Consider the following 57,671-nt stretch of genomic DNA (forward strand, 5'->3'; position numbering starts at 1 on the left):
GGGCGGGGCGGGGCGGGTGCCTGACCCCGCCTCAGACCCCGGGCTCCGCCGTCACCACTCCCGCGGCGATCGCGGCGCTCAGCGTGGTGTGGTCGGTGGTGGTCTGGTCGGCGTAGTGCGACGCGAAGTCGGTGACGGCCCGTTCGAAGGTGTCCGCGCCGCCGAGGTAGGCGGCGATGGCGATACGGTCCCCGGAGCGGGCGTGGGCCCGGGCCAGCGCGGTGCCGCACAGCCGTGCGTGGGCGAGGAGGTCCTCGGGGTCCATCCCGGCGATGTCCGCGCCGCCCTTCATGTCGCGCAGCTGGCGCCAGTAGAAGGCGCGCCCCTGCGGCCCGTTCAGCCAGCCGAGGAAGATGTCGCCGGTCGCCTGGAGCAGGCGCTGCCCGGCGACCACGCGGTGCCCGTGGTGCACGAACGGCCCGCTCGGCAGATGGTCCTCCAGGACCGAGGTGCGGGCCTCCTTGATCTGGAGGAGCAGCGGGTCGTCGGTGTCCCGCCCGGCGAGCAGCACGATGAAGCAGCGCAGGCCGACGCTGCCGACGCCGACGACCTTGCGGGCGGCGTCCACGAAGCGGTAGCGGTCGAGGAGCAGCCGGCGTTCCTCGGTCAGGGTGGAGCGGTAGTCGCTGAATATCTTGCGCAGGGACGCCATGTCCGGGACGCCGGCGGGTTCGAGGAGCGGCGGGTCGTGGACGATCCTGCGCCGCCCGTCGACGACCTCGGTCAGCTTGCCGAGCGCCTGGAGGCGGGTGCGGCGGCGGACCCGGGTGAGGCTGGATCCGGCGTGTCCGCGGTCGTGGGCGGAGCGCAGCAGGGGCGCGAGGCTCGCGGCGTCGATGCGCTCGTTCCAGACGGCCAGCTCGCCCAGGCCCGCGAGCCGCCGCATGGTCGTGCGGTAGGCGGCGCCGGTCTCCAGCACGGCCCGGCGCACCTTGGCCTCGCCGTGCCCGTTCTCCCGTCCCGCGACGGCGACGGAGGCGGCGAGCCGCTTCACGTCCCACTCGAAGGGCCCGGCGAACGTCTCGTCGAAGTCGTTTAGGTCGAACAGCAGGCCGCGCTCGGGGCAGGCGTAGAGGCCGAAGTTGAGCAGATGGGCGTCGCCGGCGAGCTGGACGGTGAGCCCGGTGTGCGGCCGCGAGGCGAGGTCGGCGGCCATCACCGCGGCCGCGCCGCGCAGGAAGGCGAACGGCGAGGCGACCATCCGTCCGTAGCGGATCGGCAGCAGCTCCGGCAGCCGGTCCCGGCCCTGCCGTTCGAGTACGGCGACGGGGTCGGCCCGGTCGACGGAGGGCAGCCAGTGGGCGTGCGCGGAGCGGGGCACCCGGCTGCGGGCGGCCTTGCCGAGCCGGGCCCGGTCCACGGGCGTGGTCACGGCAGGGCCCGGTGGCCCGCGCGGTCCCGCCGGGCCGTGGCGGTGACACGGTTCTGCCGCACCGTGGTGGCGGCACGGTCCTGCCACGCCCCGGTGGCGGCACGGTCCTGCCACGCCCTGGTGGCGGCACGGTTCTGCCGTGTCGTGGCGCCCGTCCCGTCTCCTGTCGCGTGCACGGGGTCCATCGCGCCCTCCCTCGAACCTCCACCTCCTGGCCTTCTGTTGGCAGTGAAATCGGGTACGGGGGCGTACGCATGTCCAGTACGGCGAACGGGTGACCGTGCGCCGGGCCGGGCGGGGGCGATTGTCAGTGGGGTCCGCGAGGATGCCGGTGTGGACGCTTTCCCGGGAGGAGGCCGGCATGGGTGACGGGCGGCAGCGGCGCGTCGAGGCCGCGGAGCGGCGCCACCGGCTGGTGCTGCGGCACCGGCTCACGCGGGGGTCGCGCGGCGCGACGCCGGAGGAGGTCGCGGACTCCCTGGTGGCGCTGCACGGCACGGACCCGGCGACGGTGTACCTCGCGGTGGGGGCGCGGCTGGCGGACCCGGCCGGGACGGTGGCGGAGACCGAGCGGGCGCTGTACGAGGACGGCACGCTGGTGCGGATGCACGGGATGCGGCACACGGTGTTCGTCTTCCCGGCGGAACTGACGGCGGTGGTGCACGCGTCGACGGGGCGCGCGGTGGCCGCCCGGGAGCGCGCCTCGCTCGTGAAGGACATGGCCAAGGCGGGGGCGCCGGACGCGGTGTGGCTCAAGGAGGTCGAGGAGTCGACCCTGGCCGCGCTGGCCCGGCGGGGGCAGGCCACGGCCGCGGAGCTCACCCGGGACGAGCCGCGGCTGCGCGAGCAGTGGGTGTACGCGCCGGGCAAGAGCTATGAGGGCGTGCACACCCTGTCGTCCCGGCTGCTGCGGGTGCTCGGCGTGGAGGGGAAGGTGGTCCGCGGCCGCCCCCTGGGGTCGTGGACGTCGACCCGGTTCCGCTGGGCGCCCGCCCCGGACCGTCCCGAACTGGACGTCGCCGAGGCCCAGTCGGAGCTGCTGACGCGCTGGCTGCGGGTGTGCGGACCGGCGACGGAGGCCGATCTGACCTGGTGGACGGGGTGGCGGGTGACGGAGGTGCGCCGGGCGCTGACGGCGATCGGGGCGCGCACGGTCACCCTCGACGAGGGCGAGGGGTATGTGACGGCCGACGACACCGAGGCCGCTCCCGCGCCCGGGGCGCCCGCCGCGGCCCTGCTGCCGGGTCTCGACCCGACGGCGATGGGCTGGCAGCAGCGCGACTGGTATCTGGCACCGGAGCTGCGGCCCGCGCTCTTCGACCGCAGCGGCAATGTGGGGCCGACGGTGTGGTGGGACGGGCGCGTGGTGGGGGGCTGGGCGCGGCGCGCGGACGGCGAGATCGTCTGGCGCGTGCTGGACGAGGGGGCGGGCGCCGGACGCGAGGCCGCCGAGGCGATCGCCCGCGAGGCGGAACGGCTCGCCGCCTGGCTGGGCCCGGCCCAGTTCGTCCCCCGCTTCCGCACCCCACTGGAACGAGAGCTGACGGACGGGGGGACGAACGGGGGCTGAGCCGGGGGCTCCGTCAGCGGCCGCCGTCAGGCGTCGGCGCGGCCGCGGGCCGGACTGCGCCGGGCTCCGCCTGCGGCTGAGGTGTACCTGGTCCGGCGCCTGGTGGGGCCTTCGCGGACGGTAATTCGGCGCGTCGGGCCGGTGGAACGGCCGGTGGGGTGCCGGGGTCGCCCGAAGGCGGCGCCCGGCACCGTGGGTCACCGGGAGTACCGCATGAGCGCCCGCACCATGTGGCAGGTGGTGTCGGACGGCGCATGCACCCCGATCCGCTCGGCCGTGCTCCGTATCGTCTCGTTGCGGGCCTGGTTCGGCACGTAGACGCCGGAGTCGAGCAGGGCGATCGCGAGGCGCAGGGCCTTCAGGCGGCGGTTGTGCGAGACGTACCAGTCCCGGGGCCGGCCGGCCGGCAGTGGACGCTTCTCCACCGGCGCGTACGGCAGGTCGAGCAGGACGGGACGCTTGGCGGTCGACTGGGTGGGCAGCGGCTTCGGCTTCAGTGCGGCAGCGGGCACGGGCATCCTCCTGTCGCGGTCGGGGCGCCGTCCGGACGCTCCGGCGACCCCCTCGAACACTGCTTCCAGTGTACTTCCCGCCACTGACAATCCCCAGCCCGATCCGACCCTCAAATCACCTGGTCAGCAAGGAAATTGGGCGTCCGCCACAGACGCCCCAGGAGCAGCCCGACACCGGCCGGAAAAATCGAACAGAGCACGGGGGCGTAGCGTGTGGCGCATGGAGATCTGGATCAACCCCGCCTGCTCGAAGTGCCGCAGCGCGCTCACCCTGCTCGACGCCGAGGGCGCCGACTACACGGTCCGCCGCTACCTGGAGGACGTACCGACCGCGCGGGAGATCGAGGACGTGCTCGCGCGGCTGGGGCTGGAGCCGTGGGACATCACGCGGACGCAGGAGGCGGTCGCGCGGGAGCTGGGGCTGACGGACTGGCCGCGGGACGCCGGCGCGCGCGAGCGGTGGATCGCGGCGCTCGCCGGGCACCCCGAGCTCATCCAGCGGCCCCTCATCACCGCCGAGGACGGCACGGCGGTCGTGGGCCGCAGCGAGGACGCCGTACGCGATGCGCTGTCTCGGGGCTGACGGACGGTCGTACGGCTGACGCACGGCGGCGCGACTGAGGCACGGTCGCGGGGCTGACGGACGGTCGCGGGGCTGCCGCGCCGTCGCGCGGCGAGGGTCATCTCCCTTGTGACATACGTTACTTCAGCGAATCACAGAAACCTCTGAGTAACCACGTTCGGCATTTCGTACCTAGCGACGTACGCTCCCCTACCTCTCAGGAGGCGCGCATGTCGCGCAGGAGAACTCTCAGCGCCAAGAAGAAGATCGGCCTGCTCGTCACCGCGGCAGCGGTGGCGGGAGGCGGCGCCTTCGCGCTGGCGACCACCTCGAACGCCGCTCAGCCGCAGTCCCCGAAGACCCTGTCCGCCTCGGACTCGACGGTCTGCCAGGGCTTCGCCACCGCGCTCGGCAACAACGAGAAGTTCATCGCGGACCAGCGGGCGCACCCGGACGCGCAGTCCGCGGCCCGGATCGCCAACCGCCAGGCGGTCATCGACCAGATCAAACTGACCCAGAAGGCGGCCGGTTGCGTGGTTGGGGAGTCGGCTCAGGGCTCCCAGTCCACCGCACCGGGGCAGGGTGCGACCCAGACCGCCCAGCCCTCCCAGTCCGCCGCGGCGGGCAACTCGGGCACGGGCGGCACGGGGAACACCGGTGGCACGGCGAGCACCGGCGGCACGGGCGGCACCGCGGCCTCCGGCCAGCAGGTCTGCAACGGCTCCACGGTCACGCTCTCCGGTGAGGGCGGGGCGCCCGCGGCGTCCAGCAACCAGTTCCCGGCCGGCACGAAGCTGAAGGTCACCAACCTGGACAACAACAAGTCCACGACGGTGACGGTCACTTCGGTCTCGGGCAGCTGTGTCCTGCTGAACAACGCGGCCTTCGAGCTGGTCCGCGAGCCCGGCAAGTTCCTCATCCGCCACGCGGTGATCGAGAAGGTGGGGTGAGGACCGGCCGACCACGCCCACGGTGAGCCGGCGGCCCGGTCCCGTCCGGGGCCGCCGAGGTACGTGTCACGGTCCTGCCGCTTCCGGCCGGAAGCGGCAGGACCGGCGCGTGCGGGCAGGTACGCCGCCTTGTGCCCGGCGCCCCACGGGCCGGCACAGGAGGAACAGGCGGCGCACCTGTTCAACCTCATCGCATACGAGCCGTCGCACACCCGTACGCCCGGGTCGCGGGCGGCGCCGGCGGGCGGGCCGGTCCGCCCCCGCCGGGCCCGTCCACGGGGACCTCACCGGGTGAGTCGCGCCACACGACGACCCGGTAACACGGGCTTCACAATCGGGCAATGATCGGGAAATGGCCTGTTGACAGGCTGCCGGGCAGCACCGACCGCGGCGCCCCAGTGCCGCAGCGCCGCAGCACCCGCAAGTGCGCCCAGACCCACCCGAAGGATGTGGCCCGTGAGCTTCAAGGCTGAGTACATCTGGATCGACGGCACCGAGCCGACGGCCAAGCTGCGTTCCAAGACGAAGATCCTGGCCGACGACGCCAAGGGCGCGGAACTGCCGATCTGGGGCTTCGACGGGTCCTCCACGAACCAGGCCGAGGGCCACTCCTCGGACCGTGTGCTCAAGCCGGTCTTCTCCTGCCCGGACCCGATCCGCGGCGGCGACGACATCCTCGTGCTGTGCGAGGTGCTGAACATCGACTTCACCCCGCACGAGTCCAACACGCGGGCCGCGCTGACCGAGGTCGCCGAGAAGTTCGCCGCGCAGGAGCCGATCTTCGGCATCGAGCAGGAGTACACCTTCTTCGACGGGTCCCGTCCGCTGGGCTTCCCCGAGGGCGGCTTCCCGGCCCCGCAGGGCGGCTACTACTGCGGTGTCGGCGCCGACGAGATCTTCGGCCGCGACATCGTCGAGGCGCACCTCGACAACTGCCTCAAGGCGGGCCTCGCCATCTCCGGCATCAACGCCGAGGTCATGCCCGGCCAGTGGGAGTTCCAGGTCGGCCCGGTCTCCCCGCTGGAGGTCTCCGACCACCTGTGGGTGGCCCGTTGGCTGCTCTACCGCACCGCCGAGGACTTCGGCATCTCCGCGACCCTCGACCCCAAGCCGGTCAAGGGCGACTGGAACGGCGCCGGCGCGCACACCAACTTCTCCACGAAGGCGATGCGCGAGGGCTACGACGCGATCATCACCGCGTGCGAGTCGCTCGGCGAGGGCTCCAAGCCGCTCGACCACGTCAAGAACTACGGCGCGGGCATCGACGACCGCCTCACCGGCCTGCACGAGACCGCCCCGTGGAACGAGTACTCCTACGGCGTCTCCAACCGCGGCGCCTCGGTGCGCATCCCGTGGCAGGTCGAGAAGGACGGCAAGGGCTACATCGAGGACCGGCGCCCCAACGCCAACGTCGACCCGTACATGGTCACGCGGCTGATCGTCGACACGTGCTGCTCCGCGCTGGAGAAGGCCGGCCAGGTCTGACCGGCAGCTCCGCACGGCCCGTCGAGGGGCGCCCCACCGGCCACGGTGGGGCGCCCCTCGCGCCGTTCGCCGTCCCATGACGTCCGATGACGTCCCAAGCAGTGAGAGAAGGGTCCACCCGAAGGGCCGGGTCTGCTTCAATGGACTCATGGCCAGCCACCGGAAGTGCGTCGCGACGGGTCGCCATGACCTCGAGCCGTTCTGGCCTTCCCGTCAGCACCACGACTTCGACCGGGTGTGTTGCCGCGCGACGAACGCGCGGGCCCTCTAAAGCCGTACACCCCGGCCTTCGGCCAGCGCGACACGACGTACGTCTCTCGGCGAGCCCGACCACGAATCGGCCGTCGTCCTTCCCGGCGAACCTCTCGCGTGAAAGAGCTGACCTCTCATGGCGACCACTCGTTCCCTCTCCACCGCACCTCTCTCCCCCGCCGCTCTCCCCGCCTCGGTCTCGGGCCACCCGGCTCCGGCCGGTCCCCCGGCCCGGCAGCGGCTGCGTGCCGTCGACCGCGACGAGGTGGTGCAGGTCGCGGACTTCCTTCCGCCGGGAGCCACTTGGCTGCCCGCGCCACAGCACACCCTGCCCACGCTGCCCGGCCACCCGCCGATGGTCGGCTACCTGGTGCTCGTGCCGGCCGACCAGCAGCCGCCGTTCCTGCCCGTCGCGGTGTCCGGTCCGCCGGCGCCCGAGCGGGGCGAGGACGCCTTCACCGTCGGCGATCCGCTGGTCCGCATCGACCCGGTGCAGCGCACCGCGCGGATCGACGGCCGTGAACTGGACCTGACCTACCTGGAGTTCGAGCTGCTCACCCATCTGGTGACCAACCCGAACCGGGTGCACACCCGCGATCAGCTGGTCACCACGGTGTGGGGCTACGGGCATGTCGGCGACGGCCGCACGGTCGACGTGCACATCGCCCGGCTACGGCGGAAGCTGGGGCCGCAGTTCCGCGCCGCGATCCAGACGGTCCGGCGGGTCGGCTACAAGTACACCCCACCCACCGCCCGCTGACCTCCGGTCGGGTCCCCCGACGGGGGCGCGGGGGCGCGGGGGCGCCACATCGCGTATTCGGCCGCGGCCCGGCGGGGGGCTGGTCGCGCAGTTCCCCGCGCCCCTCACGGGGCCCGAGGCCCGTGGCGAACACGCCCGGGCCAACACCCCCAGGGGCGCGGGGAACTGCGCAAACAGCCCGTCGGGCCTCGGGCGCAGGCCGTGGTGGTGTAGCTGGTGCCACCCCCGGGGACGGGGCCCCGGCCCCGTGACCGGGGCGGGGGGCTCGGACAGACTGGGCGTATGAGCATCGCAGAGACGGACGGTACGGTCCGGGCACGGGCCGTCGACGCGGTCACCGCCGCGAAACGGGGGCTCACCCTCGCCCTGCTGGGCTACGGCGCGTCCATCGGCCTCTCGGTCCTGGCCTGGCTGTCGATCACCCTGATCCCCCTGGGCATCGGCGCGTTGACCACCCCGCCGGTGATGCGCTGGGTGCGCGCGTACGCGGACCACCGGCGCCGGCTGGCGAAGGAGTGGGCGGGCATCGCGATACCCACCGCCTACGCACCCCCGCCGGCGGCCCTGCGCACCGGCGGCGAGGGCATGGTCGACCGGACCATGGCGCTGGTCCGGGACCCGGCGACCTGGCGGGACCTGCGCTGGCTGTCGGTGGACGTGGTCGCCGGGTCGGCGGTCGCCGTGCTGGCGCCCGGACTGCTCGCCGAGGGCGTCTTCGGCGTGCTGCTGCTCACCGGACTGTGGCAGCCGATCGTGGCCGCCTCCGACGGCTGGTGGTACGGCTTCGTCCCGGTCACCGGCTGGGCCACGGCGGCCGCGGCCGCGCTGCTCGGCTGCGGGTGGCTCGCCCTCGCCCTGCGCTACAACCCGGCGCTGATCCGTACCCACTTCAGGATCGTGAACGCCCAGCTCGCGCCGTCCGCCGAGCAGTTGCTGGCCCGCCGGGTCGAGAAGCTCACCGAGACCCGCCGGGACGCCGTCGACACCTCGGCCGCCGAACTGCGGCGCATCGAACGGGATCTGCACGACGGCGCGCAGGCCCGGCTCGTCGCGATGGGCATGGACCTGAGCACCATCGAGATGCTGCTCGACACCGACCCGGCGAAGGCGCGGGCGCTGCTCGCGCAGGCCCGCCGCAACTCCGTCGACGCCCTCGGCGAGCTGCGCGACCTGGTCCGCGGGATCCATCCGCCGGTGCTGGCCGAGCGCGGACTCGGCGACGCGGTGCGGGCGTTGGCGCTGCGGCTGCCGATCGCCACCGAGGTGACCGTCGAACTGCCCGGCCGGGCGGACGCGCCGGTCGAGTCCGCCGCCTACTTCGCGGTGAGCGAGGTGCTGACCAATGCGGTCAAGCACGCGGACGCGGAGCTGATCCGGGTGGACCTGCACCACGCGGACGGCAGCCTGCGGATCGCGGTGACCGACGACGGCCGCGGCGGGGCCCGCGTCGGCGCCGGATCGGGGCTGGCCGGGGTGGAACGGCGGCTGGGTACATTCGACGGTGTCCTCGCCGTCAGCTCTCCCGCGGGCGGCCCCACCATGGTGACCATGGAGATCCCGTGCGTGTTGTCCTAGCGGAAGACCTCTTCCTGCTGCGTGACGGTCTGGTGCGGCTGCTCGAGGCGTACGGCTTCGAGATCGCCGCGGCGGTGGAGTCCGGCCCCGAGCTGACCGCGGCGCTGGCCGAACTGGAGCCGGACGTCGCGGTGGTGGACGTACGGCTGCCGCCCACGCACACCGACGAGGGGCTCCAGTGCGCGCTGCGGGCCCGCCGGGAGCGGCCGGGGCTGCCGGTGCTGGTGCTCTCGCAGCACGTGGAGCAGCTGTACGCGCGCGAGCTGCTCGCGGACGGCAGCGGCGGGGTCGGCTATCTGCTCAAGGACCGGGTCTTCGACGCGGACCAGTTCGTGGACGCCGTACGGCGGGTCGCGGCCGGCGGTACGGCGATGGACCCGCAGGTGATCCAGCAGCTGCTGGCCCGGCGCGAGGCGGCCGAACCGCTCGCCGGGCTCACCCCGCGCGAGCGGGAGGTGCTGGAACTCATGGCGCAGGGGCGGTCGAACGCGGCGATCGCCGGGCAGCTCGTGGTGACGGAGCGGGCGATCGCGAAACACACCTCCAACATTTTCAGCAAACTGGGCCTGGAGGTGTCGGACGACGACAATCGGCGCGTGCTGGCGGTTCTGGCACATCTGGACCAGGGCGGACGGCGGGCACGCTGAGGGTTCGCCGTCGAGCTGCCGTGAACCGGCCGTAGATCACGACAACTCGACCTGCGGAAAAGCAAGTTGAAACCCTCTGCCGGGATCCGGTGCACATATTTTTGTGAATCAGCTGAACGCCTCCGGTGTCCCTCGCGTATCTGAGGACGCCGCTTCACTCCTGTCGGGCGCCTCGAGCTGCCCCGCAAGGAAGTCAGAGGAGTTCCATGGGACGCAACACACGCAAACGCCGTACGCCACTGGCCAACAAGGCCATTGCCGCATCGGCGGCCCTAGCGCTCGGCGGGGGCGGGCTGATCTGGGCAAACTTCTACGCCTCGGCTCACGAGTCGAACCAGGCGGGGCAGAACTACACGAAGGCCGCCACCGCGTCGGCCGCGACGATCTCGTGCCCGGACGTCGGCCAGAAGCTGACGAACGTGCCGCAGAGGGCCCGGCAGGGGGTGGCGACCGAGCTGGCCAACCTCGACAAGCAGATCACCGAGGCCTACGCCCGCCTCGCCTCCACGCGCCAGGCCCAGACGAACGACGCGAACTTCGTCCAGAACGCGATCATCGGACCCCTGAAGGAGAAGCGGGCCGCGACGATCGACCGTATCCGGATCGACATCCAGCGGGTCGGCGGCACGTTCGACAGCAGCCTGAGCCAGCTGGCGGCCTGCACCACGATGACGGCCAGCCAGACGAACGCGGGCGGCAACGGCGGGCAGAACAACGGCGGCCAGAACAACGGGCAGAACGGCAACACGGCGAGCCCGAGCGCCGCGGCCAGCGCCAGCGCGAGCGCCGGTTCCGGCCAGGCGACGAACATCGGCGGCCAGGCGGGCAACGGCCCGGTCGCGGCCGACTTCGTGGACATCACGAAGGTGGCGCCGAACGTCCTCGCCAAGCCGCAGAAGCAGTCGACCGCCTCGACGGGCAGCTTCACCACCCGCTGCGGTGTGAACGCGAACAAGAACCACAACACCGACAACGTGATCGTGGCGCCCGGCGTGACCAACGGCGCACACCACCTGCACGACTACGTCGGCAACCAGAAGGTCAACGCGTTCTCCAGCAACGACACGTTCCTGCAGGGCGGCACCAGCTGCCAGAACAAGAGCGACCTGTCGTCGTACTACTGGCCGGTGGTCCGGGTCCAGGACGGCACCCAGGACTTCGACCAGAACAGCGACGGCGGTGGCAAGGAAGGCAACGTCGGCAAGATCCTTACCCCGGTCTCCGCCCAGATCAAGTACGTGGGCAGCCCGGCGTCCAAGGTCGTCGCGATGCCGCAGTTCCTGCGCATCATCACCGGTGACGCCAAGACCACCACCAACGGTCTGGCGAACGCCAACGCGCACTGGAGCTGCACCGGCTTCGAGAACAAGGTGCAGCTGACGTCGCAGTACCCGATCTGCCCGCAGGGCAGCAACGTGGTCCGCACGTTCGCCTTCCAGAGCTGCTGGGACAGCCAGAACACCGACAGCGCCAACCACCGCACGCACGTGGCCTTCGCCGATCCCGCGAGCGGGGTCTGCGGCAACGGCTTCAAGGCGATCCCGCAGCTGACGATGCGCCTGGTGTACAAGGTCACCCCGCCCACCATCCAGAACGGTGTGGTCAAGAACGCCTACGCCGTGGACGGTTTCCCGGACCAGCTGCACAAGCCGGCCACCGACCACGACGACTTCATCAGCGTCACCACGAACAACCTGGCGGCGAAGATCGCCAACTGTGTCAACAGCGGTCGCAAGTGCAGTTGAGCGCATGACTCACTGACTCCGGCGACAGGCCGATGAGCCGGCGAAGGCCGGTGGCGGGTCCCCCCTCCCGCCACCGGCCTTCGTCGTGTCCGCCCCGCCGGCCGCCCGCGCCGCCCGCGGGCGCGGTCAGCCGGTGTGCTTCGAGTGGTCGACGCCGATCTCCACGTCGCCGCCGAGCGTGCCGCGCAACGTCTTGACCAGGCCGTCGGAGCCCACGGCCACCCACTTGCGGCCGACCAGGTAGTAACCGCCGTAGTCCTTCGCGTCGTTGATCCACTCGCGCTGGCCGCGGTCGGTGGCGAAGGTGGCGAGGATGAACTTGCCCGCGCCGGTCTTGCAGATCGCCTGGCGGATCTCGTCGGCGTCGGTCTGGATGTCCGGCTTGCACTTCACCTGGGCGGCGAGGCTCTCCAGACTGCCCGTGGCCGTCACCGGCACGGACTGCGCCTTGTCGCCGCCGGAGCCGCAGCCCGCCAGGGCGAGGGCGGCCACGGCGCCCGTGACGGCGAGCATCGGTCGCGTCAACCTCATCAACTTCCTCCGGTCCGGGTGGGCACGAACATGCCACAGGGAGCCCCCGGCGGGGAGCCCCGCCCTTCGATACGGACCGAGCGCGCATTGCGCTCAAAACGCGGATGTCCCGGCCTGCACATCTGTGCGAGAGTGAGCCGGTGGACAAGGACTGGGAAGACCGCGTGGCCGCCGCCTGGGACACCTTCGACGACTACCCCGAGGAGCGGGCCGCGGAGTTCCGCGCCGTGATCGACGCGCTCGCCTCCGAGCAGCCCGCGGGCAGCCCGCTGGGCCTGTTCGAGCGGGCCTGCGCATGGGACTCGACAGGGCACTCCGACCGGGCGGTGCCGCTGTACGAGGAGGCGCTCGCGCTCGGGCTCGGCGAGGTCAGCGGCTACAAGGGGCGCCGGGCCAAGATCCAGCTGTCCAGCTCGCTGCGCAACATCGGCCGCGCGGAAGACGGCGTGAAGCTGCTCACCCCCGAACTGGACGCCCCCTCGGACGAGTTGGACGACGCGGTGCGGGGCTGCCTGGCGCTGTGCCTGTCCAGCCTCGGCCGCGACCGCGAGGGCCTGTCGCTGGTGCTCGGCGCCCTCGCCCCCCATCTGCCGCGCTACCAGCGGTCGATGGCCAACTACGCGCGGGCGCTGGTCGATCCGGACACATGAGCGGAACCGGCGGCGGGTGACCAACCGGCGGCCGGATCGTTCTGCAGGACGTGCAGTCACAGGATGTCGCCCCGCGCCACGCAGCCACCTCCGACCCGGCCGTCGACGTACGGCAGGCCGAGGCGGCGCTCGTCGAGCACTACCCGAGGCTGGTCCGGCTCGCCTATCTGATGCTGCCGCCGGGCCCCGGCCGCGGCCGGCGGGTCCTGACCGCGCACGCCCTCGTCCAGCGCGCCCTGCCGCGCGGACGCAAGCCCGGCGCCGTGATCCCGGCCCAGTCCACGGCCCGCGACGGCGGCCCGGGGTACGCCTGGGTCCGCGAGCAGGTGGTGCGCTCCGCCCTGGAGGCGGGCGGCCCGCCGCGCCGCCCGTTCCCCCGCCGCTCCCAGCTGCCGCCGCTGCTGCCGCACGTCTGGGGTCTGAGGCTGTTCCCGCGCTCCGGCGGCGCCGACGAACTCGCCCTGGACCAGCGGCTGTCCGCGCTGTCCGGCCCGGCCCGCGCCGCCTATGTGCTGCGCGGCCTGGAGCGGCTGCCCGACGGCGACGTGCGCAAGGTGCTCGCGGCGGCGGGCGTCGACGACCCGGGCGCCGCGCTGGCCGGGGCGGACGAGGTGCCCGGCGACCCGGCGCTGCTGCTCTCCCCCGAGTTCGACCCCTGCTCGCTCCAGGCCCGGCCCACCGACCTGATGCGGCGCCGCCAGCACACCAAGGCCGTCCTGGCCGCGGCCGCGGCCCTCGCGGTGTGCGGGGCGCTGGTGGCGCTGCCCGGCGACGGCTGGGGCCCGGACGGGGCCGCCGCGCCGTCGTACGCGCAGAACCCGGCCGCCGAGGCCGCGCTCGACCCGGGCAACCTGCTCCGGGTCTCCCCCACCGCCTGGGAGTCCTCGGCCCGCACCGACTTCTCCGTGTGGCCCGCGCGCGGCGGTCTCACCGGCGACAGCGCCCTGCTGCGCCGCGCACTCGCCGTGTGGGCGCGCCCCGGCGAGCGGGTCCGGGTCTCGGCCACCCCCGGCACGCCCTCGGGCGGTCCGTCCGGACCGCCTCAACTGCTGTACGCGGGCACGGTCGACAACGCCCGCGTGGTGATCCTCTACGACGGCCTGCGCATCGCCCGCTACGCCGAGCCCAAGGACGGCACCGCGGGCGCGGCGCTGGACTTCGCCCGGGTCGACGGCGCGTCGGCCGCCGAGGCGGGCGCGGTGGTGCTGGGCCGCGCCGACGGCAACGTCCGCTATCTGACCGCCCCCTGGGTGACGAAGGCCGCCGAGCGCGACCTGCTGAAGCCGGACGCGGGCGCCATGGACCTGGACCTGGCGCACGGGATCACCGCGCCGATGGCCGCCCCGACGGGCACGACCGGGTCCTGCACCTCGTACAACGTGCTCCAGCTCACCGACGCGCACGGCACGCGACTCCTCGGCGACCTCGGCGAACTCGTGCCCGCCCGGCTCACCGTGGGCCGCCCCGGCGCCGTCAAGGACGCCTCCGGCGCGGCGGGGCTGCGCGCCTGGGCGCCGTACGCCTGCTCGCTCGACGGGCTGCGGGCGCAGGGCGTGCGCACGGTGAACACCTGGGCGTACGCCACCCAGTCGCTGCCCGACGAGGGCGGCGAGGGCGACTGGGTGTGCACCCGCGCGGAGACCTGGCGCGGCGGTGGCACCCGGGCCCTGGCCCAGTTCCGCACCCCGGGCGGCGCCTCGGGCGCGACCGTCGCGAAGTCGGAGAACGGCCCGGACTGCGGCCCGCGCGAGCCCCATGTGCTCGCCGGGGTGCTGTGGAAGTCCCGTACCGGCAGCTGGTATCTGCTCGCGGCGGGCAGCCGGGGCACCGCGTCGATCACCACGACGGGCGGGATGCACGCGAGCGCGCAGGGCAATGTGCTGGCCGTGAAGGCCCAGCAGGGCGTGCAGGCGAGCCTGAAGGGCACGCTGGAGGACGGATCGGCGGTCGAGGGCCTGCACTGAGCGGTGAACGCCCAGCCGTGGTCCGGCCCCTGGGCGGCCGGATCCGATCGGTAAGGTGTTCGCATGACTACCGGGGTTCGCCGCAGAATGGGAGTGGAGGAGCGACGGCAGCAGTTGATCGGCGTCGCCCTCGAACTGTTCAGCCGCCGCTCGCCCGACGAGGTCTCCATCGACGAGATAGCGTCGGCCGCGGGCATCTCGCGACCGCTGGTCTACCACTACTTCCCGGGCAAACTCAGCCTGTACGAGGCCGCGTTGAAGCGGGCCTCGGACGATCTGGCGGCCCGTTTCGTGGAGCCGCCCACGGGACCGCTCGGCGCCCGGCTGCTGCGGGTGATGCGCCGGTTCTTCGACTTCGTCGACGAGCACGGGCCCGGTTTCTCGGCGTTGATGCGTGGCGGCCCGGCCGTCGGCTCGACGACCACCAACGCCCTGATCGACTCCGTACGGCAGGCCGCGTACGAGCAGATCCTGTCGCACCTGGAGGTCGCTGATCCCCCGGTGCGGCTGGAACTGGTCGTCCGGTCCTGGATCTCGCTCGCCGAGTCGACCGCGCTGATCTGGCTGGACGGGCGGCGCATCCCGCGCGAGGAGCTGGAGGCGCAGCTGGTGCACGACTTCGCGGCGCTGGCCGCCGTCAGCGCCGCGCACGACGAGGAGATGAGCGAGATCCTGCGCGCCATGCTCCGCTACGAGGACCCCGAGGGGCCGTTCGGCCAGCTGGTGACGCGGCTGCTCGCGCTGGCGACCTAGGTCCTGTCGTCCTGGCCCCCGGCCGGCCCCCGGTCGCCTACAGCTCGCCCTCGAACTTCCGGTAGGAGGCGTCGAGATCGCGCACCTCGGCGGAGGCGTGGACCACCGCGCCGTCGCCCTTCAGGTGCTTCTTCAGCAGCTCCAGCGCCGTCTCGGTGAGCCGCGCCTTGGTGTCGTCGGTACGGCCGGCCAGCAGCCCGATGGTGACGTGCACGACGGCGTGCCGCCGCTCCTTCGGGTCCTCGTAGCCGTAGGCGGTGAGGTCGGCGGGGCGGAACTGGGTCTTGCACGCCTCGGGACGGGCGGCGGCGATCTCCACCGTGGCCGCGTGCAGGTCCCGCGCGAAGCCCTCCCGGTCGAAGCCGGCGGTGACGCTGTGCGAGTGGTCGACGGTGATCTGCGGCATGGGGCACTCCTGTTCCGGGGTCTGGCCCACCCTAACCGCCCGGCCGGTCGTCGCCGGGCGGGTGCTCACCTCAGCCGCAGGGCCAGCATCGCGATGTCGTCCCCCCGGTCCTGGCCGAAGGTGTCGAGGAGCGTGTCGCACAGGGCGTCCAGGCCGGGCAGCGAGCCGGTCGCGGCGGCCCGCAGCTGTTCCATGGAGGCCGCGAGATCGGTGCCGCGGGTCTCGATCAGCCCGTCGGTGACCATGAGGAGCCGGTCGCCGTGCGCGAGGCGCACCTCGGTGGGCGCCGGATGGGGCAGTCCGACGCCGAGCAGCGGCCCCGCCGCCGGGACGTAGTCGGTGTCGCCGTCCGCGCGCAGCAGCAGCGGCGGGAGGTGGCCCGCGTTGGCGATCCGGGCGCGCCCGTCGGCCGGGTCGATCAGGGCGAGGCAGACGGTCGCGGTGACCTCGGGGTGGTAGTGGCGCAGCATCCGGTCCAGGCGTTCGGCGAGGACGGCCGGGTCGCTGTCCTCGATGCAGTAGGCGCGCAGCGCGTGCCGGATCTCGACCATGACGGTGGCCGCCTCCAGCGAGTGCCCGACGACGTCGCCGACGGCGCTCAGCACGCCGTCGGCGGTGCGCAGGACGGCGTAGAAGTCGCCGCCGATCTCGGTGTCCCGGGAGGCGGGCACGTAGCGGACCGCGACGTCGACGCCGGGCACCTCGGGGAGTCGGTGCGGCCGGGGCAGGAAGCTGTGCTGGAGGGTGAGCGCGACATGCCGTTCGACCTGGTACATCAGCAGCGGTTCGGCGGCCAGCGCGGTGGACTGGGCCAGCCGGGCGAGCAGGGTCTCGCCCTCGGGGCCGAGCCGGCGCATCCCGCGGGCGGGCGCCGCGAGGCAGACCGGGGCCCGCCCGTCCTGGGTGAGCGCCAGCGCGAGCCGCGCGTCGTGCCGGACGCCGGGGCGGAAGTAGCCGGCGGGCCACAGCGGGGCGGGCACGGTGGTGAGCTGCACCCCGGACTGGCCGCGGGCCAGCCGCCGCAGCAGGGTGGCCACGGCGCGGTGGGCGTCCTCGTCGGGCAGCGCGACGGGGACGCGGTCGCGGGACAGGCCCCGGCACAGCCGGTCCTCCTGGTCGAGGACGAACACGGCGACGGGGGTGCCGGTGAGGGCGGCCGCGCCGTCGGCGGCCGCGTCGGCGAGTTCCTGGAGGGAGCGGGCCGACTGGATGGAGACGGTGGTCTCGGCGAGCCGGGTGAGCCGCCGCACCAGGGCGCGGTCGTCGGCGCGCAGCCGTGCGTTGCGGACCGCGGCGCGCACCACGGCCTCGATCTCCAGCGGTTCGGCCGGCATCTTCAGATAGGCCTCGGAGCCGATGTCGAGGCCCTGGCAGTGGTCGGCCGGGGGTACGTCGGCCGCGGAGAAGTGCACGACGGGCAGCCGTGCGCTGAAGGGGCGTTCCTTGAACCGGCGGCACAGTTCGAAGCCGCTCATGTCGGGCAGCCCCACGTCGACGAGGGCCACGTCGGGCAGGGTGCCCTTGAGGCGCCGTATGTCGAGCTCGGCGAGTGCCTCGCCGCCGCTGGCGACGGGCACGACGCGGTGGCCGGCCCGCTTGAGCACGGTGCCCATGGCGTAGCGCCCGGCCTCCGCGTCGTCCACGACCAGCACGGTCATTCCGGTGAGTTCGTCCGTCAGGCTGCCGTCGGCGTTCATTCCCGGACCTCGCACAACAGCGGTGGGGCAGACCGGGATTCCGGCCTGCCCCACCACGGTAATGCCCTTGTCAGTGGGTGCGGGAGAACACCGCCACGGTCCGACCCGGAACGGTGAACGTCCCGGACGCGGCCTTGTAGGACGAGGACTTCACGACGGAGTCCGATCCGAGCGCCTGAACCGGGTGCAGGTGGTAGCCCGTTCCGGCGAGCGAGGAGATCGTCTGCGTCTGCGCCTTGGGGGTGGCGTTGAAGACGACGACCAGGTCACCGAGTTGCATGGTGATGACTCCGGCGGTCTCGTCCTTGCCCGACAGCGGGAAGGACAGCTTCGACTGCACCTGGGCGGTGGTGTCCAGGGAGAACGCCTTCTCCGAGGTGCGGATCTTCAGCAGGTCCTGGTACGCGGCGGACGTGCCGTCGATCTGCTTGCAGCCGACCTTCACCGAGGTGAGCAGCGGTTGGGCGTAGCTCCACTTGGACTGGTTGTCGGCGGCCGTGGGCAGGCCGCGGCCGAAGCCGTTGCCGTCGGTGCAGTCCCAGTGGATGGCGTTGAACCAGTCGCCGCTGTCGAAGGAGTTGCGGTCGAGGGACTTCGAGCGCAGCAGGTCGGTGCCGGCCTGGGAGAGGGAGGGGCCCTGCGAGAGGGCCGCGGTGGCCATCGCGAGAACCTGCATCCGGGCCCGGTCGGCGGCCGAGGTGTCCTTCGGCAGCTTGTAGGTGAGGGCGTCGAACAGCGACTCGTTGTCGTGGGCGTCGACGTAGGCGAGGGCGTCGCCGGGTGCGTCGGCGTAGCCGGCGGCCTGCCCGTTGTAGTCGATCTCGGCTCCGGTGACGTCCTTTCCGTCGCTGTCGGTGAAGTGGTACTTGGCGAGGTTGCCGGTCAGGCCGACCTTGATCAGGTCCTGGTCGTGCAGCAGCTGCGCCTTCTGCTGTGCGGTGGTGCCGTTGGCGGTCGAGGAGTTGGGGTCCGTGTAGAGGCCGGAGGCGAAGCCCTGGACGCCGGGGTCGGAGTCGAAGGGGCTGCCGCCGCGGACCGCGTCGCGGGCCCGGTCGGAGAAGGTGGCGATGCCGGTGCCGGCCATGTTCTTCTGGGTGGCCTGCACGAAGCGGGCGTCGTCGGCGACCTCGCCGAAGTTCCAGCCCTCGCCGTAGAGGATGATCTTCTTTCCGTCGACCCCGTCCTTGGCGAGGGTCAGCTGGTCGAGGGCCTTGCGCACCGCGAGGATGTTGGCCTTGGGGTGGTGGCCCATGAGGTCGAAGCGGAAGCCGTCGACCTTGTACTCCTTCGCCCAGGTGACGATGGAGTCGACGACGAGCTTGCCCATCATGGCGTTCTCGGGGGCGGTGTTGGCGCAGCAGGTGCTGTTGGCGACGCTGCCGTCGGCGAGGAGCCGCTGGTAGTAGCCGGGCACGATCTGGTCGAGGACGCTGGTGTCCGCCTCGCCGCTGGCCGAGGTGTGGTTGTAGACAACGTCCATGACCACGCGCAGGCCGTCCTCGTTGAGGGACTTGACCATGGAGCGGAACTGCGTGGTGCGGGCGGTGCCGTTCGGGTCGGTGGCGTAGGAGCCCTCGGGGACGGTGTAGTGCAGGGGGTCGTAGCCCCAGTTGTAGGCGTCGGTCGCGGCGGTCTTCGACACGCAGGCCTGCTGCTGTTCGGAGTCGGCCGCGTAGGACGCGAGGTCGCAGTCGGGGGTCGACTGCTCGGACTTCTTCTCCGGCACGGTCGCGAAGTCGAACGTCGGCAGCAGGTGCACGTACGACGTACCGGACTTGGCGAGTTGCTGGAGGTGCTTGGAGCCGTCGCTGGTCTTGTCGGTGAAGGCCAGGTAGGTGCCGCGGTCCTTGGCCGGGACGGTGGTGTCGGCCACCGAGTAGTCCCGGACGTGCAGTTCCTGGATCTGGGCGTCCTTCATGGGGACGGCCTTGGGCTTGGTGTAGGTCGACCAGCCCGTCGGCGCCAGGGACTTGTCGTTCAGGTCGACGACGAGGCTCTGCTTGGAGTCGGCGGTCAGGGCGACCGAGTAGGGGTCGGTGACCGTGTTGGTGACGATCTTGCGGACGCTGGGCGCCCACACCTTCACCACGTACCGGTACGGCTTGTTCTTCCAGGACGCCGGCCCGGTGACCGACCAGACCCCGGTCTTCGCGTCACGGTGCATGGCGACCTTGGTGCCGTCGAGGTCGAGGGCGACGCTCTGCGCGGTGGGCGCCCACACGGACAGGGTGGGCTTGCCCTGGTGGAAGGTCGGGCCGAGGTCCGCCTTCGTGGCGTCGTACAGGTCGTCGAGGACGCCCTGGGTCTGGACGCCGGTGGCGGCCAGTACGGCGCCGTTCACCGCGCGCTGGCTGGCGACGATCTGCCCGCCGAGCGCCTCCTTGACCCGGTCGCGGTCGCGCGGGTCGACGGACCAGGCCGTGTAGTCCTTCAGATAGGGGAACTTGGCCTTCTGTGCGTCGGTGAGGGTGGTCTTCTCCAGCCGGAGCCAGCGCTCGTCGTCGCTGGTCAGGGTCCCGTCCTTGGCGGCGATGGAGCCGTCGTGGGAGTAGACGAGCTGGGTGGAGGCGGCGGCGTCGGAGCCGTTCCAGGCGACCGTGTTCCGGTCGATCCACACGGCCTTGGAGGTGGTCAGGTCGAGCGCGGCCGCGCTGCCCGCGGGCTGCGGGAGCAGGTACTTCTCCTGGCCGTCGAGGAGCCACACCTCGTTGCCGTTCGACTTCAGGTCGAGCGACTGGTCGGCGGGCAGGTCCTTGGTGTCTCCCTTGTGGATGATGTAGCTGAGGCTGGTGGCGCCGTCGGCGAGGGGCACCTCGAAGACCGCGCCGTAGGAGTCGATCTTCGTGGGCTTCAGCGGGCTCGACCAGTCCGTCGGGTTCGCGGCGCCGGTCCAGTCGTGCAGGCCCCAGCCGTCGTAGTCCCCGTCGGCCCGGTGGTAGTGGATGATCGCCTTGGTCGTGTCCTGGGCCGGGTAGTCGGGCCGCTCGGTGACGACGTCGGCCTTGCCCTGCTCCAGCCAGACCTCGCCGGTCTGGGTGACGTCGATGGTGCGGTCGGCGGCGACGTCCTTGTTGCCGTCCTTGTCGATGACCAGGAACCCGACGCTGGAGGCGCCCGGCTTCAGCTTGACGTAGGCGAAGGCGCCGTAGGCGTCGCGGCCGGTGAAGGGGTGGCTGGCGGGCCAGGTGGTGGACTCGCCGTCGGCGATGTCGCCCCAGGCGTACACGCCCCAGTTGTCGTAGTCGCCGTCGGTGCGCTTGTAGTGGACGACCACGTAGTCGCGCGAGGAGGCGGTGGGGGTCTCCTCGGCGGGCGGGGTGCCCGAGGTGCTGCTCGCCAGGGCGCTCGCGGTGCGGCCCGACCGGTCGACGACGACGGCCTTGTACCGCAGGGTCGTTCCGGCCGGTACGTCCTTGTCCAGGGTCTGGGTGACCTTGTACGGCGCGTGGTCGGCGGAGCCGAGGACCTGCCACTTGCCGTCGCCGACCTGGGCGGCGAAGACGACGCGGTCGAGCTGACCGCCGCCGCCGGGGGTCGCGGAGATCTCGACGGTGCCGGTCGCGCCGGCGTCGGGGGCCTGGAGGGTGATCGTCGGCTGGCCGGAGGGCTTGGCGAGGCTGCCGGCCGCCTTGAACACGACGGCGGAGCCCGCCGGGACGGTCACGGAGATCTTCTTGTCGGCGCCGGTGCTCGCGGTGGCGTCCGTGCCGTAGATACCGCGGTAGCTCATGTCCGCGGAGCCGGTGGCGAACTCGGCGGTCTTCGCGGTGTCGGCGTTGTTGAAGGCGACGACGTACTCGGCGCCGGTCTTCGCGTCGGTGCGGGTGAAGGCGTAGACGCCGGAGCCGTCGGCCGCGTAGCGCTCGGTCTGGACGCCGTCGGTCAGCGCCGGGTTGTCCTTGCGCAGCTTCGAGAGAGCGGCGATCTGCTCGTAGAGCGGCGCGCTCGTGTCGTAGGCGTCGGAGGCGGCGGTGCGGTCGGTGCCGATCTCGTCGTCGTCGAGGTAGTCGGCGACCTTGGACGCGAACATCGTCTGGCGGGCGTCCTTGTCGCCGCCGGAGCCGGTGAAGCCCTGCTCGTCGCCGTAGTAGACGACCGGGTTGCCACGGCTGAGGAACATCACCTCGTTGGCGAGTTCGTCCTTCTTCAGCAGCTCGGCGTCCGTGGCCTTCGGGTTGTCCTGCTTCAGGAAGTACCCGATGCGGCCCATGTCGTGGTTGCCGAGGAAGGTGACCTCCTCGTAGGCGTTGGCCTTGTCGGTCGTGTACTTGTAGTCGTCGCCGAAGACGCTCGACAGCTTCTGGGCGCTGCCGCCCTGGGAGGCGTAGGTGCGGGCCGCGTCCTGGAAGGGGAAGTCGAGGGTCGCGTCGAGCCGGCCCTGGGTGACGTAGGGCGAGGTGACCGAGGTGTCCGCGGAGTACGTCTCGCCGAACATGAAGAAGTTCTTGCGGCCGTGCTGGGCGGCGTAGTTGTCGAGGGCGGTCGCCCACTGGGTCCAGAAGTCCATGTCGACGTTCTTCACGGTGTCGATCCGGAAGCCGTCGATGTCGTAGTCCTTGACCCAGCGCTCGTAGATCTTCTCCATGCCCTGGACGACCTCGGGACGCTCGGTCCACAGGTCGTCGAGGCCGGAGAAGTCACCGTAGGTCGCCGACTCGCCCGCGTAGGTGGAGTCGCCCCGGTTGTGGTACATCGTCGGGTCGTTGAGCCAGGAGGGGACCTTCTCCTCGCTGGTGGTGACCGGCGTGTTCGGCGCGGAGTCCTTGTCGACGGCCGGGAACTTCTTGCTGCCGTCGGCGTAGTCGGCGTCGTCGAAGGGCTGCCCGTCCTTGGTCAGGTACGGGAAGGCGCCCTTGGAGAGGTAGTCGTAGGACTTGCCCTCGTAGTCGACGACGTCGGCGGTGTGGTTGGTGATGACGTCGAAGAACACCTTCATGCCCTTGGCGTGCGCCTTGGAGATGAGGGTGGCGAGGTCCTTGTTGGTGCCGAAGTGCGGGTCGACCTGGGTGAAGTCGGTGATCCAGTAACCGTGGTAGCCCGCCGAGGCGTTGCTCCCGGTGCCCTGCACCGCCTTGTTCTTGAAGATGGGCGCCATCCAGATCGCGGTGGTGCCCAGGCCCTTGATGTAGTCGAGCCGCTTCGTCAGGCCCTTGAGGTCGCCGCCCTGGTAGAAGCCCTTGTCGGTCGGATCGTATCCGGTGCTGGTGCGCGAACCGGTCAGTCCGCCCTTGTCGTTGGAGCTGTCGCCGTTGGCGAAGCGGTCCGGCATCACGAAGTAGAACTGCTCGCGGGTGTCGTCGTGCCGGGCGGGCTCGGCGGCGAGCTTCGCGTCGGACGGCGGCGCGGGAGGAGCCGCGGCGTGTGCGGCGACAGGCTGCACGAACGCGGCGGCGAGGGCGGCGACGGCCACGGCCGCGACCCTTCTGCGATGCGGGGTGCGGCGCCCCCAGGACGCCAACCATCTCGGTATCACGGGCGTGAACTCCTAGCGATTACGGCTCTCTTGGGTCCGACCCACGCGCCGCGGCACGGCTTCTCTGCCGGGCGCCCGCGTGACCGTATCGCTAACGAAAGGTTTACAGCAAGACTCTTGAAACCCATAGCAAGAACTTTCACCGACTCTCTTGACGGTCCCTCACAACTGGCCCACTCTCACTGGTCGTTGAAACCCGTCACTCTGCTTACGGAGCCGCACATGACCAGACACCGACCCCCAGGTGTCATGAAACGGACGGCCTGCGCAGCCGCCGCCGGCGCCCTGGCGCTGGCCGGCGTGATCGCCCTGCCGGCCGCCTCGGCGCACGCGGACACGACCACCAAGGGCGATGTGATCGCCAATCTGTGGGAGTGGAACTGGAACTCGATCGCCAACGAGTGCACCGACGTCCTGGGCCCCGCGGGCTACGGCGCGGTGCAGGTGGCGCCGCCCTCGGAGTCCCTCAAGCAGTCCTCGTACTACTGGTGGGACGTCTACCAGCCCTACTCCTACGACCTCGACAGCCGGTTCGGCACCAAGGCCCAGTTCACCGCCATGATCAGCGCCTGCCACACGGCCGGCGTCAAGGTCTACACGGACGCGGTCATCAACCACACCGCCGCGCAGACCGGCACGGGCTACAACGGCACCACGATCACCAACAAGTACGACACCGCCGACTGGGACCGCTCGGACTACCACGACTCGTCCGACTGCCCCACCTCGGACCTGACCATCCAGGACTACTCCAACCTCACGCAGGTCCAGAACTGCGAACTGCTGGGCCTGCCCGACCTGAAGACCTCCACCGACCATGTGCGCACCGGTCTCGCCGGCTTCCTCAACGCGCAACTCGCGCTGGGCGTGGACGGGTTCCGCGTGGACTCGGCCAAGCACATCCCCGAGGCCGACATGGCGGCCATCGAGTCGAAGCTGACCGACACCACCTCCGGCACCGACCCCTACGTCTTCCAGGAGGTCTACCCGGGCTCCACCCCGCAGGCGAGCGACTACTACGCCTCCGGTGACGTCCTGGACTTCACCTACGCGAGCAAGCTGAAGTCGGCCTTCCAGGGCAACGTCTCCGACCTGTCCTCGATCGAGTCCAGCGGCATCCTGCCCGCGGCGAACTCGGTGTCCTTCGTGACCAACCACGACACCGAGCGCAACGGCCTGCACATGTCCTACAAGGACGGCGACACCTACAAGCTGGCCAACCTCTTCGAGCTGGCCTACAAGTGGTCCACGCCGACGGTGTACGCCAGCTGGGAGTGGACCCAGAGCGACCAGGCGCCGCCGAACTCCTCCGGGTTCGTCAGCGACACGGACTGCTCCAGCGGCTCGTGGTACTGCCTGGACCGGGACACCGGCGTCGTCGGGATGGTCGCCTGGCACAACGCGGTCGACACGTACGCCGTCTCCGACTGGCAGACGAAGTCCTCGAACGTGATCGGCTTCGGCCGCAGCGGCAAGGGCTTCTTCGCGCTCAACAACGGCTCCTCGGCGGCGACGTACACCTTCACCACCGGGATGTCCGACGGCACGTACACCAACGTGGTGGACGGCGGCGCGAGCACGGTCACCGTCTCCGGCGGCAGCGCGTCGATCACGATTCCCGCGAAGAGCGCGGTGGCCTTCTACAACGCCTCCTACACCTGCACGGTGGGCTGCGACGACACGGGCTCGGGCGGCGGCTCCGGCGGCGGTTCGACCTCGACCGTGGCCGCGGACTTCGACGAGTACGCCGCCACCACGACCGGCACGAACGTGTACGTGGTCGGCTCCATCGACGCGCTGGGCGCCTGGGACACCTCGAAGGCCGTCAAGCTGTCCTCCTCCGGCTACCCGGTCTGGTCCGGGGAGGTGAGCGTGCCGACCAACACGTCCTTCACCTACAAGTACATCAAGAAGGACAGCTCCGGGAACGTCACCTGGGAGTCCAACGCCAACCGGTCGGCGACGGTGACCACGTCGGCCATCACGCTGAACAACTCCTGGAACGTGGCGGACGCGAGCGCGACCGACGTGACGTTCCACGAGTACGCGACCACCGACCTGGGCACCAACGTCTATGTCGTGGGCTCCGACGCGTCGCTCGGCTCGTGGAACACGAGCGACGCGATCCCGCTCTCGTCGGCGTCGTACCCGACCTGGAGCAAGCTGGTCATCGTCCCCAAGAACACGACCTTCACCTACAAGTACATCAAGAAGGACGCCTCCGGGAACGTGACCTGGGAGTCCGGGACGAACCGCTCGTACACGACGGGCAGTTCGTCCGGGTACACCGCGAGCGACACCTGGAAGTAGCGCCGGCTCAGCAGCTCGACTTGCCGGCATAGATCGCGAGCGCCGTGTTGGCGCCCAAGGTGGCGGTGAACTGCCCACTGGAGTTCACCGTCACCGTCGTGTTGTTCTGCACGTTGCAGTAGGTCCCCGCCGCCAGCGAGGTCTGGTAGGTGCGGGTCAGCGTCGAGGTCTCGTGGTTGATGGCCACATAGCCCTTGCTGCCCCGGCCGAACGCGATCGCGTCGTTGCCGTCGTCCCACCAGTCCGTCAGGGCCTGGCCCCGGGTCGCGTTGCGGAAGGCGACCATGCGGATGATCTCCGGCCAGGCGTGCTGGCACTTCCAGCCGTCCTGCCAGCAGGCGTTGACCGTACCGCCGTTGGGCGGTCCCGCGTCCACGTCCGACCACTCGTAGCCGGAGTTGATGTCCGGGGCGCCGTAGGGGTAGGCCAGCATGAAGACGTTGGCCAGCGTGTAGTTCGCGCCGTCCTTGTAGTTGAGGGTCGAGCCGTTGCGCTCGGTGTCGTGGTTGTCGACGAAGACCCCGGCCACCGAGCTGCTCATGTAGCCCCAGCCCTCGCCGTAGTTCTTCAGGTAGGCGAGGTTCTCGCTGTTGAAGACCCGCTTGAGGTCGTAGGCGTAGCGGAACTCCTGGACGTCGCCGTTGCCCGTGTACTCGGTGGGCTGGACGGCCTCGCCCGAGCCGTAGATGACCTCCTGCTTCCAGTACACCGACGGGTTGGTCAGCCGGCTCTTGATGTTCGCGAGGTCCTCGGCCGGGATGTGCTTGGCGGCGTCGATGCGGAAGCCGTCCACACCCAGCGAGAGCAGGTCGTTCATGTAACCGGCGATGGTCTTGCGGACGTACTCCTCGCCGGTGTCCAGGTCGGCCAGGCCCACGAGTTCGCAGTGCTGGACGTTCCAGCGGTCGGTGTAGTCGGTGACCTGGGAGGTGCAGTCGTCGAAGTCCGCCGAGGAGTACAGGCCCGGGTAGTTGTACTTCGTGTACGACGAGCCGCCGGTGCCGGTGCCGCTGCCCGCCGACATGTGGTTGATCACCGTGTCGGTGACGACCTTGACGCCCGCCGCGTGGCAGGTGTTCACCATGTTCTGGAAGGCGGTCCGGTCGCCGAGCCGGCCCGCGATCTTGTAGCTCACCGGCTGGTACGAGGTCCACCACTGCGAGCCCTGTATGTGCTCGGCGGGCGGGGAGACCTGGACGTATCCGTAGCCCGCGGGGCCGATGGTGTTGGTGCACTCGCGGGCGACGGAGGCGTAACTCCACTCGAAGAGAACGGCGGTGACGTCCTTGGTGCCGGGCGGAGAGGCCGCCGCGACCGTCGGGTTCATGACAATGGAGGCTGCCGAGGCCGCGGTGAGGGCGAGCGCGACGGAGAGGGTTCTGCGTGCCATGTGGGGGTTCCTTCGTCGTTGAAGGTTCTTGCTGAAACGTTGCTGAAACCTTTCGGTTGCCGAGATGTTAAAGGCCCGCCGCCCAAAAGGGCAGCGGGCCGTTGAAAGTTGATGAAAGAAGTTACCGAGCGGTGATCCCGGGGTGGCCCGCGACGGTCACGCGGTCGAACCCCGGGATCACCGGCCCGTCGGCCCGGTCCCGCTCAAGTCCACCAGGTCAGGCGGTGGTCGGCGGGATCGGGCGGTGTGCTTCCCCGGGTCAGGCGAGGGAGCACGGGATGTGCGGCGCTCCACCGGGGAGGTGGTGGAGCACCTGGTCGGCGGTGCTCCACCGGGTCGGATGGTGGAGCACCGGATCAGGAGGCGGTCACCGGCATCAAGCGGTGTCCGCCGGGATCGGGCGGTGTCCGCCCACATCAGGCGGTGTCCGCCCGGATCGGGCGAGGGTCGCCGGCCTCAGGCCGTGGTCCACCACACCGTCGTGTCGGCCGGCACCTTCGCCTCGCCGTCCGCCTCGGTCACCTCGCCGCTGGAGAGCAGCACCCGGCCGTGCGACGGGACGGTGACCGCCTCGCCGGTGGTGTTGGCGACGCAGACGAACTGCCCGCGGCGGAAGGCCAGTACGCCCTCGGGCGCGCGCAGCCACTCCACCGACTCGCCGGCGCCGAGATCGGCGTGGGCGCGACGGGCGGCGAGGGCGGCGCGGTACAGCTCCAGCGTCGAACCGGCCACGCCGGTCTGCGCCTCCACGCTCGCCTCGCCCCAGCTGTCCGGCTGCGGCAGCCAGCTGCCGCCGCTGCCGAAGCCGTACGACGAACCCTCCCGGGTCCACGGGATCGGCACCCGGCAGCCGTCGCGGAAGCCGTCCTGGCCCGCGCCGCGGAAGTACGCCGGGTCCTGGCGCACCTCGTCGGGCAGGTCGACGACGTCCGGCAGGCCGAGCTCCTCGCCCTGGTAGACGTAGGCGGAACCGGGCAGCGCGAGCATCAGCAGGGTGGCCGCGCGGGCCCGGGTGATGCCCAGTTCGACGTCGCCCGCGGTGCGGATCTGGGTGCCGAGGCCGGGCGGGTTGGCGAACCGGGTGGCGTGCCGGGTGACGTCGTGGTTGGACAGCACCCAGGTGGCCGGAGCGCCGACCGGACGCATCGACTCCAGCGTGCGGTCGATGACCTTGCGCAGCTCCTCGGCGTCCCACTCGGTGCCCAGGTACTGGAAGTTGAACGCCTGGTGCAGCTCGTCGGGGCGGACGTACAGGGCGGTGCGCTCGACGGTCGGCGTCCACGCCTCCGCGACGAAGATGCGCTCACCGGAGTACTCGTCGAGGATCAGCCGCCACTGGCGGTAGATGTCGTGCACGCCGTCCTGGTCGAAGAACGGCATGACATCGTTGCCCAGCAGCTTGAGCTGATCGTGGCCGCCGAGGTCCGGCAGACCCTGCGCCTTGACCAGGCCGTGGGCCACGTCGATGCGGAAGCCGTCGACGCCCATGTCCAGCCAGAAGCGCAGGATGGAGCGGAACTCGTCGCCGACCGCCGGGTGTTCCCAGTTGAAGTCGGGCTGCTCGGGCGCGAAGAGGTGCAGGTACCACTCGCCGGGCGTGCCGTCCGGCTCGGTGACCCGGGTCCAGGCCGGACCGCCGAAGATGGACTCCCAGTCGTTGGGCGGGAGTTCGCCGTCGGCGCCCTTGCCGGGGCGGAAGTGGTAGCGGTCGCGCAGCGAGGAGCCGGGGCCCTCGGCGAGCGCGCGCTTGAACCACTCGTGCTGGTCGGAGGAGTGGTTGGGGACCAGGTCGACGATGATCCTGAGGCCCAGGCCGTGGGCGTCGCGGATCAGCGCGTCGGCGTCCAGCAGGTTGCCGAACATCGGGTCCACGGCGCGGTAGTCGGCGACGTCGTAGCCGGCGTCGGCCTGCGGGGAGGCGTAGAAGGGGCTGAGCCACACGGCGTCCACGCCCAGGTCCCGCAGATAGGGGAGTCTGGAGCGCACGCCTTCCAGGTCGCCCATGCCGTCGCCGTTGCTGTCGGCGAAGCTGCGCGGATAGACCTGGTAGATGACCGCGTCCCGCCACCAGTCGCGGGCTCGCGCGACGGTGGCTGTGGCGGTGGTCGGGGCCGGTGCGGCGGATTGCTGCTGGCTCATGGCGTCCTTGGCGTGTGACTCGGTGGGGTCGTTGAGGCGTGTGCGGGGCAGAGCCCCCGGGGCAGGGTGGTGCGAGGCGGCCGCGGTGTGGCGGGGGCGTTGGCACCGCGGCCGCCTACCCACGCGCATCGGGCGCGCGGGAGCCCAGGGGGGAGGGGGTCAGCCCTTCGTGCCGCCGGCGGTGAGGCCGGTGACGAGGTTCTTCTGCACGAGGTAGAAGAACGCCGACACGGGTATCGCGATCAGCACCGCGGTGGCGGCCATCAGGTTGCGCTGCGCGTCGTGCTCGCTGACGAAGCTCTGCAGGCCCACGGCGAGCGTGTACTTCTGGTCGTCGAGCATGAACGTGGTGGCGAAGGCGACCTCGCCGAACGCGGTGATGAAGCTGTAGAACGCGGCGACCGCGAGGCCGGGCTTGGCCAGCGGCAGGATCAGCCGCGCGAAGGTGCCGAAGGGGCTCAGCCCGTCGACGCGTCCCGCCTCGTCGATCTCGAACGGGATGGTGTCGAAGTAGCCCTTCAGCAGCCAGGCGCAGTACGGCACCGCGGTGGTGCAGTAGACCAGGATCAGGCCGAGGTAGCTGTCGATCAGCTGGAGGTCGGCCATGATCTGGTACATCGGCACCATGAGCACGGAGACCGGGAACATCTGCGTGACCAGCAGGATCCACATGAACTTGCGGTAGCCCGGGAAACGCATCCGGGAGACCGCGTAGCCCGTGGTGGCGGCGACGAAGACGCCGATCACGGTGGTGCCGAGCGAGACGATGAGCGAGCTCTTCAGCCACTCGAAGAAGTTCGTGTGCTGCAGCACGAACGAGTAGTTGGAGAACGACATCTTGTGCCAGATGCCGGCGGGGTGCAGATAGTCGTCCTTGTCCGGGCCGAGGGACAGGAAGACCAGCCAGGCGACCGGGAACAGCGCGATCACGCTGCCCGCGATCAGGATGCCGTGGGAGGCGAGGTTTCCGGCCAGGCTGTTCTCGCCGCGGCGGCGGACCTTGCGGGGGACGGGCGTGGGGCCGTTCTCGCCGACCGGGGCGGAGGGCTCGACAGTGGTCGTTGTCATGGGAACTCCTGCCTCAGATCGCGAGCTGCTGCTCGTTGCGGTTCAGCCAGCGGCGGTAGAACGAGGTGAAGACGATGAGGATGGCCAGCAGCAGGATGCCGTAGGCGGCCGACCCGGCGAAGTCTCGTGGCTGCTGTCCGAAGCCGAGGTAGTAGGCCCAGGTCACGAGGATCTGGGCGTCCGGGGCGGTGTTGCCGAAGAGCAGGAAGATCACGGCGAACTGGTTGAACGTCCAGATGATGCCGAGCAGGACGACGGTGGAGGAGACCGACCTGAGGCCCGGCAGGGTGACGTAGCGGAACCGCTGCCAGGGGCTCGCACCGTCCATCTCGGCGGCCTCGTACAGCGAGGCGTCGATGGACTGGAGGCCGCCGAGCAGCGAGACCATCATGAACGGCACACCGCACCAGGTGTTGACCATGATCGCGGCGAACCGCTGCCAGAAGGTGTCCTCCAGCCAGTCCGGCGCCGGCAGGTGCAGCGCGTGCAGGGCGCTGTTGATGATGCCGGAGTCGGCGAGCATGAACCGCCAGCCGAAGACGGTGACGAAGGTCGGCACGGCCCAGGGCAGGATCAGGACCAGCCGGTAGAAGGTGCGGCCGCGCAGCTTCTGGTTGAGCAGCAGCGCGAGACCGAGGCCGATGGTGTAGTGCAGCGCGACGCACAGGGCCGTCCACACGATCGTCCAGATGAAGTGCGACCAGAAGCGGTCGTACGACGTCGGGCCGAACAGGATGTCCTTGTAGTTGTCGAGCCCGATGAACTTGTAGGTGGCGTCGATGTGGTTGACGCCGATCGTGCGCGCGGTGTTCAGGCTGTTGGCGTCGGTCAGCGTCAGGTAGAGGCCGTACACCAGGGGGTAGAGCACCAGGACGCCGAGCACGATCGCCACCGGGGCGATCATCGCGTAGGCGTACCAGTACTTCTGGTAGTTGTGCTTCAGGCGCTGACCCAGCCCGGGTCGCGGTCCTCGCTCACCGCGCCGTGTGCCGGTCGCGCGGTCGATGGCGACTGTCATGGTTCGACACCTTCTGGAAAATCTGGACGTTGGGGGGACGGGCCGGGTACAGGCCGGTGGCCGCCGGGTCCCACCCTCCACTCAGGGAGGATCCGGCGGCCACGCGGGGCTTACTTGCTGAAGTCCGGAACCAGCTTCTGGATCGCGAGCTCAGCGTTGCTCAGGCCCTTGTCCAGGGACTCCTTGCCACCGGCGATCTTGGGCAGCTCGGTGTCCAGCGGACCCCACAGGGAGCTGTACTCGGCCAGCTCCGGGCGCGGCTGGGCGGCGGACAGGACGCTCTGGAAGCCGGCGATGCCCGGGTCGGCCTTGACCTGGTCGGTGTAGGCGTCGGAGCGGGTGGGCAGCGTGGAGTTCTTGAGCGCGATCTCCGTCTGCGACTTGGCGGAGGTCATGAACTGCACGAACTTCAGCGACGCGGCCTGGTGGGCCTTGTCCGAGCCGGCGTAGACCGAGAGGTTGTGACCGCCGGTCGGGGCGCCCGCCTTGCCGGTGGAGCCGGCCGGGACGGTGGCGATGCCGAGGTTGGACTTGTCGCCGAACGCGGAGCCCTTGTAGAAGTTGGTGATCTCCCACGGGCCCTGGATGATCGCGGCGACCTTGCCGTTGACGAACGCGTCCTGGATGTGGGCGTACGCGTCGGCGGTCGTGTCGGCCTTGTGCAGGCCCTTGCCGGAGAACATGCCCAGCCACTCGCCGTACGCCTTCTTGGCGGCGTCGGAGTTGACCGTGATCTTCTTGGCGGAGGCGTCGACCGTGTCGGTGCCCTCGCCGTAGAGGTAGGTCTGGGCGTAGTAGGCCTGGGTGGAGCCCCAGTAGCCGTCGACACCCGTCTTGGCCTTGACCTTGGCGGCGTCGCTCTTCAGCTCGTCCCAGGTGGTCGGCGCGGCGGTGATGCCGGCCTTCTTGAACAGGGCCTTGTTGTAGACCAGCGCGAGGGTGTCGGTGACCAGCGGCACGCCGTAGGTCTTGCCCTCGTACTGGGCCTGGGTGATCAGGCTCGACTGGAACTTCGACTTGTCCTTGAGCGCCTCGGTGCCGTCGAGGGGCAGGAAGTAGCCCTTCTTGGCGAAGGCGGGGGTCCAGCCGACCTCCGAGCGCAGCACGTCCGGGGCACCGGTGGCGCCGGCGGCAGTGTCGAACTTGTTCTGCGCCTGGTCGAAGGGGACGTTGACGTACTTGACCGTGATGTTCTTGTTGGCGGCCTCGAATTCCTTGATCAGGGCCTTGTACGTCGGTGCCTCGTTGGTGGCGTTCGAGGTGTCCCACCAGGTGATGGTGACCGGGCCGTCAGCCTTGCCGCTGTCCTTGTCACTACCGCCGCAGGCCGTCGCCGCGAGGGCGATGGACGCCACCAGCGCGGTGGCCGCTATGCCACGCCGCATGAGTTCTCCTTGAGGGTGAAAGCCCGTGTAGCTACAGGAGGCGGTCCCGTCCGCCGCTCCTGCGAGACTTGCCGACTGCGCCTTTGCGGCCGCCGGGCGTCGAGAACGTAACAGCCATGTAAGCGACGCGAAAGACCTTGCAGCAAAAAAGTGCAAGACCTCACGAGAGTTACGTCGCCGTGACCTCCGCTCGACTCCCCCGCAACCCGTGTCCCCGGCCGATCAGCGGGCACCCGGACAGTTGTGCAAGACTCTGCAAGCTCTTGCTATTGCTTTCGCGCACGGGGATCATCCTCTTGCGGGGCCCACGCACCGCGCCGGTGCGGGCCGGACAAACCGAACCAGGAGGACGAGGGAGCGCGATGACGCAGCAACCCGCGACGGGCCGAGCCCTCGGCCGGCCCCGGCGTCCGGTCGGTGGGCAAGGCGGGATACGGCCGGTACAGTCCACCCCTGTGACCACACGGCTTGCCGACATCGCAGCGCAGGCGGGGGTGAGCGAAGCGACCGTCAGCCGGGTCCTCAACGGGAAGCCGGGCGTCGCCGCCACCACCCGCCAGTCCGTGCTCGCCGCCCTCGACGTCCTGGGCTACGAGCGCCCCGTGCGTTTGCGGCAGCGCAGCGAGGGCCTGGTGGGCCTGATCACCCCGGAGCTGGAGAACCCGATATTCCCCGCGCTCGCGCAGGTGATCGGTCAGGCGCTGACCCGGCAGGGATACACCCCGGTGCTCGCCACCCAGACCCCGGGCGGGTCGACCGAGGACGAGCTGACCGAGATGCTCGTGGACCGCGGCGTCGCCGGCATCATCTACGTCTCCGGACTGCACGCGGACACCACCGCCGACATGCAGCGCTACGACCGGCTGCGCGCGCAGGGCGTGCCGTACGTGCTGGTCGACGGCTTCTCCCCGAAGGTGCAGGCGCCCTTCATCTCCCCCGACGACCGCGCGGCGATGACGCTCGCGGTGACGCACCTGGTCTCCCTCGGGCACACCCGGATCGGCCTGGCGCTCGGCCCCAAGCGGTTCGTGCCGGTGCAGCGCAAGATCGAGGGCTTCGTGCGGACCGTGCAGGACCAGTTGGGCCTCGCCCCCGACGAGATCGAGTCGCAGCTCGTGCAGCACTCGCTGTACACCCTGGAGGGCGGTCAGGCGGCCGCCATGTCGCTGATGGACCGGGACTGCACGGCGATCGTCTGCGCGAGCGACATGATGGCGCTGGGCGCGATACGCGCGGCCCGCCAGCGCGGCTTCGAGGTGCCGCGCGACATCTCGGTGGTCGGCTTCGACGACTCCCCGCTGATCGCCTTCACCGACCCGCCGCTGACCACCGTGCGCAAGCCGGTCCCCGCGATGGGCCAGGCCGCCGTGCGCACGCTGCTCGAGGAGATCGGCGGGACACCCGCGCCGCACAGCGAGTTCGTGTTCATGCCGGAGCTGGTGGTGCGCGGCTCGACGGCCTCGGCGCCGGGGGACCGTACGCGGTCCTGACCACCCGCGGCGACCCCCGGGTCGCCTCTGTCCCGGGTGGCCTCTGTCCCGGGTCGCTTCTGCCCCCGGGTCGCGTCTGCCCCGGTTCGCCTCTGCTCCCGGCTCACCTCTGCCCCGGGGGCCCGATCCGCCCCGACCTGACCTGCCCTCGGCCCGCCGCCGGGGGCAGCAAGCGTTTTCGGAACCTCCCCGGGTAGGAGATACGCGTCCGCGCGCGCCCTGCGCCCGGAGGAGCGCGGAGTGCCGCGTGCCCTGCCCCGGTAGGAGACGACGCGGTCCGTCCGCGGTAGGACATGCGGGTGGTACCCCACCTTGGGATGATCGGGGCAAGAAGGCTTTTCTGGCAGACTTGGTGCCTATGGGTGAAACGACCGTGACGCCGCAGGGTGGTCGTGACGAGGCCGCTCCACAGCACCTCACGGCCGTCTCGGCGCCGCCCGCGCCGACCGCGTCACCGCACCGCCTGCTCGTCCGGCTGCGCACCCCGCGCCGGCCCCGGATCTGGTTCGAGGTCCTGCTGATCGGGGTGAGTTACTGGACGTACTCGCAGATCCGCAACGCGGTGCCCGAGCAGCGGGCCGCCGCGCTCACCAACGCCGCCTGGCTGTGGCGCCTCGAACAGCACCTCGGCATGGCCGCCGAAGAGTCCGTCAACCACGCCGTGAACTCGGTGTCCTGGCTGATCGTCGGCATGAACTACTACTACGCGACCCTGCACTTCGTCGTCACGCTCGGCGTGCTGGTCTGGCTGTACCGCAGCCATCCCGGGCGCTACGCGGCGGCGCGCCTCGCCCTGTTCGCGACCACCGGTGTGGCCCTGGTCGGTTACTACCTGTGTCCGCTCGCGCCGCCCCGGTTGATGCGGCACACCCAGTTCATCGACACGGTCCTCGTGCACCGCACCTGGGGGTCGATGGCCTCCGGCGACCTCAAACACGTCTCGAACCAGTACGCGGCGATGCCCTCGATGCACATCGGCTGGTCCCTGTGGTGCGGTCTGACCGTCTTCGCGCTGGCCCGGGTGCCGTGGGTGCGGGTCCTCGGCCTGCTGTACCCGGTGGCGACGCTGACCGTCATCGTGGCCACCGCCAACCACTTCCTGCTGGACGCGGTGGGCGGCATCCTCTGCCTGGCCTTCGGCTTCGCGGTCACCCGCCTCTGGTACGGCGCCCTGCCGTACCACCTGCCCCGACTGCCGGAACAGGTGCGCGGGCCGTCCCGCCGGGTGGCCGGCTCACCGCCCCGGCCACCGAACCCTCAGGCGCCGTAGAACAGCCGCGCCACCGCCCGCACGCTCAGGCGCCGTAGAACAACGCGCCGCCGCCCGCACGCTCAGGCGCCGTAGAACAGCTCCTCCACCACCGCGCGGGCCCGCCGGGTGGTGCGGCGGTAGTCGTCGAGCATGTCGCCGCCGTGTCCGCCGCCGTAGCCGAGATAGCGGCCCACGGCGGTGAGCTCGCGGCTGTCGGAGGGGAAGGTGTCGCCGGCGCGGCCGCGGACCAGCATCACGGCGTTGCGCACCCGGGTGGCGAGCACCCACGCCTCGTCCAGGATCGCCGCGTCCTCCCCCGAGATCAGCTCGGCGGCACGGGCGGCGGCGAGCGCCTCGCGGGTGCGGGTGGTGCGTAGGCCCGGCTCCACCCAGCCGTGCCGCATCTGGAACAGCTGCACGGTCCACTCGACGTCGGACAGCCCGCCGGGGCCCAGCTTGGTGTGCAGCTTCGGGTCGACACCGCGCGGCAGCCGCTCGGACTCCATCCGGGCCTTGAGCCGCCGGATCTCGCGGACCGCGTCCTCGCCGAGGCCCTCGGCCGGGTAGCGCAGCGGGTCGGCCAGTTCCATGAAGCGGGCGGCGAGGTCCTCGTCCCCGGCGACCGGCTCGGCCCGCAGCAGCGCCTGTGACTCCCACACCAGCGACCAGCGCCGATAGTAGGCCTCGTACGACTTCAGGGTCCGCACCAGCGGGCCGCTCTTGCCCTCGGGGCGCAGGTCGGCGTCGATGAGCAGCGGCGGGTCGGCGCTGGGCAGCTGGAGCAGGCGGCGCATCTCGGCGACGACCTTGTTGGCGGCGTCGGCGGCCTCGCGCTCGTCGACGCCGTCGCGCGGCTCGTGCACGAAGAGGACGTCGGCGTCGGAGCCGTAGCCCAGCTCGTGGCCGCCGAAGCGGCCCATGCCGATGACCGCGAACCGGGTCGGCAGGGTGTCGCCCCAGCCGGCCCGGACGACGGCGCGCAGGGTGCCGGCGAGGGTGGCCGCGGTCAGGTCCGAGACGGCGCCGCCGACCCGGTCGACGAGGGCGCCCTGGTCGGGCACGGCGGGGTTGGCCTCGGTCCCGTAGGAGTCGACGATGTCGGCCGCGGTGGTGCGGAACAGTTCGCGGCGGCGGACGCCCCGGGCCGCGGTGACGGCGTGCTCGGCGCTGCCCGCGCGCCCGACGGCGGCGAGTATCTCCTGCTCCAGGGGGGCGCGGCCGCGCGGTTCGAGGCCGCTGCCGCCGTCGCCGTCGCCGAGCAGGGCGACCGCCTCGGGCGCGCGCATCAGCAGGTCGGGGGCGAGCCGCCCGGCGGACAGCACCCGGGCGAGGTTCTCCGCGGCGGCGCCCTCGTCCCGCAGCAGCCTGAGGTACCAGGGGGTCTTGCCGAGCGCGTCGGAGACCTTGCGGAAGTTCAGCAGGCCCGCGTCGGGGTCGGCGGAGTCGGCGAACCAGCCCAGCAGGACGGGCAGCAGGGTGCGCTGGATGGCGGCCTTGCGGGAGACGCCGGAGGCGAGCGCCTCCAGGTGGCGCAGGGCGGCGGCCGGGTCCGCGTAGCCGAGGGCCACCAGCCGTTCACGGGCCGCCTCGGGGCTGAGCCGGGCCTCGCCGGGCGCGAGCTGGGCGACCGCGTCCAGCAGCGGCCGGTAGAACAGCTTCTCGTGCAGCCGCCGTACGACCCCGGTGTGCCGGCGCCACTCGCGGCGCAGCTCGGCGGCCGGGTCGGTGCGCAGGCCGAGGGAGCGGCCGAGCCGCCGCAGATCGGCCTCGTCCTCGGGGACGAGATGGGTGCGGCGCAGCCGGTAGAGCTGGATGCGGTGCTCCAGGGAGCGCAGGAAGCGGTAGGCGTCGTCGAGCTGTACGGCGTCGGCGCGGCCGATGTAGCCGCCCGCGGCGAGCGCCTGGAGGGCGTCGAGGGTGGTGCCGCTGCGCAGGGTGGCGTCGGCCCGGCCGTGCACGAGCTGGAGCAGCTGCACGGCGAACTCGACGTCCCGCAGGCCGCCGGGGCCGAGTTTCAGCTCGCGGTCGAGCTCGGCGGCGGGGATGTTCTCCACCACGCGGCGGCGCATCTTCTGCACGTCGGGGACGAAGTTGTCGCGTTCGGCGGCGTGCCAGACCATGGGCTCGACGGCGGCGAGGTACTGCTCGCCCAGCTCCGGGTCGCCGGCCACCGGCTTGGCCTTGAGCAGCGCCTGGAACTCCCAGGTCTTGGCCCAGCGCTGGTAGTAGGCGACATGGCTGCTGAGGGTGCGCACCAGGGGGCCGTTGCGGCCCTCGGGACGCAGGTTGGCGTCGACGGCCCAGATGGAGCCCTCGACGGTGGTCTCGGAGCAGATCCGCATCATGTGCGAGGCGAGCCGGGTGGCGGCGCGCAGCGCCTTGCCCTCGTCGGCCCCCTCGGTGGACTCGCCGACGAAGATGACGTCGACGTCGGAGACGTAGTTCAGCTCGTGGCCGCCGCACTTGCCCATGGCGATCACCGCGAGCCGGCAGAGCGCGGTGTCCTCGGGGGCGGCGGCGCCCGCGAGGGCGAGGGCGGCGCGCAGGGTCGCGGTGGCGAGGTCGGCGAGTTCGGCGGCGGTCTGGGCGACGTCGATGGTGCCGCACACGTCGCGGGCGGCGATGGAGAGCAGGCAGCGGCGGTAGGCGACGCGCAGGGAGACCGGGTCGTCCGCCTCGGCGAGGCCGCGTTCGAACTCCCGTACGCCGGGGTGCAGGTCTCTCGGCTCGTACTGGACCAGGGCCTGCCAGTCGCCGGAGTGCCGGGCGAGGTGGTCGGCGAGCGCGGCCGAGGCGCCGAGCACGCCGAGCAGCCGGTCGCGCAGCGGCTTGGCCGCTATCAGCGTGTCGAGCAGTTCGCGGCGGGCGGCCGGGGTGGGCTGCGCCTCCAGGAGCCGGACCAGGCCGTGCAGGGCGAGGTCGGGGTCGGCGGTGGCGCCGAGCGCCTCCAGGAGGACGGGGTCGTTGCGGACCGGGGCGAGTTCGGGACCGTCCAGCAGCCGCTCGGCGGCGGAGGGATCGGTGAAGCCGTGTCGCAGCAGCCGCGTGAAGGTACTGCTCCTGCGCCCCGGCGCCGTCATCCCGGCCTCCCGTCGGATCAAGGTCGTCCTGGGCCGAGCCTAACCGCAGACGCCTGCGGAAGCTCTGGCGCGGTCGGCGGGGAGTCAGGGATCCGGCCGATGAGTTCCGGTCGCGTCGGGAGTCGGTTCTGGTGGAAGGTTCGTACGGGACGCGGGAGGCGGCCCTCGCGGCGGTCGCACGGGACATGGGGGGTGGGCGCCGATGCCGGAACCGGTACCGGAGACGAGGCTGGACGCGCGGTACAGCGACCCCGCGGCCGTCGCCGTCCCGTGGGCGAGGGCGCGGGAGCTGCTGGCGGCGGCCGAGCTGTTCTGGATCTCGACCGTACGGCCGGACGGGCGCCCCCATGTGACACCGCTGCCCGCGGTGTGGGCGGACGGGGCGCTGCACTTCTGCACGGGCGCCGAGGAGCGCAAGGCGCTCAACCTCGCGGCGAACCCGCGGGTGGTGCTGACCACCGGCCGCAACACCTGGGACGAGGGCTACGACGTCGTGGTGGAGGGCGAGGCGGCGCGGGTGACCGACGACGGCCGGCTGCGGGTGCTGGCGGCGGCCTGGGAGGAGAAGTACGGGCCGGCGTGGCGCTTCGACGTCGTGAACGGCGTGTTCCGGCATGGCGGCGGCGACGCCCTCGTGTTCTCGGTGGCGCCGCGGACCGTTTTCGGCTTCGGTAAGGGGGAGCCGTTCAGCCAGACGCGATGGCGGTTCGGCGAGGGGGCGTGACGACCGCCGGTGCCGGAAGCCGGTGCCGGGGACCGCGCCCGGCGCATCTCTTCCCCGGGACGAAGGAGTTGCTCCATGGACATGACCCTCGAAGTGATCCTGCTGCCGGTCACCGACGTGGACCGGGCCAAGGAGTTCTACCGTGACAAGGTCGGCTTCCACGTCGACCTCGACGGCGAGGTGATGGAGGGCGTGCGGATCGTGCAGCTGACTCCGCCGGGGTCGGGCTGTTCCGTCGCCCTGGTGGACGGGTTGCAGGTGCCGACCGGGACCCCGCAGCCGGGGTCGTACCACGGGATGCAGCTGTGCGTGGCCGACGCGAAGCAGGCGTACGACGAACTGACCGCGCGCGGCCTGGAGGTCAGCGAGCCGCGGCAGTTCGCGCCGCAGGACGGGGCGACGTTCATGTATTTCAAGGACCCCGACGGCAATGGCTGGGCGATCCAGGAGTACCGGCGCCGGGCCACCGAGCCGTTGCACCGGCTGCTCGGCCAACTGGCCGCCGCGAAGGAGTAGGTGCGAGGCGAAGTCGAGGCTTCGGGACTCCGAGGCTTCGGGACTCCGCGCCCGCGAACGGGGAGTAGTTCACCGGCTCTTCATCCGCCGGGCCGGGGAACGTGGAACGGCACACTCTTGGCGCGTACATGCTCTTGTCGCACCGCCGCCCCCGTCCTTCCCCCCGGAGGTTGATGTGTCCGGCAGTACTGGCAACCCGCCGCCCCGCGGCCTGCGCACCGGCGTGGCGTCCGCGCTCGCGTTCGTGGCGGCCGCCACCGGCGTATGGGCCGGCGTCGGCGGCACCGCGCGCGCCGCGACCGGCGTGCCGACCCCCGACCACGTGGTCGTCGTCGTCATGGAGAACCACGCCTACAGCCAGGTGATGGGCTCCTCCAGCGCCCCGTACGTCAACTCGCTCGCGAGCGGCGGCGCGAGCCTCACGCAGTCGTACGCGGAGACCCACCCGAGCCAGCCGAACTACTACGCGCTGTTCTCCGGCTCCACCCAGGGCGTCACCGACGACAGCTGCGTGAAGATCGGCTTCTCCTCGGCCGCCAACCTCGCCTCCGAGGTGACCGCCGCGGGCGGCACCTGGGCCAGCTACAACGAGTCGCTGCCCAGCCAGGGCTCGACCACGTGCAGCAGCGGCAACTACGCCCAGAAGCACAACCCCTGGTTCGGCTTCAGCAACGTGGCGACCTCGACGGCGAAGACCTTCGCGCAGTTCCCGACCGACTACACCACGCTGCCCGACATCTCCTTCGTCACCCCCAACCTGTGCAGCGACATGCACGACTGCTCGGTGGCGACCGGCGACACCTGGCTGAAGAACAACCTGGGCGCCTACGCGACCTGGGCCAAGACCCACAACAGCCTGCTGGTCGTCACCTTCGACGAGGACAACAAGCTCAGCGGCAACCGCATCCCGACCGTGCTGTACGGGCAGCCGGTGACCGCGGGCGCCACCTCGTCGACGACGTACAACCACTACAACCTGCTGCGCACCCTGGAGGACACCCAGGGCCTCACCGCGCACGCGGGCAACGCGGCCTCCGCGACCGACATCACCGGCGTCTGGACGTCCTGACGTGTACGTAGCGGACAGCCGCGGGCACGCCCCCGCGCTCCCCGCCGCGCCCGCGCAGGACGCGCCCGCGCCGTCCGCGGACGACGCCGCCCGGCCCTCCCCGGCCGGGCGGCGGCTCGCCGCGATCGCGCCCACCGTGTTCGCGCTCGGCGCGGTCAGTCTGATCACGGACGTGTCGTCGGAGATGGTCACCGCCGTCCTGCCGCTGTACCTGGTGGCCGGGCTCGGTCTGTCCCCGCTCGGCTTCGGCCTGCTGGACGGCGTCTACAACGGCTTCTCCGCGCTGGTACGGCTGGTCGGCGGGCATCTCGCCGACCGCGGCGGCGGCCGGCACAAGTGGGTCGCGGGGCTCGGCTACGGCGTCTCGGCGCTGTGCAAGCCGCTGCTCCTCGTCGCGCACACGCTCACCCCGATCGGCCTGGTGCTGGCCGCCGACCGCACCGGCAAGGGCCTGCGCACGGCCCCGCGCGACGCGCTGATCTCCCTCAGCAGCAGCCCGGAGAGCCGCGGCCGCGCCTTCGGCGTGCACCGGGCGATGGACACCGCGGGCGCGCTGCTCGGCCCGCTGGCCGCCTTCCTGATCCTGCGCGCGACGGTCGACGGCTACGACGCCGTGTTCACGGTCAGCTTCTGCGTGGCGGTCGTGGGCGTGCTGGTGCTGGTGCTGTTCGTGCCGGGAGGGGCGCGCGGACGCGCCTCCGAAGGGACGACCCCCGACGGCGACGCCGGGGACGTACGGCCGAGCCTGCGCGCCGCGCTCGCGCTGCTGCGTGTCCGCGGGCTGCGCCGCATCACCGTCTGCGCCCTGCTGCTCGGCCTCGCCACGGTCAGCGACTCCTTCGTCTACCTCCTGCTGCAACGGCGGCTCGGCGTCCCCGACCGCTGGTTCGCGCTGCTGCCGCTCGGCACGGCGGCCGCGTTCCTGCTGCTCGCGCTGCCGCTCGGCCGGCTCGCCGACCGGGTCGGCCGCGGGCGGGTGTTCCTGGCCGGGCACGGCGCGCTGCTCCTCGCGTACGCGCTGCTGCTGACCGGCGGCCGCACCACGGCCCTGTCCGCTGCCGTACTCCTCCTGCACGGCGCCTTCTACGCGGCGACCGACGGGGTGCTGATGGCGGCGGCCTCGGGCAGCGTGCCGCCGCAGCTGCGCTCGTCGGGGCTCGCGCTGGTCCAGACGGGCCAGGCGGCGGCCCGCTTCGCCTGCTCGCTGGGGTTCGGCGCGGCCTGGACGCTGTGGGGCGACCGTACGGCGCTCGGCCTGTCGACGGCGGCGCTGGCCGCCTGCACGGCCGCCGCGGTGCTGCTGCGCCCGGACCGGGAGGGCGTCCACGAACCGGAGGGTGTCCGATCGCCGGAGGGCGACCGATCGCCGGAGGGTGTCTCGTGAGCGTCCGCAACAGGATCCTGGTGCTGGTGTCGGCGGTCGTCGCGCTGGCCGTGGTGGCGGTGGCGTCGGTGCTGCACGCGTCGGCGCGGGCGCAGCGCCGCGACCAGGCCCAGCCGGGCGGGCCGCGGGTCACGGCGGGGCCGGTCGCCCTGACCGACAGCGGCCGCATGATCTTCCGGAACATGGCCTGGGGCCCGCACCGCGACGAGCTGACCTCGGTCCCGGCCACCGACCCGTCCGGGCCGCGCACCGCCTCGCACATCAAGTGCCTGCGCTTCTACGCCGCTTCGGGCACCGGGGTGTGCCTCCAGGCGGTGCACGGACCGGTGTCGGACACGTACCGGGCGGTGATTCTCGACTCCCGGCTGCGGATCACGGCGCACTACGACGTCCCGGGCATCCCCTCCCGGGCCCGGGTCTCCCCGACGGGCCGGTTCGCGGCGTGGACGGCGTTCGTGGGCGGCGACTCGTACGCGGGCACGGACTTCTCCACGCGCACGGCGATCGTCGACACCCGCACCGGCACGTACATCCCGTCCCTGGAGACCTTCCGCATCGAGAAGGACGGCCGGACCTACCGCTCCCCGGACGTCAACTTCTGGGGCGTCACCTTCGTGCCGGACGACCGCACGTTCTACGCCACCCTGGCCACCAAGGGCCACACGTACCTGGTCCGCGGCGACCTGCGCAGCCGTACGGTCACCACCGTCCACGCCAACGTCGAGTGCCCGTCCCTCTCCCCCGACGGCACCCGGATCGCGTACAAGAAGCGCGTGGCGGGCCTGCCGAAGGACGCCCCCTGGCGCCTGTACGTCCTCGACCTGCGCACGCTGCGCGAGACCCCGCTGGCGGAGTCCCGCAGCGTCGACGACCAGGCCGTCTGGCGCGACGACCACACCCTGGTCTACGCCCTCCCCGGCGACTACGGAGCCGACCTCCACCAACTCCCGTCCGACGGCACGGGCACCCCGCACCGCATCACGACGGCGGCGGTCTCACCGGCGTACGTGCACTGACTCGCCGCCGTACGTGCCGCTGAGGCCGGCGGTCGTGGACCGCCGGCCTCAGCACACCGAATTCAGCGGGGCACCGCCCCGACCCGCCCCTACAGCACCGGCAGGCTCTTCCGCAGCTCGAAGGCCGTGACCTCGCTGCGGTACTCCTCCCACTCGCTCCGCTTGTTGCGCAGGAAGAAGTCGAAGACGTGTTCGCCGAGGGTTTCGGCGACCAGGTCGCTGCGTTCCATCAGGGTCAGGGCCTCGCCGAGGTTCTGCGGGAGGGGTTCGATGCCGAGGGCGCGGCGTTCGGCGTCGGAGAGGGCCCAGACGTCGTCCTCGGCGCCGGGCGGGAGCTCGTAGCCCTCCTCGATGCCCTTGAGGCCGGCGGCCAGCAGGACGGCGTAGGCCAGGTAGGGGTTGGCGCCGGAGTCGATGGAGCGGACCTCCACGCGCGCGGAGCCGGTCTTGCCGGGCTTGTACATCGGCACGCGGACCAGCGCGCTGCGGTTGTTGTGGCCCCAGCAGATGTAGGAGGGGGCCTCGCCGCCCGCGCCCGCGGTGCGTTCGGAGCCGCCCCAGATGCGCTTGTAGGAGTTCACCCACTGGTTGGTGATCGCGGAGATCTCCGCCGCGTGCCTCAGCAGGCCCGCGATGAAGGAGCGGCCGACCTTGGAGAGCTGGTACTCGGCGCCGGACTCGTAGAACGCGTTGCGGTCGCCCTCGAAGAGGGAGAGGTGGGTGTGCATGCCGCTGCCCGGGTACTCCGAGAACGGCTTCGGCATGAAGGTCGCCTGCACGCCCTGCTCCAGCGCGACCTGCTTCATGATGAGCCGGAAGGTCATGATGTTGTCGGCCGTGGACAGCGCGTCGGCGTAGCGCAGGTCGATCTCCTGCTGGCCGGGGGCGCCCTCGTGGTGGCTGAACTCGACCGAGATGCCCATCGACTCCAGCATCGTGATGGCCTGGCGGCGGAAGTCCTGGCCGACGTTCTGCGGGGTGTGGTCGAAGTAGCCGGAGTTGTCGGCCGGGGTGGGGCGCGAGCCGTCCAGCGGGCGGTCCTTCAGCAGGAAGAACTCGATCTCCGGGTGGGTGTAGAAGGTGAAGCCCAGGTCGGAGGTCTTGGCCAGGGCGCGCTTGAGGACGTAGCGCGGGTCGGCGAAGGACGCGGAGCCGTCGGGCATCAGGATGTCGCAGAACATGCGCGCGGTGCCGGGGGCCTCGGCGCGCCACGGCAGGACCTGGAAGGTGGACGGGTCCGGCTTGGCGATCATGTCGGACTCGTAGACCCGGGCGAAGCCCTCGATCGCGGAGCCGTCGAAGCCGATGCCCTCGTCGAAGGCCTGTTCCAGCTCGGCCGGGGCCACGGCCACGGACTTGAGGAAGCCCAGCACGTCGGTGAACCACAGGCGCACGAACCGGATGTCGCGCTCCTCCAACGTCCGGAGCACGAACTCCTGCTGCTTGTCCATCTTCCGCTTCCCCATCCTTGCTGGTCAGGCCGCCTCTCCTCGGTGCCACCGGAGGCGGTCGGGCACCTGAGCATCCCACCACAACACCATTTCATGCGCGTTGCGCACCTTGATCGCTCCGCCGACCTCGGCGTGAACGCCTCGCGTACGCCAGGTGTATCGCGCTGTCGCCCATCTTGCCTGCTCGCACCCGCATACGTCATGGCCGCCCCCGCTCCGGCGTGAGCAGGACCACCCCCACTTAAACTTGCATCTCAGATGCAAGTTTAAATAGCGTGCCGATCAGCCGAGCCCGACCGCGCGGTCGGGCCGTCGAGCACCAGGAGTCCCTCATGCTGTCCGAGCAGTCCGCGGCCACCGTTCGCGCCACCCTCCCCGTCGTCGGGGCCGCCATCGGCGAGATCACCGAGCGCTTCTACGCCGGCCTGTTCGCCGCCCACCCCGACCTGCTGCGCGACCTGTTCAACCGCGGCAACCAGGCCGCCGGCACCCAGCGTCAGGCGCTCGCCGGGTCGATCGCCGCGTTCGCCACGCACCTCGTCGACCACCCGGAGCAGCGGCCCGACGCGCTGCTCGGCCGCATCGCGCACAAGCACGCCTCGCTCGGCGTCACGGCCGAGCAGTACCAGGTCGTCCACGACAACCTGTTCGCCGCCATCGTCGCGGTCCTCGGCGACGCCGTCACGCCCGAGGTCGCCGCCGCCTGGGACGAGGTCTACTGGCTGATGGCGAACGCCCTCATCGCCATCGAGAAGCGGCTGTACGAGGAGAGCGGCGGCCCGGCCTGGCGCCCCTGGGAGGTCGTGGAGCGGGTCGAGGAGACCGGCGACGTCGTCACCTTCCGGCTGCGGCCCGCCGACGGCGGCGCGGTACCCGGCTTCCGCGCCGGCCAGTACGTCTCCGTCCGCGTCGCGCTCCCGGACGGCGCCCGCCAGATCCGCCAGTACAGCCTCTCCGGCGCGCCCGAGGACACGGTCCGGCAGATCAGCGTCAAGCGGGTGGCGGGCGACGTCTCGACCCCCGAGGGCGAGGTCTCGAACCACCTCCACGCGCAGGTGCGGGAGGGCGGCGTCGTGGAGCTCTCCGAGCCCTACGGCGACCTGGTCCTCGACGGCACCGACGCGCCGCTGCTGCTCGCCTCGGCGGGCATCGGCGTGACCCCGATGGTCGCGATGCTGGCCCACCTCGCCGCGACCGGGCACGGCGGCCCGGTCACCGTCGTGCACGGCGACCGCTCCCCCGCGGACCACGCCCTGCGCGCGGACCACGAGCGCTACACGGACAAGCTCCCCGGGGCCGGCCTGCACCTCTGGTACGAGCAGGAGGCCCCGGCGGGCGCCCGCGGCGGCCTGGTCGACCTCTCCGGCGTCGAGGTCCGCGAGGGCACCCGGGCCTACCTGTGCGGCCCGCTGCCCTTCATGCGCGCGGTGCGCGCCCAGCTGATCGAGAAGGGTGTCGCCCCGGCCGACGTCCACTACGAGGTCTTCGGCCCGGACCTGTGGCAGGCACAGGACTGACCACGCCCGTCAGGCAGAACGAGGGGCAGAACGACGGAGGGGGCCCACGCGGCCCCCTCCGTCACGGCCGGGGCCCACGCGGCCCCCTCCGTCACGGCCGCCGCGTGATCCCCAGCAGCACCGGCCCCGTCGGCGCCGCCGTCACGTCCGTGATCGTGAGCGGGTCCAGCGAGGCGTAGAAGGCCTCCTGAGCCGCCCGCAGGGCCCCCCGCAGGCGGCACGCGGCGTTCAGCGGGCACGGGGTGTCGCCCTCGCACTCGACCACCTCGGTCTCCCCCTCGAAGTGGCGCGCCACCGCGCCGACCGACGCCGTGCGGCCCTGCTCGGACAGGGCGAGGCCGCCGCCCCGGCCGCGGCGGGCGTCGACGAGGCCGAGGTGCTGGAGTTCGGCGACGACCTTGGCCGTGTGCGTGTACGGCACGCCCATGTCGGTCGCGACCTCGCGGGTCGTGGGGGTGGCGTCGCCCGCCACGGCGAGCCGCATGAGGACACGCAGGGCCAGGTCGGTGGAGCGCAGGAGACGCATGCCGAAAGCGTAAATAATGCGCATCCTCGGTTCAACTTTTCTTCGCGCACCTTTCCCACGCCATTCCCCCGCCCCGTGCGCCCTCCCGGCACACCGCCCCCACTACGATCGGCGCACCCGGACGTCCGGGCCGCCCCGGCGGTCCCGGCCGCCCCGGCCCCCGCCCCTCCCCTGTCCCAGGACCCCCGTCCCTTTCCCCCAGAAGGAACACGCCCATGGGTACCCCGAAGAACACCCCGAGCACGGCGCGTGCGGCGCGCATAGAGGAACTGCGCCGCGCCGAGGCGGCCCGCGCCCGCCGGGTCCGCCTGCTCACCGTCGGCGCCGCGGTGGTGGTCGCGGCCGGTCTGGTGGCCGGCGGGGTCGCGCTCGCGCACTCCGGGCCGGACGCGCGGAGCACCGCGAGCGACACGAAGGACGGCGCGGCCGCGAAGAACGCCGCGGCGAACTCGGCGGGCGATTCGGGCCACTTCACCACCGGCAAGGACGGCGTGCGGGTCTGGTCCGGCACGCTCTCCCGCAACCACGTCTCGACGCCCGTGGACTACCCCATGCACCCGCCCGTCGGCGGCAACCACAACCCGGTGTGGCTCGACTGCAACGGCGACGTCTACACCGCGCCGGTGAAGGACGAGAACGCCGTGCACGCGCTGGAGCACGGCGCGGTGTGGGTGACGTACACCGGGAAGGCGGCGAAGGCGGACGTGGCCGCGCTCGCGGCGAAGGTGAAGCGGACGCCGTACACGCTGATGAGTCCGTACGCGGACCAGGCCGCGCCGCTGATGCTCACCGCCTGGGGTCACCAACTGGCCGTCAAGAGCGCCTCCGACCCGGCCGTGGACACGTTTCTGGCCACCTATGTGCAGGGGGCGCAGACGCCCGAACCCGGCGCCTCCTGCACCGGCGGGACGATGAAGTGAGGCGGCTGGTCGGCTGGGTCGCGGGTGCCGCGGCCGCGGCGCTGTTCGCGGCCGGGGCGGTCACCCACGCGGTCGCCGAGAGCGCCGGCGGCCACGCGGCCGCGGCCTCGCCGACCCCCACCGCCGACTCCGCGGACGCGGGCTTCGCGCGGGACATGGCGGTCCATCACCAGCAGGCCGTGGAGATGTCGTACGTCGTCCGCGACCGCACGAAGGACCCCGAAGTCCGGCGGCTCGCCTACGACATCGCGCAGACCCAGGCCGACCAGCGCGGGATGCTGCTGGGCTGGCTGGACCTGTGGGGGCTGCCGAAGGTGTCCGCGGACCCGCCGATGACCTGGATGGGCATGGGCGGCATGGCGGACGGCAAGGACGGCGCGCTGATGCCCGGCATGGCGACGAACACGGAGCTGACGCGACTTCAGAAGCTGAGCGGGAAACGGGCGGAGGTGTTGTACCTCCAGCTGATGACGGACCATCACAAGGGTGGCATCCACATGGCCGAGGGGTGTGTGGCCCGGTGCACGGTCGGCGTGGAGAAGCGGCTCGCGCAGGGGATGGTCGACGCACAGCGGTCGGAGCTCACCTCGATGGCCGAGATGCTCCGTCAGCGCGGTGCCGCAGCTCGGCCGTAATATCTTCGGACCGGCAAACGGGTCAAATCACCCTGCCTGACGGTTCCTTGGGTTTCTCTTGGCCTGTCCATTCCCCTGGCATGAACGGTTCATCGTAAGAGTTGCGTTCATCGTGTGATCCATTCCCGGACCTGTTCGACTCCGGGGATACCGCCGCGGATCGCCGAAGACCGACCATCCCATGCGACGAACCGCATAGCAGGGGGTTCTATGAGAGCGAATCGCGCCAAGACGCGCGCCGGCGTGAGCATGGCAGCGACACTGCCGATGATCGCCGGGGCGCTGGCGCTCGGCATTCCCGCGGCCCACGCCGCGGACAACCCGAGCCGTGACACCCTCGCGGGCACCAAGCCCGCGTGGGCGACGGCCAAGGCGGACAAGGGGGCCACCTCGAACGGTGCCCAGGTGTCCGCGCGGGTCTACCTCGCCGGCCGGGACGCGGCCGGCCTTGCCGCGTACGCGAAGGCGGTCTCCGACCCGTCCTCGCCGCAGTACGGCAAGTACCTGAGTGCCAAGGAGGCGCAGGCGCGCTTCGGCGCGACCACGGCGCAGGTGTCCGCGGTCAAGTCGTGGCTGGAGTCGGCGGGCCTGAAGGTCACCGGTGTCACCCAGCACTACGTCACCGTCAGCGGTGACGTCGCCGCCGCCGAGAAGGCGTTCGGCACGCAGCTGCACAACTTCGCCAAGGGCTCCAAGACGTACCGCGCGCCGCAGCAGACGGCGTCGGTGCCGGAGGCCCTGAAGGGCGCCGTCCTGACCGTCACCGGCCTGGACAGCGCGCCGCACAAGGCGAGCCACGACGACACGCTGCCCGGCCCGGACTCGGTGTTCAAGAACTCCGGTCCGTTCTCGTCGTACTACGGCTCCAACACCGCGAGCAGCCTGCCGAGCGCGTACGGGTCCAAGATCCCGTACGCGGTCAAGGGCTACACGGGCAAGCAGCTGCGGTCGGCGTACGGCGCCGGCAAGTACACCGGCAAGGGGGTGCGCGTCGCGATCACCGACGCCTACGCCTCGCCGACGATCGCGTACGACGCGGCCACCTACGCCGGCAACCACGGTGACGCGAAGTACTCGACCAGCCAGCTCAAGCAGGTGCTGCCGGCCGACTACACGAAGACCGAGGAGTGCGGGGCCGCGGGCTGGTACGGCGAGGAGACCCTCGACGTCGAGGCCGTGCACGCCGTCGCGCCGGCGGCGAACATCACGTACGTGGGTGCCGCCTCCTGCTACGACGACGACCTGCTCGACTCGCTCAGCAAGATCGTCGACAACCATCTGGCCGACATCGTCTCCAACTCCTGGGGCGACATCGAGCAGAACGAGACGACCGACGTCGCGGCCGCCTACGACCAGGTGTTCCAGTTCGGCGCGGTCGAGGGCATCGGCTTCTACTTCTCCTCCGGCGACAACGGCGACGAGGTCGCCAACACCGGTACGAAGCAGGTCGACACCCCGGCCAACTCGGCGTGGGTGACGGCGGTCGGCGGTACCTCGCTGGCGGTCGGCAAGGGCGACAAGTACGAGTTCGAGACCGGCTGGGGCACCGAGAAGGCCACGCTGTCCGCGGACGGCAAGAGCTGGACGGACTTCCCCGGCGCGTTCACCTCGGGCGCGGGCGGCGGCACCAGCAAGACGGTGGCCGAGCCGGCGTACCAGAAGGGCGTGGTCCCGAAGTCGCTCGCGACGGCGAACAACGCCTCGGGCAACCGCGTGGTCCCGGACATCTCCGCGATCGCCGACCCGAACACCGGATTCAAGGTCGGCCAGACGCAGACCTTCCCGGACGGGTCGGAGCAGTACAGCGAGTACCGCATCGGCGGCACCTCGCTGGCCGCGCCGGTCATCGCGGCCGTCCAGGCGCTCGCGCAGGAGGCCCACGGCGGCAAGGCGATCGGCTTCGCCAACCCGTCGATCTACGCGAAGTACGGCACGAAGGCGTACCACGACGTGACCGACACGCCCGGCGGCAAGGAGTATGCCGTGGCCCGTGTCGACTTCCTCAACGGCTTCGACGCCTCCGACGGCCTGGCCACATCGGTCCGCAGCCTCGGCAAGGACAGCTCGCTCAAGGCCGTCAAGGGCTACGACGACGTCACCGGCGTCGGCACGCCCGCGGACGGCTACGTCGAGTCGTACAAGAGCACCCGTCACCACCACTGACGTTCGCTCGGACGCCGTCCTCGGCAGACGCGCCCGCTCCCCGCACGGGGGGCGGGCGCGCTCGCGTCCGCCCTCCCCGCGCACCGACCCCGCACCCCATCGCGTCGCTCTGACGATTACACTGGGCCGGGTGAACTTCTGGTCGATCTATGAGCACGGATTCGCGCGTGTGGCCGCCTGCACGGGCCACACCGTCATCGCCGACCCGCACGCCAACGCCGAGGCGGTGCTGCGCCACGCGCGCCGGTGCGCCGAGGACGGGGTCGCCGTCGCCGTCTTCCCGGAGATGGTGCTGTGCGGCTACTCGATCGAGGACCTGCTGCTCCAGGACGCGCTGCTCGACCAGGTCGAGGCCGCGCTCCAGGAGGTGGTCGCCGGCTCCGCCGGGCTGCTGCCGGTCCTGGTCGTCGGCGCCCCGCTGCGCCACCGCAACCGGGTCTACAACTGCGCGGTGCTCGTGCACCGGGGCCGGATCCTGGGCGTCGTACCGAAGTCGTACCCGCCGAACTACCGGGAGTTCTACGAGCGCCGGCAGCTCGCGGGCGGCGACGACGAGCGCGGCGGGGAGATCCGGGTCGGCGGCGCGCGCGTGCCGTTCGGCGTGGACCTGCTGTTCGCGGCGGACGACGTGCCGGGCCTGGTGCTGCACGCCGAGGTCTGCGAGGACATGTGGGTGCCCGTGCCGCCGAGCGCCGAGGCCGCCCTCGCCGGCGCGACCGTGCTGGTCAACCTCTCCGGCAGCCCGATCACGGTCGGCCGGGCCGAGGACCGCAAGCTGCTGTGCCGCTCGGCGTCCTCGCGCTGCCTCGCCGCGTACGTCTACGCGGCCGCCGGGCTCGGCGAGTCGACCACCGACCTGTCCTGGGACGGACAGACCCTCATCTACGAGAACGGCACGCTGCTCGCCGAGTCCGAGCGCTTCCCGCTCGACGACCAGTACGCGGTCGCCGACGTGGACCTCGACCTGCTGCGCCAGGAGCGGGCGCGGATGGGCACGTTCGACGACAACCGCCGCACCCACGCCGCCCGGACCGGGGACTTCCGCACGGTGTCCTTCGAACTCGCGCCCCCGGTACGGGACCTGGGGCTGCGGCGGCACGTCGAGCGGTTCCCGTTCGTGCCGTCCGACGCCGAACGGCTCGCCCTGGACTGCTACGAGGCGTACAACATCCAGGTCTCCGGGCTCCAGCAGCGGCTCGCCTCGATCGGCGGCGCCAAGGTGGTCATCGGGGTGTCCGGCGGCCTCGACTCGACGCACGCGCTGATCGTCGCGGCGCGCGCGATGGACCGCGCGGGCCGGCCGCGCAGCGACATCCTGGCCTGGACCCTGCCCGGCTTCGCCACCAGCGACCACACCAAGGACAACGCGCACAGGCTGATGCGCTCCCTCGGCGTGACCGCGGCCGAGCTGGACATCACGCCGACCGCGCGGCTGATGCTCACGGAGATGGGACACCCCTTCGCGTCCGGCGAACCGGTCTACGACGTCACCTTCGAGAACGTGCAGGCCGGTCTGCGCACCGACTACCTGTTCCGGCTCGCCAACCAGCACGGCGGCATCGTGCTCGGCACCGGCGACCTCTCCGAGCTGGCGCTCGGCTGGTCGACGTACGGCGTGGGCGACCAGATGAGCCACTACAACGTCAACTCGGGTGTGCCGAAGACGCTGATCCAGCATCTGATCCGATGGGTGATCAGCAGCGACCAGTTCGGCGACGAGACGGGCAGGACGCTCGCCGCGATCCTCGACACCGAGATCAGTCCCGAGCTGGTGCCGGGCGAGGAGATGCAGTCCACCGAGTCCAAGATCGGGCCGTACGCGCTGCACGACTTCACGCTCCACCACGTGCTGCGGCACGGGATGCGGCCGTCGAAGATCGCCTTCCTGGCCTGGCACGCGTGGCACGACGCGGACGCGGGCGCCTGGCCGCCCGGCTTCCCGGAGGCCAAGCGGGTCTCCTACGGCCTGGTGGAGATCCGGAGTTGGCTGGAGGTCTTCTGCCGCCGCTTCTTCGGGTTCGCGCAGTTCAAGCGGTCCGCGATGCCGAACGGGCCGAAGGTCTCGGCGGGCGGTTCGCTCTCCCCGCGGGGGGACTGGCGGGCGCCGTCGGACAGTTCTGCGCGGGCGTGGCTGCGGGATCTGGAACGGGTCGAAGACGTGACGCCTGAGCCGGCGGATCACTGAGACCCCTTCCCGGCGGACCCCGTTCGCGCAGTTCCCCGCGCCCCCATCAGATACACCCGCGGCCCGGTGGGGGCTGATCGCGCAGTTCCCCGCGCCCCTGAAGGGGCGCCCCGAAAGGGCCCCGAAAGGGGCGCGGGGAACTGCGGGAGGGACCGTCGGCAGGGCTAGCCCTTCAGCGCGCCGTCCCGTTCCGGCACATGCGCCGCGACCACACGTTCCCGCGCCGCCGGCACGGCGACCGCGCGCCGGTGGTCCACCGCGTGGGCGACCCCCGCCACGCCAAGTCCCAGCACCGCGAGCCCCGTTCCCGCCAGGGCCGGGGACGTCACCCCGAACCCCGCCGCCAACGCCAGCCCGCCGATCCAGGCACCGCCCGCGTTCGCCAGGTTGAACGCGGCCTGGTTCGCGGAGGACGCGAGCGAGGGGGCCGCCGACGCCTTCTCCATGACCACCAGCTGGAGCGGCGAGCCGGTGACGAACGCGGCCACGCCGAGCAGGACGACGGCCACCGCGGCCGTGAGCTGACCGCGCATCAGGAGCGGGAAGAGGGCGAGCACGGCCGCCAGGGAGACCAGGCCGCCGAAGAGGGTGCGGCGCAGGGAGTGGTCGGCCAGCCGGCCGCCCAGCAGGTTGCCCGCCGTGGCGCCGACGCCGAACAGGGCCAGCAGCAGCGTGACATCGGCCGCGGAGTAACCCGCGGAGCCGGTGAGCATCGGCGTGATGTAGCTGTAGGCGGCGAACAGCGCCCCGAAGCCCGCCACGGTCGTGCCGAGGGCCAGCCAGACCGGGAGCGAGCGCAGGGCGGCCAGTTCGCCGCGCAGGCCGTTCGCCGGGGCGGGGGCGTGGTCGTGCGGGATCAGCAGCGCGAGGGAGGCGATCGCCGCCAGCCCGATGGCGCCGACCGCGAGGAACGTGGCCCGCCAGCCGAGCTGCTGGCCCATGAGCGTGGCGACGGGCACGCCCGCGACGTTGGCGACGGTCAGTCCGAGGAACATCAGGGAGACCGAACGGGCCTTGCGCTCCGGCGCCGACAGCGTGGTCGCGACCACCGCGCCGACCCCGAAGAAGGCGCCGTGCGGCAGGCCGCTGAGGAAGCGGGCGGCCAGCAGGGAGTCGTAGCCGGGCGCGAACGCGGAGAGCGTGTTGCCCGCGACGAACAGCGCCATGAGGGCCATCAGGACCGTGCGGCGGGAGAGCCGGGCGGTCACCGCGGCGAGCAGCGGGGCGCCGACGACGACGCCGAGCGCGTAGGCCGAGACCAGATGCCCCGCGGCGGGGATCGAGACGTGCAGATCGTCCGCGACGTCGGGCAGCAGGCCCATCATGACGAACTCGGTCGTACCTATACCAAAAGCGCCGACTGCCAGTGCGAGCAGGGCCAGAGGCATGGAGTGCCTGTGCCTTTCAGAGAGTCGTGCTGAGCGTGTTCCGGGGCGACTATTAAGTTCACCCACGGAACAAAGTCTCGCACGCTCTCTGTTCCGGCGGGTTACGAGGTGGTGTCAAGGTTCACACGGGCGGCGATCGGGAGGTGGTCGCTGCCGGTGGCGGGCAGGGTCCACGAGCTCACCGGGTCCACGCCCTTGACCATGATCTGGTCGATCCGCGCCATCGGGAACGACGCCGGCCAGCTGAACCCGAAGCCGCTGCCCGCCGCGCCCTGGGTGGAACGCAGCTGCGAGGTCACGGCGTTGAGCGAGCGGTCGTTCATGGTGCCGTTGAGGTCACCGAGCAGCACCACGTCGCGGATCGGCTCGTCGGCGATGGCCTCGCCCAGCGCGTCGGCGCTGGTGTCCCGCTGCCGCGCCGTGAACCCGGCCTTCAGCTTGACCCGGACCGAGGGCAGATGGGCGACGTAGACCGCGACCCGGCCCGCGGGCGTGGTGACCGTCGCACGCATCGCGCGGGTCCAGCCCAGCTTGATGTCGACGGCCTTCACGTCGCTCATCGGGTACTTGCTCCACAGCCCGACCGTGCCCTGCACCGAGTGGTACTTGTACGTCGACGCCAGGGCCTGCGCGTACACCGGCACCGCCGACGCCTTCAGCTCCTCCAGGGCGAGCACGTCGGCGCCGGAGCGGGCCAGGTCACGGGCGGTGCCCGAGGGGTCGGGGTTGTCCGCGTTGACGTTGTGGGTGGCCACCATGAGGTCGCCGCCGCCGCCGGTCTTGTCGGTGAGCAGCCCGCCGAAGAGGTTCAGCCACACGATCGCCGGCAGCAGCACCGCGATCAGCGCCGTCGCCGATCTGCGCACCAGCCCGACGACCAGCAGCACCGGGATCGCGAGCCCCAGCCAGGGCAGGAAGGTCTCGGTCAGGCTGCCGAGGTTGCCGATGGTGTTGGGGATGCGCGAGTGCAGCAGCATCACCAGCGCAAGGAGCAGCGCCAGCGCGCCGGTCACGATGCCGCGGCGCCAGATTCTCGGATCGTCACGCCAGGGGTCGAGCAGGCGGTGCACCAGGCTCCGAATCCGGTTCCCCCGGCGCTCGGGCCCCGACCCGCCGTTGTCCGTCTCCGTCATGTACGCCTGCTGCGCCATACCGCGTCGCCTCACTGCCCACCGTGCACACCGTCCGTCCCCCGTGTCCTTTCCGACCCTAGGGGATGATCGGCTCCGATCCCGCCGTCACATGACGGCCGTACGGGCACGAGGACGTCCGGTCGGCCGTCAGGAGTTCCGTTCGGCCGCCCGATCCGCGGGCACTGTGACGAAACGCGCACATTCGGGTTCCGCTTCAGGCGCCCTGACGGGGCGTAGACCGGCCAGTACGGTGTCGACGATCTCCTCCGCCAGTCCCTCGGGCAGATCGGCCTCGGGACGCATGACGGAGCGGACGAGCATCGGGCCGACGAACATGTCGTTGGCCAGCTCCAGGTCCACGTCCGCGCGCAGTTCGCCGCTCTCCTGACCGCGGCGCAGCACCTCCAGGCCCTGCTTGCGGCGCGGGGTGACGACACAGGCGTGGTACGCGGCCCAGATCCGGGGGCTGGACTTCATCTGCACGTGGACGTTGTGCAGGATCGCGGAGGTACGGCTCGCGAGGCCGCGCAGCCGCAGCGACTCCACCAGCACCACCAGGTCGTCCCGCATCGACGTGCCCGGCAGTTCGGGGTCCGGGGGCTCGGCGGCCCGCATCACGTCGACGAAGAGTTCCTCCTTGCCGCTCCAGCGGCGGTAGATGGCGGCCTTGCCGACGCCGGCGGTACGGGCGATCCGCTCGATGGAGAGCTCGGCGAGCGGTACGCCCTCCTCCAGGAGCTTCATCGCCCCCTCCAGGATGGCGCGTTCGACCGCCTCGCTGCGCGGGCGCCCCCGGGTGGCGCCGTCCCGCTGCGGCCGGCTGTCGGCAAGGTTCACGTCGGTCGGTCCCTTCGTCGTACTCGGTGCGATTCTCCTGCCGGCGGGCGGTGGGCCGGTCGCGGGGGGCCGCCACCGCGGCCGGTACCGAGGCCGTCCCGCGCGCGCGGGGGGCGCCCCTCGCCCGCGGCCACCCCTCGCCCGCGGGCGCCGCAGCCGTCACTCCGAGGCGGTCACCAACTCCTGCTCCTCCTTGCCCTGCTGACGGGTGGGCGGCCGGCCCGGCAGGAAGAGGGCGACCACGACCGCGCCGATCAGCGCCACACCGGTGCCGCACAGCGCGGTCACGTGCATGGCGTGCAGGAACGCGCTGTCGGCGGAACCGACCAGGCTGTCGGCGCGCGGGCCGATCTTCTCGGCGACCCCCAGCGTGGCCTCGATGGACTCGCCCGCGGTGTCGCGGATGCCGGCGGGCAGCACGGTCAGCTTGTCCTCGATGCCGGTGCGGTACGCCGTCGACAGCACCGAGCCGAGGACGGCGATGCCGAGCGCGCCGCCGACCTGGCGGAAGGTGTTGCTGAGCGCGGAGGCGGAGCCCGCCTTCTCCCGGGGCAGGGCCTGCATGATGACGACGCTGGTCGGGGTCATGATGTGCGCCATGCCCGCGCCCATCAGGAAGAACACGACCTCGATCACCCACAGCGGGGTGTCCTTCTCGAAGCCGGCGAACGCGGCCAGCGTCGCGGCGATCAGGATCAGGCCGCCGGTCGTGGTGGCCTTGTTGCCGAACCGGTCGACGACCAGCCGGGCGCGCGGCGCGAAGATCATCTGCGCGGCGGCCAGCGGCAGCATCAGCAGACCCGACTGGAGCGGCGAGTAGCCGCGCACGCTCTGGATGTAGAAGACGCTGAAGAACGTGACGCCCATCAGCGCGAAGAACACCAGGGCGATGGCGGCCATCGCGGCCGAGAAGACCTTGCTCTTGAAGTAGGTCACGTCCAGCGAGGGGTGGTCGCTGCGCATCTCGAAGATCACGAAACCGGCGAGGACGGCGACGCCCGCGAAGATCGTGACCAGCACGGTCGGGTCCGTGAAGTCGGCGAGCTGGCCGCCCTTGATGATGCCGTAGACGAGGAGGACCAGGCCGACCACGGAGAGCACCACACCGACCGGGTCGACGCGGCCCGGGTTCGGGTCGCGGGAGTCGGGCACCAGCCAGACCATCAGGGCCAGCGAGACGATCACGATCGGCACGTTGATCAGGAAGACCGAGCCCCACCAGAAGTGGTCGAGCAGCAGGCCGCCGGTGATCGGGCCGATGGCGATGGCGAGGCCGACGCCGCCCGCCCAGATGCCGATGGCCTTGGGCTGCTCGTCGCGCTCGAAGACGTTCATCAGGACGGCGAGGGTGGCCGGCATGACGAACGCGGCGCCGAGCGCCATCAGCGCCCGGTAGGCGATGAGCTGGCCCGGCGAGCCGGACTCGGCCGCGAGGGCGGAGCCGATGCCGAAGACCACCAGGCCGCCGAGGAGCACCCGCTTGCGGCCGACGCGGTCGCCTATGAGCCCCGCGGTGAACAGCAGACCCGCGAAGACCAGCGTGTAGGCGTTGATCGCCCACTCCAGCTCGCTCTGCGTGGCGCCGAGGCCGGTCGGGGCCGGCGTGGAGATCGTCTTGATGGCGACGTTCAGGATCGAGTTGTCGAGCACCACGATCAGCAGGCTGAGCATCAGCACGCCGAGGATCGCCCAGCGGCGGCGGTGCACCGCCTCGGGAATCCGGGGTCCCGCGGGGGCGCTGTCGGCAGGAGTAGTCATGCGTTCGACCCTAGACCCATTCCGATACGGAACCGTCTCGTATTTTATTTCCTTTACCGACGCCTTACGCGCGCGAGCCGGACGCGGTGCGGGGTCGAGGGGGCGCCCAGGGGGTGCCGAGCGGACGTCTAGCGGATCACACGGGGGCACCCTGGCCCCGCGTGACACGAAGTGCCACCATGGAAGGGATCCGGGGACGCCGTCAGGGTGCCTCGAGATGACATGAAGGAGCCGTTGCCATGACGCAGCTTTCGGCTGCCCGCACCACGCCCTCCGACGGCAGCAAGGCGCTGTACGGGGGCAAGGGCACGCGCCGCATCACCGTCCGCGACATCGCCCTCGCCAAGGAACGCGGCGAGAAGTGGCCCATGCTCACCGCCTACGACTCGATGACCGCCTCCGTCTTCGACGAC

General features: G+C 71.5%; 44 protein-coding genes (1 of these 44 running past the window's edge). 25 read left to right on the plus strand and 19 right to left on the minus strand.

The annotated features are described in order from the left end of the window. Positions 1 to 31: 31 nt before the first annotated feature. The gene (locus WN71_RS14055) at positions 32 to 1,372 is read right to left on the minus strand and encodes a DUF2252 domain-containing protein (protein ID WP_046582904.1); all 1,341 of its coding nucleotides are present in this window, start codon (positions 1,370 to 1,372) and stop codon (positions 32 to 34) included. Next, positions 1,369 to 1,557, minus strand: a complete 189-nt coding sequence (locus WN71_RS14060) for a hypothetical protein (RefSeq protein WP_046582905.1) — start codon at positions 1,555 to 1,557, stop codon at positions 1,369 to 1,371. Before WN71_RS14060 ends, WN71_RS14055 begins: the two co-directional genes overlap by 4 nt. A gap of 176 nt (positions 1,558 to 1,733) precedes the next feature. On the opposite strand from WN71_RS14060, the gene WN71_RS14065 reads away from it, so the two are divergent. Next, positions 1,734 to 2,942, plus strand: coding sequence for a winged helix DNA-binding domain-containing protein (locus tag WN71_RS14065; RefSeq protein ID WP_046582907.1), 1,209 nt, complete (start codon positions 1,734 to 1,736; stop codon positions 2,940 to 2,942). Between the two features lie 197 nt (positions 2,943 to 3,139). On the opposite strand, the gene WN71_RS14070 is transcribed toward WN71_RS14065, so the two are convergent. Continuing rightward, positions 3,140 to 3,454, minus strand: a complete 315-nt coding sequence (locus WN71_RS14070; protein WP_046583117.1) for a hypothetical protein — start codon at positions 3,452 to 3,454, stop codon at positions 3,140 to 3,142. 220 nt (positions 3,455 to 3,674) lie between these two features. On the opposite strand from WN71_RS14070, the gene WN71_RS14075 reads away from it, so the two are divergent. The 7 genes from WN71_RS14075 to WN71_RS14105 all read left to right on the plus strand — a co-directional run bounded on the left by WN71_RS14075 (position 3,675) and on the right by WN71_RS14105 (position 11,430). Further along, entirely contained in the window at positions 3,675 to 4,037 is a 363-nt protein-coding gene (locus WN71_RS14075) for an ArsC/Spx/MgsR family protein (protein ID WP_046582909.1), read from the plus strand. Positions 4,038 to 4,246: 209 nt separating this feature from the next. Then, positions 4,247 to 4,966, plus strand: coding sequence for a hypothetical protein (locus WN71_RS14080; RefSeq protein ID WP_046582911.1), 720 nt, complete (start codon positions 4,247 to 4,249; stop codon positions 4,964 to 4,966). Between the two features lie 456 nt (positions 4,967 to 5,422). Beyond that, positions 5,423 to 6,451, plus strand: coding sequence for a glutamine synthetase (glnII, locus tag WN71_RS14085; RefSeq protein ID WP_046582914.1), 1,029 nt, complete (start codon positions 5,423 to 5,425; stop codon positions 6,449 to 6,451). A 388-nt stretch (positions 6,452 to 6,839) separates the two neighbouring features. After that, complete coding sequence (locus WN71_RS14090) at positions 6,840 to 7,463, plus strand: winged helix-turn-helix domain-containing protein (protein ID WP_046582916.1); 624 nt, start codon at positions 6,840 to 6,842, stop codon at positions 7,461 to 7,463. A 282-nt stretch (positions 7,464 to 7,745) separates the two neighbouring features. Next, positions 7,746 to 9,038 (plus strand): sensor histidine kinase, encoded by a 1,293-nt coding sequence (locus tag WN71_RS14095; RefSeq protein WP_046582918.1) that lies wholly within the window; start codon positions 7,746 to 7,748, stop codon positions 9,036 to 9,038. Then, positions 9,023 to 9,685 (plus strand): LuxR C-terminal-related transcriptional regulator, encoded by a 663-nt coding sequence (locus WN71_RS14100; protein WP_046582919.1) that lies wholly within the window; start codon positions 9,023 to 9,025, stop codon positions 9,683 to 9,685. Before WN71_RS14095 ends, WN71_RS14100 begins: the two co-directional genes overlap by 16 nt. Before the next feature lie 206 nt (positions 9,686 to 9,891). Further along, positions 9,892 to 11,430 (plus strand): DUF1996 domain-containing protein, encoded by a 1,539-nt coding sequence (locus tag WN71_RS14105; protein WP_046582922.1) that lies wholly within the window; start codon positions 9,892 to 9,894, stop codon positions 11,428 to 11,430. Positions 11,431 to 11,556: 126 nt separating this feature from the next. On the opposite strand, the gene WN71_RS14110 is transcribed toward WN71_RS14105, so the two are convergent. Then, positions 11,557 to 11,961 carry a hypothetical protein gene (locus WN71_RS14110; protein ID WP_206300075.1) on the minus strand — a complete coding sequence of 135 codons (405 nt, stop codon included), beginning with the start codon at positions 11,959 to 11,961 and terminating at the stop codon, positions 11,557 to 11,559. Positions 11,962 to 12,065: 104 nt separating this feature from the next. Between WN71_RS14110 and WN71_RS14115 the strand changes: the two genes are divergently transcribed. The 3 genes from WN71_RS14115 (at position 12,066) to WN71_RS14125 (ending at position 15,328) form a co-directional block, all read left to right on the plus strand. Further along, complete coding sequence (locus WN71_RS14115; protein WP_046582926.1) at positions 12,066 to 12,611, plus strand: tetratricopeptide repeat protein; 546 nt, start codon at positions 12,066 to 12,068, stop codon at positions 12,609 to 12,611. Between the two features lie 50 nt (positions 12,612 to 12,661). Continuing rightward, positions 12,662 to 14,575 (plus strand): hypothetical protein, encoded by a 1,914-nt coding sequence (locus tag WN71_RS14120; RefSeq protein ID WP_046582929.1) that lies wholly within the window; start codon positions 12,662 to 12,664, stop codon positions 14,573 to 14,575. Positions 14,576 to 14,638: 63 nt separating this feature from the next. After that, complete coding sequence (locus WN71_RS14125) at positions 14,639 to 15,328, plus strand: TetR/AcrR family transcriptional regulator (RefSeq protein ID WP_107469653.1); 690 nt, start codon at positions 14,639 to 14,641, stop codon at positions 15,326 to 15,328. Positions 15,329 to 15,365: 37 nt separating this feature from the next. On the opposite strand, the gene WN71_RS14130 is transcribed toward WN71_RS14125, so the two are convergent. The 3 genes from WN71_RS14130 to pulA form a co-directional block, all read right to left on the minus strand. Next, positions 15,366 to 15,734 (minus strand): 5-carboxymethyl-2-hydroxymuconate Delta-isomerase, encoded by a 369-nt coding sequence (locus tag WN71_RS14130; RefSeq protein WP_046582933.1) that lies wholly within the window; start codon positions 15,732 to 15,734, stop codon positions 15,366 to 15,368. Positions 15,735 to 15,799: 65 nt separating this feature from the next. After that, positions 15,800 to 17,431 (minus strand): fused response regulator/phosphatase, encoded by a 1,632-nt coding sequence (locus tag WN71_RS14135; RefSeq protein ID WP_046582935.1) that lies wholly within the window; start codon positions 17,429 to 17,431, stop codon positions 15,800 to 15,802. Between the two features lie 70 nt (positions 17,432 to 17,501). Continuing rightward, positions 17,502 to 22,904, minus strand: coding sequence for a pullulanase-type alpha-1,6-glucosidase (gene pulA / locus WN71_RS14140; protein ID WP_046582936.1), 5,403 nt, complete (start codon positions 22,902 to 22,904; stop codon positions 17,502 to 17,504). Positions 22,905 to 23,153: 249 nt separating this feature from the next. Between pulA and WN71_RS14145 the strand changes: the two genes are divergently transcribed. After that, a complete protein-coding gene (locus WN71_RS14145; RefSeq protein ID WP_240529653.1) occupies positions 23,154 to 25,214 on the plus strand; it encodes a carbohydrate-binding module family 20 domain-containing protein in 2,061 nt (686 codons plus the stop codon). Between the two features lie 7 nt (positions 25,215 to 25,221). On the opposite strand, the gene WN71_RS14150 is transcribed toward WN71_RS14145, so the two are convergent. From WN71_RS14150 to WN71_RS14170, 5 genes are all read right to left on the minus strand, one after another. Further along, on the minus strand, positions 25,222 to 26,604 hold the full coding sequence (locus WN71_RS14150) for an alpha-amylase (RefSeq protein WP_079177852.1): 1,383 nt from the start codon (positions 26,602 to 26,604) through the stop codon (positions 25,222 to 25,224). Positions 26,605 to 27,060: 456 nt separating this feature from the next. Continuing rightward, positions 27,061 to 28,743, minus strand: coding sequence for a glycoside hydrolase family 13 protein (locus WN71_RS14155; RefSeq protein WP_046582938.1), 1,683 nt, complete (start codon positions 28,741 to 28,743; stop codon positions 27,061 to 27,063). A 159-nt stretch (positions 28,744 to 28,902) separates the two neighbouring features. Next, entirely contained in the window at positions 28,903 to 29,811 is a 909-nt protein-coding gene (locus WN71_RS14160; protein ID WP_046582940.1) for a sugar ABC transporter permease, read from the minus strand. Between the two features lie 13 nt (positions 29,812 to 29,824). Continuing rightward, positions 29,825 to 30,829 (minus strand): carbohydrate ABC transporter permease, encoded by a 1,005-nt coding sequence (locus WN71_RS14165; RefSeq protein WP_046582943.1) that lies wholly within the window; start codon positions 30,827 to 30,829, stop codon positions 29,825 to 29,827. 110 nt (positions 30,830 to 30,939) lie between these two features. Beyond that, the gene (locus WN71_RS14170) at positions 30,940 to 32,214 is read right to left on the minus strand and encodes an extracellular solute-binding protein (RefSeq protein ID WP_046582945.1); all 1,275 of its coding nucleotides are present in this window, start codon (positions 32,212 to 32,214) and stop codon (positions 30,940 to 30,942) included. A gap of 455 nt (positions 32,215 to 32,669) precedes the next feature. Here WN71_RS14170 and WN71_RS14175 point away from each other — a divergent pair, with 455 nt between their 5' ends. Further along, on the plus strand, positions 32,670 to 33,704 hold the full coding sequence (locus WN71_RS14175; RefSeq protein ID WP_046582947.1) for a LacI family DNA-binding transcriptional regulator: 1,035 nt from the start codon (positions 32,670 to 32,672) through the stop codon (positions 33,702 to 33,704). A gap of 358 nt (positions 33,705 to 34,062) precedes the next feature. Further along, a complete protein-coding gene (locus tag WN71_RS14180) occupies positions 34,063 to 34,974 on the plus strand; it encodes a phosphatase PAP2 family protein (RefSeq protein WP_052742917.1) in 912 nt (303 codons plus the stop codon). A 62-nt stretch (positions 34,975 to 35,036) separates the two neighbouring features. Here WN71_RS14180 and WN71_RS14185 read toward each other — a convergent pair whose 3' ends face one another. Then, a complete protein-coding gene (locus WN71_RS14185) occupies positions 35,037 to 38,036 on the minus strand; it encodes a bifunctional [glutamine synthetase] adenylyltransferase/[glutamine synthetase]-adenylyl-L-tyrosine phosphorylase (RefSeq protein WP_046582951.1) in 3,000 nt (999 codons plus the stop codon). Positions 38,037 to 38,238: 202 nt separating this feature from the next. On the opposite strand from WN71_RS14185, the gene WN71_RS14190 reads away from it, so the two are divergent. From WN71_RS14190 to WN71_RS14210, 5 genes are all read left to right on the plus strand, one after another. Beyond that, positions 38,239 to 38,760, plus strand: a complete 522-nt coding sequence (locus tag WN71_RS14190) for a pyridoxamine 5'-phosphate oxidase family protein (protein ID WP_046582952.1) — start codon at positions 38,239 to 38,241, stop codon at positions 38,758 to 38,760. A gap of 75 nt (positions 38,761 to 38,835) precedes the next feature. Beyond that, positions 38,836 to 39,276, plus strand: coding sequence for a VOC family protein (locus WN71_RS14195; RefSeq protein ID WP_046582954.1), 441 nt, complete (start codon positions 38,836 to 38,838; stop codon positions 39,274 to 39,276). A gap of 175 nt (positions 39,277 to 39,451) precedes the next feature. Next, on the plus strand, positions 39,452 to 40,345 hold the full coding sequence (locus WN71_RS14200; RefSeq protein WP_046582956.1) for an alkaline phosphatase family protein: 894 nt from the start codon (positions 39,452 to 39,454) through the stop codon (positions 40,343 to 40,345). A gap of 1 nt (position 40,346) precedes the next feature. Further along, entirely contained in the window at positions 40,347 to 41,729 is a 1,383-nt protein-coding gene (locus WN71_RS14205; RefSeq protein ID WP_206300077.1) for an MFS transporter, read from the plus strand. After that, complete coding sequence (locus WN71_RS14210; protein ID WP_046582957.1) at positions 41,726 to 42,745, plus strand: TolB family protein; 1,020 nt, start codon at positions 41,726 to 41,728, stop codon at positions 42,743 to 42,745. The genes WN71_RS14205 and WN71_RS14210 overlap by 4 nt, the downstream gene beginning before the upstream one ends. Positions 42,746 to 42,834: 89 nt before the next feature. Here the strand turns inward: WN71_RS14210 and glnA are convergent, their stop codons facing one another. Further along, positions 42,835 to 44,196, minus strand: a complete 1,362-nt coding sequence (gene glnA, locus WN71_RS14215; protein ID WP_046583125.1) for a type I glutamate--ammonia ligase — start codon at positions 44,194 to 44,196, stop codon at positions 42,835 to 42,837. 332 nt (positions 44,197 to 44,528) lie between these two features. Between glnA and WN71_RS14220 the strand changes: the two genes are divergently transcribed. After that, a complete protein-coding gene (locus WN71_RS14220) occupies positions 44,529 to 45,713 on the plus strand; it encodes a globin domain-containing protein (RefSeq protein WP_046582959.1) in 1,185 nt (394 codons plus the stop codon). A 91-nt stretch (positions 45,714 to 45,804) separates the two neighbouring features. On the opposite strand, the gene WN71_RS14225 is transcribed toward WN71_RS14220, so the two are convergent. Further along, positions 45,805 to 46,239 (minus strand): RrF2 family transcriptional regulator, encoded by a 435-nt coding sequence (locus tag WN71_RS14225; RefSeq protein WP_046582961.1) that lies wholly within the window; start codon positions 46,237 to 46,239, stop codon positions 45,805 to 45,807. A gap of 215 nt (positions 46,240 to 46,454) precedes the next feature. On the opposite strand from WN71_RS14225, the gene WN71_RS14230 reads away from it, so the two are divergent. The 4 genes from WN71_RS14230 (at position 46,455) to WN71_RS14245 (ending at position 52,142) form a co-directional block, all read left to right on the plus strand. Next, entirely contained in the window at positions 46,455 to 47,159 is a 705-nt protein-coding gene (locus WN71_RS14230; protein WP_046582963.1) for a DUF3105 domain-containing protein, read from the plus strand. Continuing rightward, the gene (locus WN71_RS14235; RefSeq protein WP_046582965.1) at positions 47,156 to 47,794 is read left to right on the plus strand and encodes a DUF305 domain-containing protein; all 639 of its coding nucleotides are present in this window, start codon (positions 47,156 to 47,158) and stop codon (positions 47,792 to 47,794) included. Before WN71_RS14230 ends, WN71_RS14235 begins: the two co-directional genes overlap by 4 nt. A 249-nt stretch (positions 47,795 to 48,043) precedes the next feature. Continuing rightward, positions 48,044 to 49,957 (plus strand): S53 family peptidase, encoded by a 1,914-nt coding sequence (locus WN71_RS14240; protein WP_240529654.1) that lies wholly within the window; start codon positions 48,044 to 48,046, stop codon positions 49,955 to 49,957. 130 nt (positions 49,958 to 50,087) lie between these two features. Further along, positions 50,088 to 52,142, plus strand: a complete 2,055-nt coding sequence (locus WN71_RS14245) for an NAD(+) synthase (RefSeq protein ID WP_046582969.1) — start codon at positions 50,088 to 50,090, stop codon at positions 52,140 to 52,142. Positions 52,143 to 52,306: 164 nt separating this feature from the next. Here WN71_RS14245 and WN71_RS14250 read toward each other — a convergent pair whose 3' ends face one another. From WN71_RS14250 to WN71_RS14265, 4 genes are all read right to left on the minus strand, one after another. Next, positions 52,307 to 53,530, minus strand: a complete 1,224-nt coding sequence (locus WN71_RS14250; RefSeq protein ID WP_046582971.1) for an MFS transporter — start codon at positions 53,528 to 53,530, stop codon at positions 52,307 to 52,309. A 101-nt stretch (positions 53,531 to 53,631) separates the two neighbouring features. Beyond that, the gene (locus WN71_RS14255) at positions 53,632 to 54,681 is read right to left on the minus strand and encodes an endonuclease/exonuclease/phosphatase family protein (RefSeq protein ID WP_046582973.1); all 1,050 of its coding nucleotides are present in this window, start codon (positions 54,679 to 54,681) and stop codon (positions 53,632 to 53,634) included. 129 nt (positions 54,682 to 54,810) lie between these two features. Beyond that, positions 54,811 to 55,500, minus strand: coding sequence for a TetR/AcrR family transcriptional regulator (locus WN71_RS14260; RefSeq protein WP_046582975.1), 690 nt, complete (start codon positions 55,498 to 55,500; stop codon positions 54,811 to 54,813). Between the two features lie 159 nt (positions 55,501 to 55,659). Continuing rightward, positions 55,660 to 57,258, minus strand: coding sequence for an MFS transporter (locus WN71_RS14265; protein ID WP_079177854.1), 1,599 nt, complete (start codon positions 57,256 to 57,258; stop codon positions 55,660 to 55,662). A gap of 239 nt (positions 57,259 to 57,497) precedes the next feature. On the opposite strand from WN71_RS14265, the gene panB reads away from it, so the two are divergent. After that, on the plus strand, positions 57,498 to 57,671 hold the 5' end (the start) of the coding sequence (panB, locus tag WN71_RS14270) for a 3-methyl-2-oxobutanoate hydroxymethyltransferase (RefSeq protein WP_046582978.1). The gene runs 693 nt beyond the window's last position; only the first 174 of its 867 coding nucleotides appear in the window; the start codon lies at positions 57,498 to 57,500; its stop codon lies beyond the right edge, outside the window.

This window comes from Streptomyces mangrovisoli, from assembly GCF_000974985.2.
Lineage (GTDB): Bacteria > Actinomycetota > Actinomycetes > Streptomycetales > Streptomycetaceae > Streptomyces > Streptomyces mangrovisoli.

Coding starts and splice junctions, on each gene's coding strand:
- WN71_RS14160 (WP_046582940.1), bottom strand. CDS start 29,811: ATGACAACGACCACTGTCGAGCCCTCCGCCCCGGTCGGCGAGAACGGC.
- WN71_RS14075 (WP_046582909.1), top strand. CDS start 3,675: ATGGAGATCTGGATCAACCCCGCCTGCTCGAAGTGCCGCAGCGCGCTC.
- WN71_RS14125 (WP_107469653.1), top strand. CDS start 14,639: ATGACTACCGGGGTTCGCCGCAGAATGGGAGTGGAGGAGCGACGGCAG.
- WN71_RS14145 (WP_240529653.1), top strand. CDS start 23,154: ATGAAACGGACGGCCTGCGCAGCCGCCGCCGGCGCCCTGGCGCTGGCC.
- WN71_RS14135 (WP_046582935.1), bottom strand. CDS start 17,431: ATGAACGCCGACGGCAGCCTGACGGACGAACTCACCGGAATGACCGTG.
- WN71_RS14115 (WP_046582926.1), top strand. CDS start 12,066: ATGTCCCGGCCTGCACATCTGTGCGAGAGTGAGCCGGTGGACAAGGAC.
- WN71_RS14065 (WP_046582907.1), top strand. CDS start 1,734: ATGGGTGACGGGCGGCAGCGGCGCGTCGAGGCCGCGGAGCGGCGCCAC.
- WN71_RS14105 (WP_046582922.1), top strand. CDS start 9,892: ATGGGACGCAACACACGCAAACGCCGTACGCCACTGGCCAACAAGGCC.
- WN71_RS14080 (WP_046582911.1), top strand. CDS start 4,247: ATGTCGCGCAGGAGAACTCTCAGCGCCAAGAAGAAGATCGGCCTGCTC.
- WN71_RS14090 (WP_046582916.1), top strand. CDS start 6,840: ATGGCGACCACTCGTTCCCTCTCCACCGCACCTCTCTCCCCCGCCGCT.
- WN71_RS14165 (WP_046582943.1), bottom strand. CDS start 30,829: ATGACAGTCGCCATCGACCGCGCGACCGGCACACGGCGCGGTGAGCGA.
- WN71_RS14110 (WP_206300075.1), bottom strand. CDS start 11,961: ATGAGGTTGACGCGACCGATGCTCGCCGTCACGGGCGCCGTGGCCGCC.
- WN71_RS14195 (WP_046582954.1), top strand. CDS start 38,836: ATGGACATGACCCTCGAAGTGATCCTGCTGCCGGTCACCGACGTGGAC.
- WN71_RS14220 (WP_046582959.1), top strand. CDS start 44,529: ATGCTGTCCGAGCAGTCCGCGGCCACCGTTCGCGCCACCCTCCCCGTC.
- WN71_RS14150 (WP_079177852.1), bottom strand. CDS start 26,604: ATGGCACGCAGAACCCTCTCCGTCGCGCTCGCCCTCACCGCGGCCTCG.
- WN71_RS14250 (WP_046582971.1), bottom strand. CDS start 53,530: ATGCCTCTGGCCCTGCTCGCACTGGCAGTCGGCGCTTTTGGTATAGGT.
- WN71_RS14265 (WP_079177854.1), bottom strand. CDS start 57,258: ATGACTACTCCTGCCGACAGCGCCCCCGCGGGACCCCGGATTCCCGAG.
- WN71_RS14180 (WP_052742917.1), top strand. CDS start 34,063: ATGGGTGAAACGACCGTGACGCCGCAGGGTGGTCGTGACGAGGCCGCT.
- WN71_RS14230 (WP_046582963.1), top strand. CDS start 46,455: ATGGGTACCCCGAAGAACACCCCGAGCACGGCGCGTGCGGCGCGCATA.
- WN71_RS14185 (WP_046582951.1), bottom strand. CDS start 38,036: ATGACGGCGCCGGGGCGCAGGAGCAGTACCTTCACGCGGCTGCTGCGA.
- WN71_RS14170 (WP_046582945.1), bottom strand. CDS start 32,214: ATGCGGCGTGGCATAGCGGCCACCGCGCTGGTGGCGTCCATCGCCCTC.
- WN71_RS14130 (WP_046582933.1), bottom strand. CDS start 15,734: ATGCCGCAGATCACCGTCGACCACTCGCACAGCGTCACCGCCGGCTTC.
- glnA (WP_046583125.1), bottom strand. CDS start 44,196: ATGGACAAGCAGCAGGAGTTCGTGCTCCGGACGTTGGAGGAGCGCGAC.
- WN71_RS14155 (WP_046582938.1), bottom strand. CDS start 28,743: ATGAGCCAGCAGCAATCCGCCGCACCGGCCCCGACCACCGCCACAGCC.
- WN71_RS14095 (WP_046582918.1), top strand. CDS start 7,746: ATGAGCATCGCAGAGACGGACGGTACGGTCCGGGCACGGGCCGTCGAC.
- WN71_RS14225 (WP_046582961.1), bottom strand. CDS start 46,239: ATGCGTCTCCTGCGCTCCACCGACCTGGCCCTGCGTGTCCTCATGCGG.
- WN71_RS14255 (WP_046582973.1), bottom strand. CDS start 54,681: ATGGCGCAGCAGGCGTACATGACGGAGACGGACAACGGCGGGTCGGGG.
- WN71_RS14190 (WP_046582952.1), top strand. CDS start 38,239: ATGCCGGAACCGGTACCGGAGACGAGGCTGGACGCGCGGTACAGCGAC.
- WN71_RS14060 (WP_046582905.1), bottom strand. CDS start 1,557: ATGGACCCCGTGCACGCGACAGGAGACGGGACGGGCGCCACGACACGG.
- WN71_RS14240 (WP_240529654.1), top strand. CDS start 48,044: ATGGCAGCGACACTGCCGATGATCGCCGGGGCGCTGGCGCTCGGCATT.